The 47,991-nt window shown below is 72.5% G+C and carries 41 protein-coding genes and 1 tRNA gene; 7 read left to right on the forward strand and 35 right to left on the reverse strand.

The annotated features are described in order from the left end of the window. The first annotated feature begins 107 nt into the window (after positions 1–107). Positions 108–1,031 (forward strand): hypothetical protein, encoded by a 924-nt coding sequence (locus tag L332_RS24490; RefSeq protein WP_021010945.1) that lies wholly within the window; start codon positions 108–110, stop codon positions 1,029–1,031. Positions 1,032–1,472: 441 nt separating this feature from the next. On the opposite strand, the gene mgrA is transcribed toward L332_RS24490, so the two are convergent. Genes mgrA through L332_RS24510 form a run of 4 tightly spaced genes read right to left on the reverse strand, consistent with a single transcriptional unit; the run spans position 1,473 to position 4,881 of the window. Next, a complete protein-coding gene (gene mgrA / locus L332_RS24495) occupies positions 1,473–2,531 on the reverse strand; it encodes an L-glyceraldehyde 3-phosphate reductase (protein WP_021010946.1) in 1,059 nt (352 codons plus the stop codon). Continuing rightward, entirely contained in the window at positions 2,528–2,995 is a 468-nt protein-coding gene (locus tag L332_RS24500) for a hypothetical protein (protein ID WP_021010947.1), read from the reverse strand. The genes mgrA and L332_RS24500 overlap by 4 nt, the downstream gene beginning before the upstream one ends. Before the next feature lie 52 nt (positions 2,996–3,047). After that, positions 3,048–3,587 carry an NUDIX hydrolase family protein gene (locus tag L332_RS24505; protein ID WP_021010948.1) on the reverse strand — a complete coding sequence of 180 codons (540 nt, stop codon included), beginning with the start codon at positions 3,585–3,587 and terminating at the stop codon, positions 3,048–3,050. 58 nt (positions 3,588–3,645) lie between these two features. Beyond that, positions 3,646–4,881, reverse strand: coding sequence for a hypothetical protein (locus tag L332_RS24510; protein WP_021010949.1), 1,236 nt, complete (start codon positions 4,879–4,881; stop codon positions 3,646–3,648). 70 nt (positions 4,882–4,951) lie between these two features. Between L332_RS24510 and L332_RS24515 the strand changes: the two genes are divergently transcribed. Next, positions 4,952–5,566 carry an alpha/beta hydrolase gene (locus L332_RS24515; protein WP_021010950.1) on the forward strand — a complete coding sequence of 205 codons (615 nt, stop codon included), beginning with the start codon at positions 4,952–4,954 and terminating at the stop codon, positions 5,564–5,566. Between the two features lie 37 nt (positions 5,567–5,603). Continuing rightward, positions 5,604–6,290 carry a LysR substrate-binding domain-containing protein gene (locus L332_RS24520; protein WP_021010951.1) on the forward strand — a complete coding sequence of 229 codons (687 nt, stop codon included), beginning with the start codon at positions 5,604–5,606 and terminating at the stop codon, positions 6,288–6,290. A 223-nt stretch (positions 6,291–6,513) separates the two neighbouring features. Here the strand turns inward: L332_RS24520 and L332_RS24525 are convergent. The 3 genes from L332_RS24525 to L332_RS24535 all read right to left on the reverse strand — a co-directional run bounded on the left by L332_RS24525 (position 6,514) and on the right by L332_RS24535 (position 7,533). Continuing rightward, positions 6,514–6,604, reverse strand: a tRNA-Ser gene (locus tag L332_RS24525). A gap of 51 nt (positions 6,605–6,655) precedes the next feature. Beyond that, positions 6,656–7,168: a GNAT family N-acetyltransferase gene (locus L332_RS24530; protein ID WP_021010952.1), complete on the reverse strand. Its 513-nt coding sequence runs from the start codon at positions 7,166–7,168 to the stop codon at positions 6,656–6,658. Beyond that, positions 7,165–7,533: a VOC family protein gene (locus L332_RS24535; RefSeq protein ID WP_021010953.1), complete on the reverse strand. Its 369-nt coding sequence runs from the start codon at positions 7,531–7,533 to the stop codon at positions 7,165–7,167. Before L332_RS24535 ends, L332_RS24530 begins: the two co-directional genes overlap by 4 nt. Positions 7,534–7,636: 103 nt before the next feature. Here L332_RS24535 and radA point away from each other — a divergent pair, with 103 nt between their 5' ends. Then, the gene (gene radA / locus L332_RS24540) at positions 7,637–8,995 is read left to right on the forward strand and encodes a DNA repair protein RadA (RefSeq protein WP_021065051.1); all 1,359 of its coding nucleotides are present in this window, start codon (positions 7,637–7,639) and stop codon (positions 8,993–8,995) included. 13 nt (positions 8,996–9,008) lie between these two features. Here radA and L332_RS24545 read toward each other — a convergent pair whose 3' ends face one another. The 5 genes from L332_RS24545 to L332_RS24565 form a co-directional block, all read right to left on the reverse strand. Further along, positions 9,009–9,665, reverse strand: a complete 657-nt coding sequence (locus L332_RS24545) for a hypothetical protein (RefSeq protein ID WP_144061068.1) — start codon at positions 9,663–9,665, stop codon at positions 9,009–9,011. A 28-nt stretch (positions 9,666–9,693) separates the two neighbouring features. Further along, positions 9,694–10,224, reverse strand: coding sequence for an amino-acid N-acetyltransferase (locus tag L332_RS24550; RefSeq protein WP_021010956.1), 531 nt, complete (start codon positions 10,222–10,224; stop codon positions 9,694–9,696). 19 nt (positions 10,225–10,243) lie between these two features. After that, on the reverse strand, positions 10,244–10,804 hold the full coding sequence (locus tag L332_RS24555) for a dihydrofolate reductase family protein (RefSeq protein ID WP_021010957.1): 561 nt from the start codon (positions 10,802–10,804) through the stop codon (positions 10,244–10,246). Between the two features lie 93 nt (positions 10,805–10,897). Continuing rightward, the gene (locus tag L332_RS24560; RefSeq protein WP_021010958.1) at positions 10,898–13,855 is read right to left on the reverse strand and encodes a cell wall-binding repeat-containing protein; all 2,958 of its coding nucleotides are present in this window, start codon (positions 13,853–13,855) and stop codon (positions 10,898–10,900) included. Positions 13,856–14,017: 162 nt separating this feature from the next. Next, positions 14,018–16,501 carry an ATP-dependent Clp protease ATP-binding subunit gene (locus tag L332_RS24565; protein ID WP_021010959.1) on the reverse strand — a complete coding sequence of 828 codons (2,484 nt, stop codon included), beginning with the start codon at positions 16,499–16,501 and terminating at the stop codon, positions 14,018–14,020. A gap of 206 nt (positions 16,502–16,707) precedes the next feature. Between L332_RS24565 and L332_RS24570 the strand changes: the two genes are divergently transcribed. Next, positions 16,708–17,946 carry a CPBP family intramembrane glutamic endopeptidase gene (locus L332_RS24570; RefSeq protein WP_144061069.1) on the forward strand — a complete coding sequence of 413 codons (1,239 nt, stop codon included), beginning with the start codon at positions 16,708–16,710 and terminating at the stop codon, positions 17,944–17,946. A gap of 42 nt (positions 17,947–17,988) precedes the next feature. Here L332_RS24570 and L332_RS24575 read toward each other — a convergent pair whose 3' ends face one another. The 13 genes from L332_RS24575 to L332_RS24635 form a co-directional block, all read right to left on the reverse strand. Then, complete coding sequence (locus L332_RS24575) at positions 17,989–18,264, reverse strand: hypothetical protein (RefSeq protein ID WP_021010961.1); 276 nt, start codon at positions 18,262–18,264, stop codon at positions 17,989–17,991. A 63-nt stretch (positions 18,265–18,327) separates the two neighbouring features. Next, entirely contained in the window at positions 18,328–19,380 is a 1,053-nt protein-coding gene (locus L332_RS24580) for a type II glyceraldehyde-3-phosphate dehydrogenase (protein WP_021010962.1), read from the reverse strand. Further along, a complete protein-coding gene (locus L332_RS24585; protein WP_021010963.1) occupies positions 19,377–22,634 on the reverse strand; it encodes a beta-phosphoglucomutase family hydrolase in 3,258 nt (1,085 codons plus the stop codon). The genes L332_RS24580 and L332_RS24585 overlap by 4 nt, the downstream gene beginning before the upstream one ends. Before the next feature lies 1 nt (position 22,635). Continuing rightward, a complete protein-coding gene (locus tag L332_RS24590) occupies positions 22,636–25,065 on the reverse strand; it encodes a phosphoketolase family protein (RefSeq protein WP_021010964.1) in 2,430 nt (809 codons plus the stop codon). Next, positions 25,062–27,554 carry a heavy metal translocating P-type ATPase gene (locus L332_RS24595; protein ID WP_021010965.1) on the reverse strand — a complete coding sequence of 831 codons (2,493 nt, stop codon included), beginning with the start codon at positions 27,552–27,554 and terminating at the stop codon, positions 25,062–25,064. The genes L332_RS24590 and L332_RS24595 overlap by 4 nt, the downstream gene beginning before the upstream one ends. An 84-nt stretch (positions 27,555–27,638) precedes the next feature. After that, positions 27,639–28,229, reverse strand: a complete 591-nt coding sequence (locus tag L332_RS24600; RefSeq protein ID WP_235045085.1) for a DUF305 domain-containing protein — start codon at positions 28,227–28,229, stop codon at positions 27,639–27,641. Between the two features lie 223 nt (positions 28,230–28,452). After that, entirely contained in the window at positions 28,453–29,568 is a 1,116-nt protein-coding gene (locus L332_RS24605) for a sensor histidine kinase (protein WP_144061070.1), read from the reverse strand. A 47-nt stretch (positions 29,569–29,615) separates the two neighbouring features. After that, positions 29,616–30,326, reverse strand: coding sequence for a response regulator transcription factor (locus L332_RS24610; RefSeq protein ID WP_021010968.1), 711 nt, complete (start codon positions 30,324–30,326; stop codon positions 29,616–29,618). A gap of 106 nt (positions 30,327–30,432) precedes the next feature. Beyond that, complete coding sequence (gene lysS / locus L332_RS24615; protein WP_021010969.1) at positions 30,433–32,178, reverse strand: lysine--tRNA ligase; 1,746 nt, start codon at positions 32,176–32,178, stop codon at positions 30,433–30,435. Between the two features lie 75 nt (positions 32,179–32,253). After that, positions 32,254–33,114: a pantoate--beta-alanine ligase gene (panC, locus tag L332_RS24620; protein ID WP_021010970.1), complete on the reverse strand. Its 861-nt coding sequence runs from the start codon at positions 33,112–33,114 to the stop codon at positions 32,254–32,256. 176 nt (positions 33,115–33,290) lie between these two features. After that, entirely contained in the window at positions 33,291–34,007 is a 717-nt protein-coding gene (locus L332_RS24625) for a DUF2520 domain-containing protein (RefSeq protein ID WP_021010971.1), read from the reverse strand. Positions 34,008–34,028: 21 nt separating this feature from the next. Next, the gene (locus L332_RS24630; protein WP_021010972.1) at positions 34,029–35,912 is read right to left on the reverse strand and encodes a PH domain-containing protein; all 1,884 of its coding nucleotides are present in this window, start codon (positions 35,910–35,912) and stop codon (positions 34,029–34,031) included. Continuing rightward, positions 35,909–36,406, reverse strand: coding sequence for a PH domain-containing protein (locus L332_RS24635; RefSeq protein WP_021010973.1), 498 nt, complete (start codon positions 36,404–36,406; stop codon positions 35,909–35,911). The genes L332_RS24630 and L332_RS24635 overlap by 4 nt, the downstream gene beginning before the upstream one ends. 92 nt (positions 36,407–36,498) lie before the next feature. Between L332_RS24635 and L332_RS24640 the strand changes: the two genes are divergently transcribed. Next, the gene (locus tag L332_RS24640) at positions 36,499–37,497 is read left to right on the forward strand and encodes an LCP family protein (protein WP_021010974.1); all 999 of its coding nucleotides are present in this window, start codon (positions 36,499–36,501) and stop codon (positions 37,495–37,497) included. 154 nt (positions 37,498–37,651) lie between these two features. On the opposite strand, the gene L332_RS24645 is transcribed toward L332_RS24640, so the two are convergent. From L332_RS24645 to tilS, 9 genes are all read right to left on the reverse strand, one after another. Next, on the reverse strand, positions 37,652–38,122 hold the full coding sequence (locus L332_RS24645) for a DUF3180 family protein (RefSeq protein WP_021010975.1): 471 nt from the start codon (positions 38,120–38,122) through the stop codon (positions 37,652–37,654). Then, entirely contained in the window at positions 38,119–38,619 is a 501-nt protein-coding gene (gene folK, locus L332_RS24650; protein WP_021010976.1) for a 2-amino-4-hydroxy-6-hydroxymethyldihydropteridine diphosphokinase, read from the reverse strand. The genes L332_RS24645 and folK overlap by 4 nt, the downstream gene beginning before the upstream one ends. Continuing rightward, a complete protein-coding gene (folP, locus tag L332_RS29895) occupies positions 38,616–39,827 on the reverse strand; it encodes a dihydropteroate synthase (RefSeq protein WP_021010977.1) in 1,212 nt (403 codons plus the stop codon). Before folP ends, folK begins: the two co-directional genes overlap by 4 nt. Positions 39,828–39,829: 2 nt before the next feature. Beyond that, the gene (gene folE, locus L332_RS24660; RefSeq protein ID WP_021010978.1) at positions 39,830–40,396 is read right to left on the reverse strand and encodes a GTP cyclohydrolase I FolE; all 567 of its coding nucleotides are present in this window, start codon (positions 40,394–40,396) and stop codon (positions 39,830–39,832) included. After that, positions 40,396–42,375, reverse strand: a complete 1,980-nt coding sequence (gene ftsH, locus L332_RS24665; protein WP_021010979.1) for an ATP-dependent zinc metalloprotease FtsH — start codon at positions 42,373–42,375, stop codon at positions 40,396–40,398. Before ftsH ends, folE begins: the two co-directional genes overlap by 1 nt. A gap of 62 nt (positions 42,376–42,437) precedes the next feature. Beyond that, complete coding sequence (locus L332_RS30370; protein ID WP_021010980.1) at positions 42,438–43,172, reverse strand: hypothetical protein; 735 nt, start codon at positions 43,170–43,172, stop codon at positions 42,438–42,440. A 97-nt stretch (positions 43,173–43,269) separates the two neighbouring features. Further along, on the reverse strand, positions 43,270–43,827 hold the full coding sequence (gene hpt, locus L332_RS24675) for a hypoxanthine phosphoribosyltransferase (RefSeq protein WP_021010982.1): 558 nt from the start codon (positions 43,825–43,827) through the stop codon (positions 43,270–43,272). A gap of 70 nt (positions 43,828–43,897) precedes the next feature. Then, a complete protein-coding gene (locus L332_RS24680; RefSeq protein ID WP_021010983.1) occupies positions 43,898–44,653 on the reverse strand; it encodes a hypothetical protein in 756 nt (251 codons plus the stop codon). Positions 44,654–44,762: 109 nt separating this feature from the next. After that, positions 44,763–45,755 carry a tRNA lysidine(34) synthetase TilS gene (gene tilS, locus L332_RS24685; protein WP_021010984.1) on the reverse strand — a complete coding sequence of 331 codons (993 nt, stop codon included), beginning with the start codon at positions 45,753–45,755 and terminating at the stop codon, positions 44,763–44,765. A 47-nt stretch (positions 45,756–45,802) separates the two neighbouring features. On the opposite strand from tilS, the gene L332_RS24690 reads away from it, so the two are divergent. Beyond that, a complete protein-coding gene (locus L332_RS24690; RefSeq protein ID WP_021010985.1) occupies positions 45,803–46,348 on the forward strand; it encodes an inorganic diphosphatase in 546 nt (181 codons plus the stop codon). 76 nt (positions 46,349–46,424) lie between these two features. On the opposite strand, the gene L332_RS24695 is transcribed toward L332_RS24690, so the two are convergent. Beyond that, positions 46,425–47,810 (reverse strand): M23 family metallopeptidase, encoded by a 1,386-nt coding sequence (locus L332_RS24695; RefSeq protein ID WP_021010986.1) that lies wholly within the window; start codon positions 47,808–47,810, stop codon positions 46,425–46,427. Between the last annotated feature and the right edge of the window lie 181 nt (positions 47,811–47,991).

The following is a 47,991-nucleotide window of genomic DNA, read 5'->3' on the forward strand; positions in this document are numbered from 1 at the left end:
ATCGCTCGTCGCGCTGGCGCCGGCGCGCCGGTCGTGGAAGCTCGCGCTCTCCACAGGCGGCCCGCCTGCTGCCCGGGCGCCGACCCGCGGCGAGGCAGAGTGCGCGCATGCCGCCGCTGCCCGCACCGCTCCCCGAGCCGTTCGCCGGCCGGCCGTTCCTGGTCGGCGACGCCCTGCGCGCCGGCGTCAGTCCCGCGCGCGTCCGCGCTCGGGACCTCGTCGCGCCGTTCCGCGGCGTGCGCGCGAGCGCCGTCGACGACCTGCACGCGCTCGCCGCGGCCTACGCGACGCGCATGCCGCCGCACCACTCGTACGGCGGCACGACCGCGGCGCGCCTGTGGGGGCTCCCGCTCCCCGACGACTGGTCGGCCGACGAGCCGCTCGTGATCGCGCGACCCAACGGCAGCACCCGCGGTCGCGCGGTCGGCACGCGGCACATCGCCATCGACCCGGATCGGCTGCAGAGCATGTCGCACCGCGGCCTGCGACTCCTCGCTCCCGGGGCGACCGCGCTCACCCTCGCGCGCGAGCTGCCGCACGAGCGGCTCGTGCACGTCGTCGACGCGCTCCTGACCGGCTCGAAGCGCTACCCCGACCTCGACCTCCCGAAGCGTCCGTACGCGACGCTGCAGGCGCTGCTCGACTTCCTCGAGGGCTGCCAGGGCCTCCGCGGCGCGCGCGCCCTGCGGGCGGCCGCCGACGATGCGCGCGCTGGCGTCGACTCCCGCTTCGAGAGCATCACCCGCCGCGTCATCGTGCTCGCGGGGCTGCCGGAGCCCGAGGTGCATCCGCTCGTGGTCATCGACGCTGTCGAGCTGCACCCGGACCTCGGCTATCCCGCGCTCAAGATCGCGGTCGAGTACGAGGGCGAAGGACACCTCGACCCGAAGCGCTGGGCCGACGACATCCTGCGCTACGAGATGCTCGAGGCGGCCGGCTGGATCGTGGTCCGCATCACGAAGGCCGACGTCGCGGGCGCAGGGGATCGCTGCGCGCGGCGCGTGCGCGCCGCACTGGCCCGTCGCTCGTAGCGCCGGCCCCACCCGCTCGTGGCCGTGCGCATGTGCACGCTCTTGCGGCTCGCGCTGCCGCCGCACCGCACGAGCGTGCACATCGCAGCCAGGGAGGACATGACGCGTGCGGGCATGTGCTCGCTGCTTGCGGCTCGCGCTGCCGCCGCACCGCAAGAGCGTGCACATGGAAGCCAGGGAGGACATGACGCGTGTGGGCGTGTGCACGCTGCTGCGGCTCGACAGGCCGCCGTGCCGCAAGAGCGTGCACATCGCTCCGGGCGCGCGCAGGCATGTGCACGCTGCTGCGGCTCGCGCTGCCGCCGCACCGCAAGAGCGTGCACATGGCAGTCGCGACCACGGAGTCGCGTGTGGGCATGTGCACGCTGCTGCGGCTCGCGCTGCCGCCGCACCGCAAGAGCGTGCACATCGCGGCCGAGCGCTCCCCGCCGGCGGGTGTCGTCAGTCGCGCGAGTCGCGCGCTCCTGCCCACAGGTCGACGCCCGGCTCGTCGCGCGCGAGCTCGTCGATCGCCGTGAGCTCGTCGGCGCTGAACGAGAGGCCGCCGAGCGCCGCGATGTTCTGCTCGAGCTGCTCGAACTGCGACGCGCCGATCGTGAGCGACGTCATGCGCTCGTCGCGCAGCGCCCACGCGAGCGCGAGCTGCGCGAGCGACTGCCCGCGCGACTCGGCGATGCGGGCGAGTCCTCGGAGGCGCTCGGCCGCCTCGGGCGAGAGGCTCGCGTCGAGCGATCCACGCGCGCTGCCGAGCGCGGCCCGCGACCCCTCGGGCACCCCGTCGAGGTACTTGCCGGTCAGGAGCCCCTGCGCGAGCGCGGTGAAGCCGATGACCCCGATGCCGAGCTCGCCCGCGGCGTCGAGCAGCCCATCCGTCTCGATCCAGCGGTTGAGCATCGAGTACGACGGCTGGTGGATCGTGAGCGGCGTGCCGAGCGAGTCGAGGATCGCGTGCGCGCGCCGCGTCTCGTCGGCCGAGTAGCTCGAGACGCCGACGTAGAGCGCGCGGCCCGAGCGCACGATGTGGTCGAGCGCCGCCATCGTCTCCTCGAGCGGCGTCTCGGGGTCGGGACGGTGGTGGTAGAAGATGTCGACGTAGTCGAGCCCCATGCGCCGCAGCGACTGGTCGAGGCTCGCGACGAGGTACTTGCGGGTGCCGCCGAAGCCGTAGGGGCCGGGCCACATGTCCCAGCCGGCCTTCGTCGTCACGAGCACCTCGTCGCGGTGCGCGCCGAGGTCGCTCGCGAGCACGCGGCCGAAGTTCGACTCCGCCGCGCCGTAGGGCGGGCCGTAGTTGTTGGCGAGGTCGAAGTGCGTGACGCCGCGGTCGAAGGCGCCGAGGATGAGCTCGCGCTGCCGCTCGAGCGGCACGTCGTCGCCGAAGTTGTGCCAGAGGCCGAGCGTGAGCAGCGGCAGCTTGAGGCCCGAGGCGCCGGCGCGGCGGTACTGCATCGCGCCGGGCCGGTCGGCGTCGTAGCGGGCGGGGTCGGGCTGCCAGCTCATCGTGCGGCTCCTTCGGGCTCGGCGTGCGCGGCGCGCGCGGCGGTCTCGGCCGCGACGAGGGCGTTCGTCGCGCCGCGCAGGCCCACGGCCGCCGCGCACGCCGCGGCGCACGCGGGGCTGTGGAAGTCGATGCCGAGCTCGGCGAGCTCGTCGACGACGCGGCCGGCGACGAGCAGGTCGGCCGCGTTGGGGCGCAGGGTCCCGTCGCGCCAGCGGTCGCCGGCCGCGACGATCGCGATCGAGGCGCGGTCGCCGAGCCGCTCCTGCTCGTCGAGCGCGGCGCGGGCGATGTCGGATGCGTTGGCGAGCGTCGCGTCGAGCACGAGCGTCGTGCGGGGCGCGCGGTCCTGCAGCTCGGCCGACTCGGGGCCCCGGTCGGCGTCCGCGATCACGATGACGTCGGCCGCGGCCGCGTCGATCCCGGCGGTGCCCCACTCGAGGGTCACCTGGTAGTGCGCGCTCATGCGCCCAGCCTACGGAGCGCGACCCTGCGCATCCGCTCGGAGTCGCCCGGAGTCAGCGCAGCGCGCCGCAGTGCGCGAGGGCGGCGCGCACGAGGCTGCCGCGGCCGCCCTCCATCTCGCTCGTGACGAGCTCGGAGGCGGCGGCCTCGGGGCTCAGCCACGTGAGCTCGAGCGCGTCCTGCCGCGGGTCGCACGTGCCGGTGACGGGCACGATGTAGCAGAGCGAGACGGCGTGCTGGCGGTCGTCCGAGAAGATGCCGTCGCCGGGGAGCGGGAAGTACTCGGCGATGTGGAACGGCACGGGGCTCGCGGGCAGCTGCGGGAACGCCATCGGCCCGAGGTCCTTCTCGAGGTGCCGGTAGAGCGCGTCGCGCACGCGCTCGCCGCGCATGACGCGGCCCGAGACGACCGTGCGGGTCATGACGGCCTGCTCGTTCATGCGCAGCAGCAGCCCCACCTCGGTGACTTGCCCCATGCCGTCGAGCCGCACGGGGATCGCCTCGACGTAGAGGATCGGCAGGCGCTCGCGGGCCTGCTGCAGCTCCTCGTCGCTGAGCCATCCGGGGTTGGGGTCGGGGGTGCGCACGGCCATGCGCCCATTCTGCCCGCACGACCCTCGAGCCGCTCGGAGGGGCGGATGCGTCGGCGGGCTACGGGCGCAGGCGCCGGCCCGAGCGGTCGGCCCAGAGCGCGAGCGCGAGCCACGCCGCGACGACGACGAGCGCGAGCACGACCGAGGGGATGTCGCCGAGCCGCGCGAAGGCGCCGACCGGGTCGGGGTCGGGCAGCGCCTCGAGCAGCGAGCGGAGCGCAAGCGTCGTCGCGACCGCGAGCAGGCTGATGCGGCCGACGGCGGCGAAGGGCTCGGCGAGGGCGCCGAGGGTCGAGGTGCCGCCGCGCAGGTCGGTGTCGATGACCGGATGCGCGACGGTCGCGAGCACGGCGGCGAGCGTCGCGACGCCGAGGGTGAGCGGCGGCGTCCAGATGGCGGCCGCCGGCTCGAGCGCCTGCTGCCCCCACATCGTCGGCGTGAAGTAGGCGATGACGCCGAGCACCGCGAAGAGGGTCGCGGCGAGCAGCCCGAAGCCGATGACGCGCGGCCGCTGCCGGCCGGTGACGCTCCGCGCGCGGAGGAAGCCGTGCACGAGCGCCGCGCCGGCCGCGGCGGGCACCGCGAGCCCGAGGCCCGCGACGACCGTCGAGACCGCGAGCACCACGAGCGGGTCGGTGGGCGCGCCCGCGGCGTCCGCGATGCCGCCGACGAGCAGCGTCGCGGGGCTGCACACGTCGCTCAGCGCCCCGCACAGGCCGCTCGAGAGCCACAGCGCGCCCGAGCCGACGAGCGCGGCGATCGCGAGCGCCGCGACCCACGCCGACCAGCTGCGCGCGAGCAGCCCGAGGAAGCCGAGCGCCGCGATCGCGACCGCGAGCTGCACGAGCGGGCCGGCCACGGGCATCCGCTCGAGTCCGCCGAAGGTGCCCGTGCCCGGGTCGAACGGCACCCCGGCGGTCGCGCCCGCGATGAGCGCGACGAGCGCCGAGAGCAGCAGGCCGAGCCCGAGCAGCAGCAGCGAGCGCAGCGCGACGCGGCCGCCGGAGGTCCAGTCGCGGTGCTGCGCCATCGCGAACGCGCAGCCGGCGACGAGTGCGAACGCTGGCATCGCGAGCGCGTCGATGCCGATCGCGCCCCACGGCTCGGAGGCGGGCACCGGGCGCCGGGGCGCGGCGAGCCACGCGACGGTCGCGAGCACGAGCAGGCCGCGGGCGGCGTCGAGCGAGACGACGCGGCCGATCCGCTTGCCGCGCGCAGGCCGGCGGGGCGCGCGGCGAGCACCGCGGCCGCCGGCAGCCGGCATGACGCGCGTGGTCGCCGATGTGCTCGTCACGGGTGCGCCTCCATGCTTCGAGGCTACTGTCGAGGGGAGCGGCGCGGCGGGCGCCCGGGAGGAGCGCGAGATGCAGCAGATCGACGCGGATGCGGTGCAGTGGCGGGACGGCTCGGGCGACGAGCTGCTCGTGGTCATGCACGGCATCGGCTCCCACGAGGGCGACCTGTTCGGGCTCGCGCCGCACCTGCCGGCCGAGCTGACGATCGCGTCGCTGCGCGCGCCGATCCCCTACGGCGGCGGCTTCGCGTGGTTCGACTTCTCGCCGATCGACAGCGACGACGACGCGCTCATCAACGCGACCGCCCAGGGCGTGCTCGCGTGGCTCGACGGGCTCGAGCGGCGCTACTCGCGCGTGCATCTGCTCGGCTTCTCGCAAGGCGGCGCCATGGCGGTGCAGCTCGCGAGGCTCGCGCCGGATCGGTTCGCGTCGATCGCCCACCTGTCGTCGTTCGTGCACGCGGGCGAGCTGCCCGGTGACGCCGAGCTCGCCGCCCGCGAGCCGCGGCTGCCGCTGCTCGCGACGATCGGCGAGCTCGACGACGTCATCCACAAGGACAAGATCGTCCGCTCGGCGCCGTGGCTCGACGCGCACTTCGACGTCGACCGGCGCACCTACCGGCGCGCGCACACGATCGTCGGCGAGGAGCTCGCCGACGTCGTGGCCTTCCTGCAGCGGGTCTGAGCGCTCCCTCGCCGCGCGCGGGCGGCAGGATGGACCCATGGAACGGTTCCGGCTGGGTGGCGTGCCGGGCGTGACGCCCGCGAAGTGGATGCGCGTGTGGGCGCAGCGCGTGCCGGACGTGCCGATCGAGCTCGTCGCGCTCGAGGAGGCCGACGCGATCGCCGCGCTGCGCGAGGGTCGCGCCGATGCCGTGCTCGCCCGGCTGCCGATCGAGGCGGAGGGCATGCACCGCGTGCCGCTCTACGACGAGCTCGCGGTCGTCGTCGCGGCCGTCGGCCATCCGATCGTGGCGTTCGAGACCGTGACGCTCGCCGACCTCGAGGGCGAGCAGCTGCTCGAGTCGGGCGACCTCTCCCCCGCGCAGCTGCTCGAGGTGGTCGCGACCGGCGCCGGGCTCGCGATCGTGCCGATGTCGGTCGCGCGCGCGGTCGGCGGCCCGAGCACGCGCCACCGGGTGGTGACGGATGCGCCCACCACGACGATCGCGCTCGTCTGGCCCGAGCACGCGGACTCCGCGCTGCACCAGGAGCTCATCGGCATCGCGAAGGGCCGGCGCGCGGGATCGTCGCGCGGCCGCGAGCGCGAGCACCGCGTCGAGGCCGGCAACGCGGCGACCGGCGCGAAGCCCCGCCCCTCGAAGCCGAAGCCCTCGCCGGCCCAGCGCCCGCGCAAGCGCGGCGGCCACGGCCGCGGCGGCCGTCCCGGCCCCGGCGGCCGCCGCTGACTGGAGCGGCGCGACCGTCGCCCGGCGCAGAGCGCGACGTGGGACCGGGCGCAGAGTCGCGGCACTCTGCGATCTCGCAGCCGCCGGGCAGCAGAGTGTCGGCACTCTGCGATCTAGCAGCCGCCGGGCAGCAGAGTGCCGGCACTCTGCGGCCGCACGGGCGCGGCACGCGCCGCCGGAACGGCGAAGGCCCCGCGCTCTCGCTGAGCGCGGGGCCTCCCGCTGGCGGTGACGGTGGGATTTGAACCCACGGTGGAGGGTTACTCCACACGACTTTTCGAGAGTCGCACCTTCGGCCGCTCGGACACGTCACCAAGGGGATAGCGTACACGCGCTCGGAGCCGCTCGCGAACCGGCGCCGACGATCAGGGCTGCAGCACCTTCACGCGGCGCACCTCGTGCAGCCCCTCCTCGACCTTCTCGCCGCCGTCGAGGTGCCAGCCGTGCGCGTCGTAGAACGCTGCGGCGCGCGCGTTGCCGTCCAGCATCCACAGGTAGGCGCGTCGGTGGCCGTCGGCGATGAGCCGCCGCTCCGCCTCCGCGAGCAGCGCCTTGCCGACGCCCCGCGACCAGCGCTCGCTGTGCGCGTAGATGGCGTAGAGCTCGCCCGTGATGCCGTCCAGCTCCTCGCGCGCCCGGCCGGCGAACGCCCACCCGACCACCTCGCTGTCGGCCACCGCGACGAGGTCGTGGCTGCCCGCATCCGCGTGGTGCTCGTCCCACCGCTCGACGCGGTGGGCGGTCTCGCGCTGCACGTCGAGGCGGTCGAGCACCTCCTTGGGCACGAGGCCGGAGTAGGCGGCCCGCCAGGTCTCGACGCGCACGCGCGCGATGCCTGCGGCGTCGCCGATCGTGGCGTCGCGGACGTGCGCGGTCATGCGGCCTCCTCCGGTGCGGCGTCGATGACGCAGAAGCGGTTGCCCTCGGGGTCCTCCATGATCACGTAGTCGGCGTCGGGCGGCCGCTTCGACCACTCGACGCGACGCGCGCCGAGCGACTCGAGCCGCTCGACCTCGGCGCGCTGATCGTCGGCGTACAGGTCGAGGTGGATGCGCGGGGGCAGGATGCGCTCGCTCGGCACCGCGTCGAGGGAGACGTTCGGGCCGGCACCCGACCGCGGCCGCAGCAGCACGAAGTCAGGCTCGACCGGCTCGCGCGGCTCGTAGTCGAGCGCCGCGGCCCAGAATCGCCGCTGGCGCTCCAGGTCGCTGCACCGGATCACGATCGAGCCGACGGTCAGCATGTCCGCGAGCGTAGTGGGTGAACGGCGCTCATGAGCGGCGATCTCGCACACTCGCGCTCGCGCCGCCGAGCCGGTGTCGGCGGCGGCCGATAGCGTCGAGCGCATGGCCAAGTCCCCCGCGTTCCGCTGCTCCGAGTGCGGCTGGACGACCCTCAAGTGGGTCGGGCGCTGCGGCGAGTGCCAGCAGTGGGGCACCGTCGAGGAGGTCGGCGTGCCCGCGAAGGGCGTCGCCGCGGCTTCGGTGCCCGCGTCGCGCGCGGCCCGGCCTATCACCGAGCTCGAGACCGCCGACGCCCCGCGCTGGCCGACGGGCATCGCCGAGTTCGACCGCGTGCTCGGCGGCGGCATCGTGCCGGGCGCCGTCGTGCTGTGCTCGGGCGAGCCGGGCGTGGGCAAGTCGACGCTGCTGCTCGCCGTCGCCGCGCGTGCGGCCTCGACCGGCCGCCGCGTCCTCTACGTCTCGGGCGAGGAGTCGCTCGCCCAGGTGCGGCTGCGCGCCGAGCGCACGGGAGCGCTCGAGCCGCAGCTCTACCTCGCGAGCGAGACCGACCTCGCGACGATCCTCGGCCAGCTGCGCGACACCGCGCCGGCGCTCGTGATCGTCGACTCCGTGCAGACGGTCGCGAACGCCGCGAACGAGTCGCTCGCGGGCGGGCCGAGCCAGGTGCGCGACGTCGCCGCCGCGCTCACGAGGGCCGCGAAGGATGCGGGCGTGCCGCTCCTGCTCGTCGGCCACGTCACGAAGGACGGCTCGGTCGCCGGTCCCCGCGTGCTCGAGCACCTCGTCGACGTCGTCGCGCACTTCGACGGCGACCGGCAGACGGCGCTGCGCTTCGTGCGCACGTCGAAGAACCGCTTCGGACCGACGGATGAGGTGGGCTGCTTCGAGATGACCGGCGACGGCATCCTCGAGGTGCCCGACCCCTCCGGACTCTTCCTCTCGCGCTCGGCGACGCCGCTCGCCGGCACGTGCGTGACGATCGCGCTCGAGGGCCGCCGCGCGCTCCCGGTCGAGATGCAGGCGCTCGTCGTGCCCGCGTCGACGGCCCAGCCGCGCCGCGTCGTGAACGGCGTCGACTCCTCGCGCGTCGCGATGGTCATCGCCGTGCTCGAGCGGCACGCGGGCATCGCGCTGGGCAACCAGGACGTCTACGTCTCGACCGTCGGCGGCATCCGCGTGACCGAGCCCGGCGCCGACCTCGCGATCGCGCTCGCGATCGCGAGCGCGTTCCGCAGCACCGCCCTCCCCCGCGAGCTCGCCGCGGTCGGCGAGATCTCGCTCGCGGGCGAGATCCGGGCCGCCTCGGCGGCGAAGCGCCGAGCGGCCGAGGCGCGCAGGCTCGGCTACGCGCGGGTCGTCGACGAGGGCGTCGCGCTCGTGCGCAGCGCCGTCACCGAGACGCTCGCGGCTGGCCGCCGCGAGCGGCAGCGCGACCCGCTCGAAGCGGTCCCCGGCTTCTGAGCCGCCGCGGGCGTCACTCGAGGATGAACTGCCGGCTCTCGGCGCTCGCGTAGTCGCCCACCCGCACGCTCAGGCTGTAGGCGGCACCGCCCGCCGTCACCTGCGGGCGCTCGGCCGTGCACGTCTCGATCGACGACGGGGTGCGGTCCCACTCGATCGGCACGGTCGACTGCGGCGTCGCGGGCTCGAGCTGCACCATGTTGTCCTGCACGTCGGCGGCGCAGTCGGTGTAGCGGTAGACGACCTCATCGCCCGTGCGGATCTCGTACTCCTGCACGGCGGTGCCGGCGTTGAGCGAGCACGCGCTCTCCCCGGTGTTCTCGATCGTGAACGACAGCAGCACGGGCTCGCCGGCCGCGTACGTCGAGTGATCGGTCGTCGGCGTGATGCGCACGGCCTCGGGCGCGCACGGCTCACCCGGCGCGGCGCTCGGGCTCCCGCCGATGGGTGTGAACGGCGTCGTCGGGGTCGGCGTGGGCGTCGCCGACTCGACGGGCGCGGCGCTCGCGCTCTCGCTCGGCGCGGTCGCGGGCGGCGGTGCCTCGCCCGGCTCCCACGGCCGCCAGACGAGCAGCGCGGCAGCGGCGACCGCGATGACGAGCACGAGGCCGAGCAGCGTGCGACGCCGACGCACCGCGGCGCGGCGCTTGGCTGTCATAGGCGTGCTCACCGATCCAGGGTAGGCGTCGGACGCGGGCTCACAGCCGCTTGAGCATGCGTGTGTTGCCGAGCGTGTTGGGCTTCACGTGCGCGAGGTCGAGGAACTCGGCGACGCCGCCGTCGGCCGAGCGCAGCAGCTCGACGAAGACCTCGGGCTCGACGACCTGCTCGGCGACCTCCTCGTAGCCGTGGCGGCCGAAGAAGTCGGTCTCGAACGTGAGGCAGAACAGCCGCGTGAGCCCCAGCTGCCGCGCGCGCTCCTCGAGGTCGACGAGCATGGCGTGGCCGACGCCCTTGCCGAGCGCACCCTCCGCGACGGCGATGGTGCGCACCTCGCCGAGGTCCTCCCACATGACGTGGAGCGCGCCGCAGCCGACCACCTGCCCGTCGCGCTCAGCGACGACGAACTCCTGCACGGCCTCGAAGAGCGTCACGAGCTCCTTGCCGAGCAGGATGCGTCGGCGCACGTAGGGCTCGATGAGGTCGCGCATCGCGCGCACGTCGCTCGTGCGCGCGGCCCGCACGGTGAGCTCGGAGCGATCGGGGGCAGGAGCGGGTGCGTCGGCCATAGGGATCGAGCCTACGCCCCTACCCGTCCGAGCCCACCCTGTAGACGAGCCGCGCGAACTGCCCCACCCGACGCACCTCGACGAGCGTGAGCCGGTCGGACTCGACTCGGCGCGGCATGAGCGGCGCGCCGCTCGGCAGCGCGACGGGCGCGACCGAGATCGCGACCTCGTCGAGCGCGCCCGCGTCGAGGAACTGGCCGGCGAGGTCGCCGCCGCCCACGACCCAGATGTCGCCGTCGCCGGCCGCCGCCCGCAGCTCCGGCAGCGCGTCGGCGACCGAGCCCCGGAGGAAGCGGATGTCGGAACCCTCCGGCGCGGGGAGCTCGCGGGTCGTGAAGACGAACGCCGGCCGCTCGCCCGCGAAGTCGCGCCACGCCTGATCCCGCCCCGTCGCGTGCCTCTCGCGGAGCATCCACTCGTAGGTGTGTGAGCCGAGCACCATCACCGTCGCGTCGGCCGGCAGCAGGGTCTCGTCGGGATCGGTGCCGCCGTCGACGGCGAAGAGCCACGCGAGCGAGTGCTCGTCGTCGGCGAGGAAGCCGTTGATGGTCGTCGCGGTGTCGAAGATGATGCGTGCCATGCGCGGGACGCTAGGGCACACCGCCCACACGCGGGCGGACGACGGAGGGGCGGAGCCGCAGCCCCGCCCCTCCGCGATCGATCGATCAGCCGATCAGTCGCAGCTGCCGAGCCACGCAACCGTGGCCGAGAGCGACGGCTCGCCGCCGAGCAGCGTCACCGAGGTGGGCTGCAGTCGGTCGAGCTCAGCGAGCACGCGCGAAGGCACGCACGCCGAGGTGCTGATCAGCAGGGGCGCACCCTGGGCACCGGCGACCGCGCCGCCCGCGAGGGCGTCGGGGAAGCTGAACCCGGAGGCGAGGTAGGCGCCGTTCGGGGCCGCGTCGAACGCCGAGGCCGTCACGATCGCGCTGGTCGCGAAGCGGTCGACCCCGCCGAGCCGGCGGACGCTGAAGCCGGCGTCGACGAACTGTGCGGCGTTCGACGACGGCACGGCCTTGGTGTCGCCGACGATCCGGACCCGCGCAACGCCGAGGCCCTCGAGCGTCGAGATCGTCGCGGCCGGGACGGCCTCGCGCGTGTCGACGAGGACGAGCGGCAGGTCGAGGTGACCCGCCGCGGCACCCGCGGAGAGGGCGTCGGGGAACCGCAGGCCGGTGGCGACGTATGCGCCGTCGGCCGACTCGAACGCGTACTCCGCGACGAGGCGGCTCGTCTCGAAGCGATCGGCGCCGGCGATCCGGTCGATCGTCGTGACGCCGTCGACCTCGCCGATCGACGCCTCGACCGCGGCGCTGAGCGTCGGCTCGCCGCCGACGATCACGACGCGCTCGGCGCCGAGCCGGTCGATCTCGGCGAGCACGTCGTAGGACACCGAGCCGTGGCGCGCGAGGAGGAGCGGGCCACCCTCGTGCGCGGCGGCCGGGGCTGCCGTGAGCGCGTCGGGCCAGCGCTCGCCGCTCGCGACGTAGACGACCGGAGCGCCCTCGGGGTACGCGGCCCTCGAGATCTCGACCGCGGTCTGGAAGCGGTCCTCGCCCGCGATGCGGGACGTGGGCTCGACGACCTCGAGCTGGAACGGCACCTCGCTCGTAGCGGTGCGCACCGCGTAGGCGGCGGTGACGGGGCCGGCGGCCGTGGCCTCGGGCGTCGAGACCGTGAACGTCACGGTCGCCGACGTCGTGAGCGGGTTGCCGGAGGCATCGGTGTTGACGACGACGTCGCCCGTGCCGACGACGGCACCGGTCTCGTCCACGATCTCGACCGTCTCGGACGCCACGGCGCCGAGCGAGCGGATGCGGTCGAGCTGGCGCACCTCGACGGTGCGCTCAGAGCCCGCGGCGACCGCGCCCTCCGGCAGGCCGACGACGTCGACGTGCCGCACCGAGTAGTCGGGAGCGAGGCCCGGGTTGTCGGCGAGGTACGCGAGCAGCGCGTCGAGGTCGACGAGGCCCGAGTCGCGCTCGTCAGTGCCCTCGGCGAACGCCCAGAAGTTGTCGCCAGGGGTGCCGCCGTTGACGCCCATGAGGAACGAGGCGCTCGCGATGCGGATCTCCTGGTCGGGCGAGACGAACTCGCCGTCGATCGCGATGTCGCTCACGCGGTCGTCGATCGCGCGCGACGGGTCGGAGACGTACGTGACGTTGTCGCTCAGGCCGAGCTGCAGGTAGGTGCGGCCCGTCGCGAGCGGCACGCCTGCGGCGTCGCGCTGCCACTGCTGCTCGAGCAGCAGGTCGAGCTCAGCACCGGTCATCGTGATCGTCCAGAGGTTGTTGCTGAACGGCAGCACGTTGTTCGCCTCGGCGAGGCGCACGACACCGTCCTCGGTCTCGGGCGAGGTCGCGGCGTACAGCAGGCTGTCGCGCACGCCTCCCGGGTTGACGATGCCGATCTCGGCGCCGCCGCGGCCCTCGGGGGCGAGCTGATCGCGGTACATGTTGGCGACCATCTGCGCCGCGGTCGACTCCTCGCCGCGGTTGCCGTTCGAGAGCGCCGGCACCGTGATGGGGCCCGAGATCGTGCCGACCTCGACGTTGCCGATCACCGCGGCCTCGGCGACCGCCGCGTCGACGATCTCCTTGACCGCTGCCACGCGCGGGTACGCGGCCACGAGGTCGGCGGGCGCAGCCGTCGTGCGCGCGTGGTTCGTGAGCACCTCGACGGAGACGTCGAGCGACGCGCGGTCGACCGCGAGGACGACCTGGCCGACGAGGTTGGAGTACTCGTTCGACTGCACGACCGGGCGCGTCTCGCCCGAGGCGCCCGGCACGGGCGCGAGCCACGAGTAGCTGCGGTGCGTGTGGCCGTTGAAGATGACGTCCACGTCGGCGGAGAGGCCGTTGACGATGTCGCCGAAGGGGCCGCCCGCGGCCGCATCGGCGGCGAGCAGCGCCTGCTGGTCGGCCTGCGATGCATCGGCCGGGAGCACGACCTGCGAGCCCTCGTGGAGCTCGGCGACGATGACGTCGGCCTCGCCGTTCGCGGCGTCGCCATCGGTGAGCGCCGCCGCCACCTCGTTCACCGCCGCGACCGGGTCGCCGAACTCGGCGCCCACGATGCCGGAGCCGTCGACGAGCGTCGGTGTCGACTCGGTCACGGCGCCCACGACGCCGACGGTGATGCCGTCGATCTCGAGCAGCTCGTAGGCGGGACCGATCGGCTCGCCGTCGAGCGTGACGTTCGCCGAGAGGTACGGGAAGTCGGTGAGGCCGGCGACGCGACCGGTGAGGTCGTCGACGCCCTTGTCGAACTCGTGGTTGCCGACCGCCGAGGCGTCGACGCCCATCGCGTTGAGCACCTCGATCGTCGGCTCATCGCCCTGCGAGGCGGAGGGGAACGCGGATGCGCCGATGCTGTCGCCGCCCGAGAGCAGCACGGTCGACTCGGGGTAGTCGGCGCGCAGCTGCTCGATGGTGCCGGCGAACTGCACGGTCGTGCTCGAGTCGATGCGACCGTGGAAGTCGTTGAAGTGCAGCAGGTTGACGACCGCCGTGGTCGCGGGGTCGACGGTGATGGGCGCGGCGTTCGCGACCGTCGGGGTGCTCACGAGCAGCCCGACGCTCAGCGCGCAGGCGGCTCCGGCCGCGAGCGAGCGCTTCGCTTTGGTGTTCACAGGATCTCCGAAGGCAAGGTGACAGGGGGCGGTGCGGGGCACCGTGACTGAGCCTATGGAGCGCGCGGCCGCTTGGCGAGCCCTTCGGGTGTCGGATCGGTGAATCCTGCGTGAATCGCGAGAAGGGGACCCCGTTCGGGGTCCCCTCCTCTGCTCCGCGGGTCAGGCGGCGTCGGCCGGCGCGAGCTCCGGCTCGTGCGGCTCCGGCGACGTGTGCGTGAAGACGAACTCGTCGTCGACGAAGTCGACCGTGACGTGCTCCCCCGAGCCCAGCTCGCCGTGCAGGATCTTCTCGCTCAGCACATCCTCGATCTCGTGCTGCACCGCGCGGCGCAGCGGCCGCGCGCCGAGCGCCGGATCGTGCCCGATGTGGATGAGGCGCCGCTTGGCCGCCTCGGTGAGCTCGATCGTCATGTCGCGGTCGAGCAGCCGCTCGGCGAGGCGACCGACGAACAGGTCGACGATCTGCAGCAGTTCCTCGGGGTCGAGCTGCGGGAAGACGATGATCTCGTCGACGCGGTTGAGGAACTCGGGCTTGAAGTTCTTCTTGAGCTCGTCGCGCACCTTCCCGCGCATCCGCTCGTAGTCGTTCTCGCTCGAGCCCTCGAGCACGAAGCCGACGGGTCCGCCCGAGATGTCCTTCGTGCCGAGGTTCGTCGTCATGATGATGACGGTGTTCTTGAAGTCGACCACGCGGCCCTGGCCGTCGGTGAGGCGGCCCTCCTCGAGGATCTGCAGCAGCGAGTTGAAGATGTCGACGTGCGCCTTCTCGATCTCGTCGAACAGCACGACCGAGAACGGCTTGCGCCGCACCTTCTCGGTGAGCTGGCCACCCTCCTCGAAGCCGACGAACCCGGGAGGGGCGCCGAAGAGCCGCGAGACGGTGTGCTTCTCGCTGAACTCCGACATGTCGAGCGAGATGAGGGCGTCCTCGTCGTCGAACAGGAACTCGGCGAGCGCCTTCGCGAGCTCGGTCTTGCCGACGCCCGTGGGTCCGGCGAAGATGAACGAGCCCGAGGGGCGGCGCGGGTCCTTGAGGCCCGCGCGCTGCCGGCGGATGGTCTTCGCGAGCACGCTCACGGCCTCCTCCTGGCCGATGACGCGCTGGTGCAGCGCCTTCTCCATGAAGACGAGGCGAGCCGACTCCTCCTCTGTGAGCTTGAACACCGGGATGCCGGTCGCGTTCGCGAGCACCTCGGCGATGACGCCCTCGTCGAGGATGCCCGTGTGGCCGCCGTTGCCGGAGCGCCAGTGCTTCTCGAGCCGCAGCCGCTCGCCGAGCAGCTCCTTCTCCTCGTCGCGCAAGCGCGCGGCGGCCTCGAAGTCCTGGCCCTCGATCGCACCCTCCTTGCGGGAGCGGACGTCGGCGATGCGCTCGTCGAACTCGCGCAGCTCGGGCGGCGCCGAGAGGATCGACAGGCGCAGGCGGGCCCCGCCCTCATCGATCAGGTCGATCGCCTTGTCGGGCAGGAAGCGGTCCTGCACGTAGCGGTCGGCGAGGTTCGCCGCCGCGACGAGCGCGCCGTCGGTGATCGTCACCTTGTGGTGCGACTCGTAGCGGTCGCGCAGGCCCTTGAGGATGTTGATCGTGTGCGCGACCGACGGCTCGTTGACCTGGATGGGCTGGAAGCGGCGCTCGAGCGCCGCATCCTTCTCGAAGTGCTTGCGGTACTCGTCGAGCGTCGTCGCGCCGATCGTCTGCAGCTCGCCGCGCGCGAGGAGCGGCTTGAGGATGTTGGCCGCGTCGATCGCGCCCTCGGCGGCGCCCGCGCCGACGAGCGTGTGGATCTCGTCGATGAAGGTGATGATGTCGCCGCGCGTGCGGATCTCCTTCGTCACCTTCTTGAGGCGCTCCTCGAAGTCGCCGCGGTAGCGGCTGCCGGCGATGAGGCTGCCGAGGTCGAGCGTGTAGACCTGCTTGTCCTTGAGCGTCTCGGGCACCTCGCCCTTGATGATCGCCTGTGCGAGGCCCTCGACGACGGCGGTCTTGCCGACGCCGGGCTCGCCGATCAGCACGGGGTTGTTCTTCGAGCGGCGCGAGAGGATCTGCATGACCCGCTCGATCTCCTTCTCGCGCCCGATGACGGGGTCGAGCTTGCCGTCGCGCGCGGCCTGCGTCAGGTTGCGGCCGAACTGGTCGAGGATCTGCGAGCCCTTGGCGTCGGACTGCTGCGTCGCGTCGCCGCCGACCGTCGTCGACTCCTTGCCCTGGTAGCCGGCGAGGAGCTGGTTGACCGTCTGGCGCACGCGGTTCAGGTCGGCGCCGAGCTTCACGAGCACCTGGGCGGCGACGCCCTCGCCCTCGCGGATGAGGCCGAGCAGCACGTGCTCCGTGCCGATGTAGTTGTGGCCGAGCTGCAGCGCCTCGCGCAGGCTCAGCTCGAGCACCTTCTTGGCGCGCGGCGTGAACGGGATGTGGCCCGTCGTCTGCTGGCTGCCGGTGCCGATCATGTCCTGCACCTGGGCGCGCACGGCGTCGAGCGAGATGCCGAGCTGCTCGAGGGCCTTGGCTGCGACGCCGTCACCCTCGTGGATGAGGCCGAGCAGGATGTGCTCCGTGCCGATGTAGTTGTGGTTGAGCAGCTTCGCCTCTTCCTGAGCGAGCACCACGACTCGGCGAGCGCGGTCGGTGAACCTCTCGAACATCGCTGCCTCCCTTCCTTGGTTCTCGAGCGTAGCCGCGGGGTGGGGGACGCCGCGGCCGTGTTCGCTGTGGGCGCGAACCCCGGATGCGGTCGGCTCGGAACGCTCCCGGGCTCGGCCGTGCGCGCGCCGCGCGCGCTGTTCGGGGTGCGCGCACACGGAACGCCTGGCTCGCCCCGATAGCCTCGGACGGACGTCGAAGGAGCATGGTGACCGATCAGCCCACCCAGCCCTCGGGCCAGCCGCAGCCCGCACAGCCCGGCTACCCGCAGCCCGGATACTCGCAGCCGCAGGCGGGCCCGCCCGTGCTGCCGCCGACGCCGGTCGGCCAGCCCGGCTACGGCGGCTACGGACAGCCGGCGCCGCAGGGCTACGGACAGGTCGGCTACTCGGGCTACGGCTACGGCCAGCCCGCGGCTGCGCCGCCACCGGCCAAGCCGGCACTGCTGCCCGCCGCGCTCCCGACGCCCGACCAGGCGTACGCGACCGCGCTCCGTCCGCTGACGAAGCGCGTCGGCCGCTGGTTCCTCGCGTGGGCGATCGCGATCGGCTTCTTCGCGGCCGGGCAGATCGTCATGCTCGCGCTCGTCATGCCCGGCCTCGTCGGTGCGCTGCTCGACCTCGACCCCGCCTTGGCGTCGGCGAATCCGGAGGCCGTGACCTTCGACGCGCTCTTCGAGGTGCTCGGCACGCCGCTCGGCATGGCGGGCATCAACCTCTCGTGGGCGTCGATGATCCCCGGGGCGATCGTCGCGACCGCCGCGTTCGGCAAGGGCGCGGGCGGCTACGTCTCGAGCGTCGCGGGCCGCTGGCGCTGGCGCACGACCGGCCGCGCGGCCATCGTGATCCTGCCGATCTTCGCGATCTACATCGGCGTCACGCTCTCGCTCGACCCGAGCGTCGAGTGGCAGTGGAACCCCAACTGGGGGCTCGTCGCGATCATCCTGCTCACGACCCCGCTGCAGGCGACGGGCGAGGAGTTCGCCATCCGTGGCTTCCTCACCCAGATGCTCGGCGGCTGGATAGCGAACCGCTGGGTCGCCTCGATCGGGATCGGCGTGCTCACCGGACTGCTCTTCGGCGCCGCGCACCTGAACCCCTCGATCGCAGCGACGCTGCAGCTCTCGCTCGTCGGCTTCACGTGCTCGATGCTCACGTTCCGCACCGGCGGCCTCGAGGCCGCGTCGGTGCTGCACACCGCCAACAACGTCTTCATCATGGTGCCGCTCGCGCTCACCGGCACGTCGGCGTTCTCGGCCCAGCCGGTCTCGGGCGAGGACTGGCTCTCGCTCGGCATCGCGATCCTCGCGCTCGGCGCGAGCTACCTCGCGGCGCACTTCTTCCTGCGCAAGGAGCAGCGCTGGACGAAGGGCGCGCCGGGCGCGGAGCTCCTCGTGCCGCAGCGGACGCCGCTCGAGCCGCAGATCGCGGCTCCCGTCGTGCGCTGACGTGCTCCGACGTCGGCGATGACCGGCGGCCCGGCTCGCGCGTCAGCGAGCCGGGTCGTCGGGCGACGGTGACGACGCGGATGCCGGCTCGGCCGCCTGCGCGGCCGGAGCCGTGCTCGGTGCGGCCGCGGACGCATCCGCCGATCCCCTGGGCGGCAGACCGGCCTTCGCGCGCTCCTCGGCCTCGATGCGGTCGTACTCGAGCCGGGCGGTGCGGTCGCCGCGGATGATCATCCGCAGCACCATCCAGAAGATGAGCCCGAGCACGATCGTCGGGATGAGCGAGAAGATCGCGTTCCCCCACCAGCTCTCAGGCATGCCGCCATCCTATCGCTCGCTGCGCCGCCCTGCGGTCGCTGCGAGCCGGCGACGCCGTCCGCTTCACTCCGGCTGGCGCGGCGAAGGCGTCAGGAAGTCGCCCGTCATGCCGAGCGTCGCGTCGGTCATCCGCATCGAGGAGGCAGCGTCGGGCGCGCTCCCGGTCAGCGCGCGGATCGCGTCGATCGTCTCCGGCACGACGATCGACTCGTTGTGCACCTGGTAGGTCAAGTACACCTCGTCGTCCTGCACGGTGATCAGGTCCTCCCAGATCGCCACCTCCCACATGTCGCCCCGCGGCCGGCCGAGGTCGCGCATGAGCTCGATCGTGGAGTTCAGCGCCACAAGACCATCGGACATCCGGATGAACGCGACGCGAGGAGCGGCGCGGAACGCGTCGAGCACCTCATCCCGGGTCACCTGCTTCGTCATCCGCAGGGTCCAGTAGTGGTTGTGCGTCTCCGTGTGCGCGCCCTTCGCCGCGATGGTGACGAGGTCGAGCTCGGGCATCACCGTCTGCGCGTCCGGCCCTTGATGCGAGGGGATCCTCGCTTCCGGGACGACGGTGTTCATGATGCCGCCCAGGTGCGATTCCCATGGATCTGTGGCGCGTCGGATCAGCACCCCTCGAGCGCTGGCGAGGAGGCCGGCGTCATGCAGCGCGCCCAGCACGCGGACGATGCTCGTCGTGTTGCACGACACGACCCGGGTGCTCTCGCGGCCCAGCGCGCTCTCGTAGTTCGCCTGCGCGACGAAGGAGTGCCCGGTCGTCTCATGCGACTCCCCACCCTGGAGCACGAACTTGACTCCGGCATCCCGGTACCGCTGGATGTTCCCAGCCGCGACGCGCTTCGGGGTGGTGTCCACCACGATGTCGACCGCGCTGATGAGGTCCCCGAGCGTACCGGCGATGTCCATTCCAGCCGCGCGCATGGCGTGCGCCGCGTCGTCGGTCGCGCCGTAGATCGGCGCCTTGCCCCTCGCGGCCATGATGCGCCAATCGGTCGCGACGTCGGCGATGCCGACGAGGTCCATGTCTGGCTGCAGCATCACCGCGTCGGCGACCCGCTTCCCGATCACGCCGTATCCGTTGACGGCCACCCTGGTCTTGCTCATCGCCCATCCTCCCGGTTGGTTCGGTGTGTTGGATCTTGCGCGCTCGTCGCCGACCGGCCATCCCCGCGCGTCCCTCGTGCCAGTGGGAACCGCTCGCTCTCGCCTCCCGCGAGGAGCGCGAAGCGTCCCGCGACTCCGACCCGGATGGGCGCTGCGCCGCACGGCAGCAGCGAGACCGTCACGAGATCTGGGCTCAGGGACACGTCGACCCGATGGCCCCGGTAGCCGACCTGGAAGCCCGCGTGCTCGAGGTGACCGGGCAGTCGGGGATCGAGGACGAGCGCATCCGCCTCAGTCCGCAGACCCGCGAAGGCACGGATCACGATGTCGACCGTTCCGGACATCGCCCCGAGGTGGATGCCCTCGCGCGTGGTGCCGCCCTGCGTGTCATCCAGGTCTGCGATCAAGGCCGCCCGGAACGTGGACCAAGCCTGCACCTCGTCGAATCGGGACAGGACCGAGGCGTGCACGACACGGCTGAGCGTCGAGCCGTTCGCGGTGCGGGGGAGGTAGTACGCGATCGTGCGCTCGAGGTCCCCCTCCGAGCACTCGTAGCCGAGACGATGCAGCTGCTCGATCACGCCTGCGGGCCCGAGGAGGTAGATCAGCATGAGCACATCCGCCTGCTTCGAGAGCTTGTACCGGTTGGTCATGTCGCCCTCGGCCTCGAGGATGAGGTCGAGCCGCCCGATGTTGCCGTAGGTGCTGCGGTAGCGCTGCCAGTCGAGCTCGAGCAGCTGCTCATAGCCGTCGAACTGGCTGATCACGCCATCGGCGTGGAACGGCACAGCAAGACGGCTGCCGAGCACGGACCACAGGTGGACCTCGTCCCTCGTGATGCGCAGCCGGTCCACGAGGTCGTCACCGGGATGACCTCGCAGCTCCTCCAGCACATCGGCCGAGCGGTCGCAGAGCCACGACACGAGCACGTTCGTGTAGGCGTTGTCGCGCAGGCCCTCGCCCGGCGCGTGCGGGTACCCATCGTGGTACTCGTCGGGCCCCATCACGCCGTCGATGTGGTATCTGCCCGTCTCCGGCTCCCAGCGCGCCGACGACGCGAACATCCGGGTGACCTCGACGATGAGCTCCGCACCGCGCGCTGCCAGCCAGTCCCGGTCGCCGGTGGCCTGGAAGTGCTGCCACGCGTTGAAGGCCACCGCGAGCCCGACATGGCGCTGACGGCTCGAGTTGTCCGGCATCCAGCGCGCCGAGCGCGTGTTGTACAGCTGTCGAGGGGTCTCCTCCCGTCCGTCGCTGCCGCTCTGCCAGGGGAAGAGCGCCCCCTCGAGCCCGTGTGCGCGCGCCGCGGCCCGAGCAGCATCCAGCCGCCGCCAGCGGTACTCCAGCAGCGCCTGACCGACCCGAGGGCATCGCAGCCCGACGACCGGCATGACGAACAGCTCGTCCCAGAAGACGTGCCCCCGGTAGCCCTCGCCGTGGAGGCCGCGAGCGGGCACCCCGGCATCGAGGGCTGCGCTGTGCACGGAGACGGTCTGCAGGAGATGGAAGACATGCAGGTTGAGGAGCAGGCGAGACTGCCGATCGGAATCGAGCGCGATCGCGAATCGACCCCACAAGCGCCGCCACGCCGCCACATGCTCGGTCAGCAGCGCCTCGAAGCCCGGGCGCCGACGGTCCAGCTCGATCAGCGCGGCAGCGCCGGGGGACGCGATGGCACCGTCGCGGGAGGTGACCACGGCGACAGCCTTGTCGATCGTGACCGGCCGGCCGTCCTCGAGCCAGAGGTCGAACTGCCGCCAGTGAGCCGCGCCGTCGCGCTCAGCGGCACGTGGTGTCACGGTCGCGTCGCCCGTGAGCGTGGTCCGAACGGCGAGCGCGATGCCGATCCGGCTCTGCACGGTGCTGACTTCGCACAGCACCGTGTCGATGGCCGCCTCGGTGAACGAGGGGTCGGAGAGGTGCCGGGTGCTGGCATAGGCGCGGACGTTGCCGTTCGCCACGGCCGCATCGATGCCGACCCGAACGCCCACGGCGCCGCTGAAGCCCTCGGCCGTGATGGTGGTCTCCAACCCCGCGAGGTGAGGGTTGTGCATGGCGACCAGCCGCCGCTGGAGGATGCTGAGGCGTTCCCCGGACTCTCCGATCAAGGTGGCTCTGCGCGTGAGGACCCCGCGACGCAGGTCGAGCTCGCTCCGCTCGGCGGCGACTCGGATCCCGCCGCTCGACCACCACGGTCCATCTGCGATGCGGAGGTCGAGCGGCAGCCAGTCGGGGACGTTGACCAGGTGCTCCTCCTCGAGCTCCTGCCCGTGGATCACGCCGGTGGCCCGGTTGTAGACCCCTGTCAGGTACGTGCCGGGATAGTGCACGCCGTCATCGTGATGCTCGGGACGCGCCCCTCGGGTCGCCATGTATCCGTTTCCCAGAGCGGTCAGCGCCTCGCGATGGCCCTCGTGCGCAGGGTCGAAGCCGTCGTAGACCAGGGTCCAGGGGTCGGTCTCGGTGGCGCCCAGGTCGAGCTGAGAGACGTCTCCCAGCACGACATCGGCGCCGGCCAGCTCGAGCTGCTCGCGGTTCCCCGTGCGATCGATGCCGACCACCAGCCCGAAGCCGCCGCGTCGAGCCGCCTCGACACCGGAGACGGCATCCTCCACGACCGCCGCGCGCGCCGGCGGCACGCCGAGCAGGCGCGCCGCCGCGAGGAACATCGCCGGATCCGGCTTGCCCGGCAGCCGCTCCTCCGCGGCGGTCTGCCCGTCGACGATCACGTCGAACTCGACGTCGAGCCCGGCTGCAGCCAGGGAAGCGCGAGCGTTGCGGCTCGCGGTGACGAGACCCACAGGAACCCCTCCCGAGCGCAGGCGCTCCAGCAGGGCGACGGTTCCCGGATAGGCGGCCACGCCGTCGCGGCGCACCGATTCGAGGAACAGCGCGTTCTTCCGCGCGCCGAGCCCGGAGACCGACCACTCGTCGGGCCCGTCCGCTGGACTGCCGTCGGGCAGTCGGATGCCGCGCGACGCGAGGAACGCGACCACTCCATCCTCGCGCTGCCTCCCATCGATGAAGCGCCGGTAGTCCTCACCCTCGTCGAATGGCCGTGCCGCATCGGCGGCCGAGAGCCGAGGATCTCGCAGGACCTCGTCGAAGAGCTGCTTCCACGCCGCCGCGTGCACGACCGCGGTCTGGGTGACCACCCCATCCATGTCGAACAGCACCGCCTCGAAGGGCACCGCGGTCTCGCGGCGCGTCGACTCGGGCTCGGTCGCGCTACCGGCTCGGCTGAACGGGCGCATGCTAGACGGATCGGTCCACGGAGTCGCTCTGCGGCCGGCCTCCCCGATCGGGCGCCCACGACCACTGCCAGTCGGTGATCTCTGGCATGTCCTCGCCGTGGACTCGGATGTACTGGCGGTGCTCGAGCAGCTTGTCCTTGAGCTCCTCGCGCACGTGGGCTGAGCTCTCGCGAAGCCGCGGAACGCGGTCGATCACGTCGATGGCCAGACTGAAGCGGTCGATCTGGTTGAGCACGCACATGTCGAACGGGGTGGTGGTCGTGCCCTCCTCCTTGTATCCGCGCACGTGGAAGTTGTCGTGGTTCGTGCGCCGGTAGGTCAGCCGGTGGATCAGCCAGGGGTAGCCGTGGTAGGCGAAGATCACCGGTGCGCCTGTCGTGAAGAGCGCGTCGAAGTCGCGGTCCGGCAGCCCGTGCGGATTCTCTGCATCGTCCTGCAGCCGCATGAGGTCCACGACGTTGACCACGCGGATGCGCAGGTCGGGGAAGCGAGTGCGCAGGAAGTCGACGGCCGCGAGCGTCTCCATCGTCGGCACGTCGCCGGCGCAAGCCATCACGACGTCGGGCTCGGCACCCGCGTCGGAGCTCGCCCAGTCCCAGATGCCGATCCCCTTGGTGCAGTGCACGACGGCCGATTCCATGTCGAGGTACTGCAGCTGCGGCTGCTTGCCCGCCACGATGACGTTGACGTACTGGCGGCTCCGCAGGCAGTGGTCGGCGACGGACAGCAGCGTGTTCGCGTCCGGCGGCAGGTAGACGCGGATCACCTCGGGCTTCTTGTTGATCACGTGATCGATGAAGCCCGGGTCCTGGTGCGAGAAGCCGTTGTGATCCTGCCGCCACACGTGCGAGGTCAGCAAGTAGTTCAGCGATGCGATGGGTCTGCGCCACTCGATGCGGTTGGCGGTGTCGAGCCACTTGGCGTGCTGGTTGAACATCGAGTCGACGATGTGCACGAACGCCTCGTAGCACGAGAAGAACCCGTGTCGGCCCGTCAGCAGATAGCCCTCGAGCCAACCCTGGCAGGTGTGCTCGGACAGGATCTCCATCACTCGGCCGTCTCTCGCGAGGCGATCGTCTTCCGGCACCGTGCGCGCGTTCCATGTCCGATCCGTCGCCTCGAGCACTGCGTCGAGTCGGTTGGAGTTGTTCTCGTCCGGGGCGAAGACCCGGAAGGTGTCCGAGTTCATCGCCATCACGTCTCGCAGCATCTCGCCCAGCACTCGCGTGGACTCGACCGCCCCCGTGCCCGGTTCGGCCACCGCAACCGCATAGTCGCGGAACTCCGGCATGCGCAAGGCGCGAAGCAGCACGCCGCCGTTCGCATGGGGATTCGCGCTCATCCGGCGGGCGCCCGTCGGGTGCAGGGTGCGGATCGCCTCGACGGGAGCACCGCTCTCGTCGAACAGCTCCTCGGGACGGTAGCTGCGCAGCCAGTCCTCCAGCACCTCTCGGTGGCCGTCGTCCTCACGAGCGGCACTGAAGGGCACCTGGTGGGAGCGCCAGGAGCCTTCGACCTTCTTCCCGTCCACCTCGGCTGGCCCGGTCCAGCCCTTCGGGGACCTCAGCACGATCATCGGCCAGCGAGGACGCTCGTTCGTGCCGTCCTCGCGGGCTCGCCGCTTGATCTCCGCGATCTGATCGAGGCAGCCGTCCAGAGCTCTCGCGAAGTCCTGGTGCATCTGCCCGGGATCATCGCCCTCGACGTAGTGCGGCGTATGGCCGTAGCCCCGCAGCAGGCCGTCCAGCTCGTCCCGGTCGATCCGGTCCAGCACTGTCGGATTCGCGATCTTGAAGCCGTTCAGGTGGAGGATCGGCAGCACGGTGCCGTCGCGGGCCGGATCGATGAACTTGTTCGAATGCCAGCTCGCGGCAAGGGGACCCGTCTCCGCCTCGCCGTCACCCACCACGGCGGCGACGATCAGCTCCGGGTTGTCGAACGCCGCACCGTAGGCGTGCGAGAGCGCGTAGCCGAGCTCCCCGCCCTCGTGGATCGAGCCGGGAGTCTCCGGCGCGACATGGCTGGGGATCCCACCGGGGAACGAGAACTGGCGGAACAGCCGCTCCATCCCCACGGCGTCCTGCGAGATGTTCGGGTAGGTCTCGCTGTACGTGCCTTCGAGCCACGCCGCCGCCACCGGGCCCGGCCCGCCGTGCCCGGGGCCCATGACGTAGATCGTGTCGAGGTCGCGCTCCATGATCGCTCGGTTGAGGTGCGCGTAGATGAAGTTGAGCCCGGGGGTCGTCCCCCAGTGGCCGAGCAGGCGCGGCTTGACGCGCTCCGGCAGCAGCGGCTCCCGGAGGAGCGGATTGTCCATGAGGTAGATCTGTCCCACCGAGAGGTAGTTGGCCGCTCGCCACCAGGCGTGGATGCGTTCCAGTTGCTGGGGGTCGAGGACGGTTGCCGGCTCGGGCTGGCCCTGCGCGTTCACGGGGTCTCCTGTCTCTCAGACGATTCGGCCTCCACCTGCTGGGACGGCTGCCGGGCGCCGCTCGGCTCCGGGAGCGACCGGTCGCGCTTCGCGCCGGCCGCGGCCTCCACCGGGCCCGGCAAGCGCAAGCGCTTCAGCAGCAGGGCGTTCACGGCGACGATCACGCTCGAACCGGACATGGAGATCGCGGCGATCTCGGGGCTGAGCATGAGCCCGAACGCGGGATAGAAGACTCCGGCTGCGATCGGCAGGGCGATGACGTTGTACCCGATCGCCCACGCCAGGTTCTGACGCATCTTGCGCACGGTGCCCTTGCCGATCGTCAGCGCGATGGGGACATCGAGCGGGTCGGATCGCATCAGCACGACGTCTGCGGTCTCGATGGCCACGTCGGTGCCGGCGCCGATCGCGATGCCCAGGTCTGCCTGGGCCAGCGCGGGCGCGTCGTTCACGCCGTCCCCGACCATCGCAACGCGCTTGCCGGCCTGCTGCAGCTCCCGCATCTTGGCAGCCTTGTCACCGGGCAGGACCTCGGCGATGACGGTGTCGATGCCGAGCTGGGCGGCGATCCGACTGGCGGTCGCCTCGTTGTCTCCGGAGAGCATGACGACCTCGATGCCGGCTTCGTGCAGGGCCGCCACCGCAGGCGCGGCCGTCTCGCGTGCGGCATCGGCGAGGGCGATGACGCCGACAGCCCTGCCGTCCACGGCCACCAGCACGGCGGTCCGGCCCGTCGACGCAAGGGACTCCCGCTCCTGGGCCACGAGGGCCAGGTCGATCCCCTCGCCGACCATCAGCTTGCGGTTCCCGACGAAGATCTTCCGTCCGTCGACGGTCGCGCCGGCGCCGTGCCCGGGCACGTTCCGAAAGGCGCTCGCCGTCGTCGAGCGGACGCCGCGGGCGACGGCGTAGTCCACGACGGCCCCGGCGAGCGGGTGCTCGGACTCGCGCTCGACTGCGGCGACGAGCGCCAGCAGCTCGTCCTCGTCGATGCCGTGGGCGATGAAGTCGGTGACCTCCGGCTCCCCCTTGGTCAAGGTGCCGGTCTTGTCCATCACCACGGTGTCGATGCCGGACGCGGTCTCGAGGGCAGCGGCGTTCTTGAACAGCACGCCGCGCTTGGCCCCCAGACCCGTCCCGACCATGATCGCCGTCGGCGTGGCGAGGCCCAGGGCATCGGGGCAGGTGATGACCACGACGGTGATGGCGAAGAGGATGGCTTGCGGAACGCCAGCGCCCGCGAGCCACCAGGCGAGGAACGTGACCGACCCTCCGATCAGCGCGACGAAGACGAGCCAGAAGGCCGCCCGGTCCGCCAGCCGCTGACCGGGCGCCTTCGAGTTCTGCGCCTCCTGCACGAGGGCGACGATCTGCGCCAGTGCGGTATCGGCGCCGACTCGGGTCGCCCTGACCCGCAGCGTCCCGGTGGTGTTCACCGACGCGCCGATCACGTCGGCCCCGGGCGACTTGGAGACCGGCAGGCTCTCCCCCGTCACCATGGACTCGTCGATCTCCGACTCGCCCGACTCGACCACCCCATCCGTCGGGATCTTCGATCCGGGGCGCACGAGCATCAGGTCGCCCGGCATCACCTCGGCGGTGGGGAGCTCGATGGTCTCTCCGTCGCGGATCACGAGAGCCTTCGGCGGCGCCAGCTCGAGCAGTGTGCGCACCGCGTCATTCGCACCGCCCCTGGCCCGCATCTCGACCCAGTGCCCCAGCAGCACGAAGGTGGCCAGCACGGTGGCCGCTTCGTAGAACACCTCCCCGCCGCCCGTGAGGGTGACGACGAGGCTGTAGATCCACCCCGCTCCCACGCCCACCGCGACGAGGACCATCATGTCGAGCGTCCGCGCCCGCAGCGCGCGGTAGGCGCCGTCGAAGAAGATCCACGCCGCGTAGAAGATCACCGGCAGAGAGAGGATGAGCGCGAAGACGTCGTCGCGCACGCCGAACGGCGCCGGGACGGTGAAGCCGAGCACCTCGCGCCCGATCGGCGACCACAGCGTGATCGGCACCGAGAGGATCGCCGCCACCAGGAAGCGGTTCCGCATGTCGCGGATCATCGATCCCATCGACATGCCGTGGCCGCCGCCGTGACCCATGACGTCCTGCGCCTCGCGGGTGCCGGGCCGGCTGTCGTGAGCCGGCCCGGCGTCGGCATGTGCGGCGTGGGCGATGGGTCCGGCCCTCTGGCTGAGGTCCGAGCCGCCGTCACCCCGAGCCGCGTGATCGCCCATCGGGTCGCAGATGTGGTCGGGCACGGACTGGCCCGAGCAGTGATAGCCGCAGTCGCGGATCCACTCGGTCAGGTCGGCGATCGACGTCACCGTCGGGTCGAACGTGACGGTCGCGGTCTGCGAGACGGGATTGGCTTCGACGCGCGCCACGCCGGGACGGCGCGACAGGCTGGTCTCCGTGACGGCCTTCGAGGACGCCCAGTGCACTCCCACCATCTCCATGACAGCGGTCTGCTCCGTCTCACCCATGGCGCATCGTTCCTCTCAGGAGTGCGTCGTGAGCACCGGCATCAGGGGGATCGACGCGGTGATCCCGACGATGCCAGAAGCCCGTCAGATTGTCGACAGCAGCTGCTGCATCTCGGCGATCTCCGCCTCCTGATCCGCGACGATCTGCTCGGAGAGCGCGAGCGCCTCGGTGTTCTGACCGTCTTCCAGCTCGGCCTGCGCCATCTCGACGGCGCCCTCGTGGTGCGCGATCATGAGCTCGAGGAATCGGCGGTCGAACTCAGCCCCGGAGAGGCCCGCGAGCTCCGCCATGGCCTCCTCCTGGCTCAGGCCGTCCATGTCCATCCCGCCGTGGTCCATGCCGCCCATGCCGCCCATGCCGCCCATGCTCATGGTGTCCTCGCCCCACGCCTCGAGCCACGAGGTCATCTTCTCGATCTCGGGCCCCTGGGCGGCGGAGATCCCCTCCGCGAGGGAACGGACCTCTTCGCTCTCCGCCCGCTCGACGGCGAGGTCAGCCATCTCGATGGCGCCCTCGTGGTGGACGATCATCATCTGGGCGAACATGGTGTCGGCGTCGTTGTGGCTCGCGCCGGCCTCCCCGGTCGAAGACGCGCTCGGTGCAGCGCTCGGAGGTGTCGCATCGGGTGTCGTGGTGCTGCTGGCGCCGCTGCAGGCGGCGAGCGCGAGGGACACCACGATCGCGGTGCCGGCGACGGCACCGAGCTTGCGGATGCTCTTCATCAGGTTCATCTCTCCTCGAGGGTTCGCAGTGCGGGGTCTCCGCTCATCCCGGACCGCGGCCCGGATCGGTGGCGCCGGGACTCAGCTGCCCGGAGCGTCCGCACTCGGTTCACCCTCATGTCTACCGAGGATGCGGAGTCCCGGGTCCGTTCGGGCGCGCGACTTCACGGAACCTTCATGATCCGGTCCCGACACTGCCCGGCCCGTCCGGCGCCAAGGGCAGCTCGACCGCGATCACCGTCCCCTGTCCTGGCCCGCCGCTGGCGGCACTGACGGAGCCGCCGTGGGCCTCCGTGATCGCCCGGACGATGGCCAGCCCTACCCCCGACCCGCCGTGAGCCCGATCGCGCGCGGTATCGACGCGGTAGAAGCGATCGAAGATGTGCGGCACGTGCTCCTGCGGGATGCCCTCCCCGTCGTCCCGCACCGTGATCCGGAGCAGGTCGCCGACGCGAGCAGCGCCGAGGCGCACGTGACCACCGGCCGGGGTGTGCCGCAGCGCGTTGTCCAGCAGGTTCGTGAGGACCTGACCCAGTCGATCGACATCGGCGTCGAGCAGTGCAGCGGCGGCGCTGTGCGGTGCGTCCACGCTGAACGCCACGCCTGCGGCGGCGGTGCGGCCGATGATCTGGGCGGCAGCGTCATCGAGGAGCCGCCCCGCCGGCACACGGGTGCGCCGCATGGCGAGCCGCCCCTCCTCGGCCGTCGTGACGAGCGCGATGTCCTGGCTCAGGCGAGTGAGGCGTGCGCCCTGTGCTCGCAGCATCTCGATGGTCGGTTCGTCGGCACGGGCGACGCCATCGCGAATGGCTTCCAGGTAGGCCTCGAGCACGGCGGCAGGCGTCCGCATCTCGTGAGCGAGCTCGCTCAGCATCCGGGTACGGGCGGCCTCGAGCCCCGCCAGGTCGGCCGCCATGCGGTTGAACGCCCGCGCGAGCTCGTCGAACTCCGACCCCATGCCGAGCAGCGGAGCGCGGGCCGAGTAGTCGCCGACCGCGACTTGCTCCGCCGCGCTGCGGACCGCGGCGAGCCGGCGCTGGATCCGGCGCGCGAGGAAGGCGCTGATGACGATCGACGTGACGGCGGCGGCGACGAGCGCCAGTGAGAGGCTCAACGCCGAGGCGGTGCGGAAGGCTTCTTCCGCGTGCTGGTTGACGGCCGGGTCTGCGGTCCCGGATTGGAGCAGGTGCGCGTGGAAGATGGGCGGCCCCACGGCTGACCCCACGGCCCACGCGGTCAGGGAGCCGACGCCGACCGCGATGGCGATCGCCGCCAGCAGGCGAGCGCGCAACCCCCTCGCCTGCAGCCTCGAGCGACCGACGAGCGCCCACCGACCGTTCACCGACCGGCGCCCATGCGATAGCCGACGCCGCGCACGGTGCGGACGAAGTCGGGGGCGGCCGGGTCATCTCCGAGCTTGCGGCGCACGTGCGCGACGTGGACGTCGACGAGGTGCTCGTCCCCGACCCAGTCCGATCCCCAGACTGCATCGATGATCTCCCTGCGGGAGAGCGCGAGCTCGGGCCGGCTCGCGAGCGCCATCAGGACGTCGAACTCCGTCCTCGTCAAGCGCACCGGCCGGCCATCGACCAGTGCCTCCCTGCCCGCTGCATCCAGCGTGAGGCTGCCGAACGTGAGTGGCGGCTCGGCCGCTCGCCGAGCACGCTCACGCGGCCGTCGCATCATCGTCTTCACGCGTGCGACGAGCTCGCGCGGGCTGAACGGCTTGGTGAGGTAGTCGTCCGCGCCGACCGCGAGGCCGACCAGCTTGTCGACCTCCTCCGCGCGCGCGGTGAGCATCACGACGTAGCAGTCCGAGAACGTCCGGAGCGCGCGGCACACCCGGACTCCGTCCGCGCCCGGCAGACCGAGATCGAGCACCACGACGTCCGGATCCCATTCGCGGGCGACGGCGATCGCATCCGCGCCGTCGCCAGTCGTGCGGACGTCGAACCGCCCTCGCTCGAGGTAGGTCGCGACCAACCGGGCCAGCGGCTCTTCGTCCTCGACCACGAGCACCCGGGGTCCGACGTCGGCCGAGGTCACCATCCCCTCATCCTGCCCGAACCGCGCGATGCGTGCCGGGGCGCGCGCATCGCCGTGCGGTGTCGACGCGCTTCCACCAGGCTGCGCGAGCGGAGCTGCTCGCGGCGGGTCAGGTGAGCAGCTCGCGCACGCGCTCGCGGCCGATCGCGAGCAGCAGCGTCGGGATGCGCGGCCCCGTCTCGCGGTCGACGAGCAGTCGGTAGAGCAGCGCGAAGAACGCGCGCTGGGCGGCCGAGAGCTCCTTGTCGCCCTTCACGATCGCGTCGGGCTCGAGCCCGCGCTGCACCTTCGCGACGCCGTAGGCCTGGTTCGTGAGCCCGTCGAGCGTCCACGCCTCCTCGATCGGCGGCAGGCCCCCACCGCCATCGAGTAGCAGCCGGAGCGCATCCCGCTCCCCCTCGGTGAGCGCGTCGAGCGCCTCGCGGTCGGGCTCGGCGCGCACGATCGTGTGCTCGTCGGCGGGCATGTGGGTCGCGACCCACGCCTCGACCCGGTCGAGCCGCGGGCGCAGCTCGTCGAGGTCGGTGATCGGGTCGTCGGCGTCGAGGCCGCGCAGGATCCGCAGGACCTGCGCCTCGTCGCCGAAGGTGATGTCGACGACGGATGCGAGGGTGCGGTAGGCGACCCGGCGCGGCGTCTCGGGGAGCCGCTCGTGCGCCGTGGAGGTCGCGCGCTCGAGCGCCGCGAGCTCGGCGGGCTGGGCGGTGCCGGCAGCGGCCTTCCGCGCGAGCGCGTCCCACTCGTCGTAGGTGCGCTGCAGCTCGGAGCCGAAGGCGACGTCGAACGACTGGTTCATGCGGCGGCGGGCGTAGAGCCAGCGCAGCACGGGCGCCTCCATGACGGCGAGCGCATCGGCGGGCACGGGCGCGCCGCCGCGCGAGGACGACATCTTCGCGACGCCGCCGAAGCCGACGAACGCGTACATCGGGCCGAGCGGCCGCTGCCAGCCGAACACCGGCGCGAGCTCGAGCCCGACCTGGAACGACGAGCCGGGCGACTGGTGGTCGACGCCGCTCGGCTCGAACACGACGCGCTCGTACGCCCAGCGCATCGGCCAGTCGACCTTCCACACGAGCTTGCCCGAGCGGAAGTCGCGGAGCCTCACCGTCTCGCGGTGCCCGCACCGGCACGCGTAGGTCATCTCGGTCGACTCGTCGTCGTACGCCTCGATCGTCGTGAGGTCCTTGCCGCAGCTCGTGCAGTAGGGCTTGTAGGGGTAGTACTCGGCGCCGCCCGAGCCGTCGCTCTCGCTCGCAGCGCCCGACGAGGCGTCGAGCGCGCGCTGCAGCTCCTCGTCCTCGTCCTTCGCGGCGGGCAGGGTGCGGAACTGCGCGAGGATCGCGTCGATCTCGCGCCGGTGGCGCATCGCGTGCAGGATCTGCTCGGTGTAGGCGCCCGCCCGGTACTGCTCGGTCTGGCTGATGCCGCGGTAGCGGATGCCCGCCTCGGCGAACGAGGCCTCGGCCTGCTCGCGGAAGTGCGCGGCCCACGACTCGTGCTCGCTCCCGGGCGGGGCGGGCACGCTCGTGAGCGGCTTGCCGATGTGCTCGGCCCACGACTCGTCGACGCCGTCGATGCCGGCGGGCACCTTGCGGAAGCGGTCGTAGTCGTCCCAGCTGAAGATGTGCTCGGCCTCGATGCCGCGGCGCTGCAGCTCGTCGACGACGAGGTGCGGGCTCATGACCTCGCGGAAGTTGCCGAGGTGGATGGGGCCGGACGGCGAGATCCCGGATGCGGCGACGGGCTTCGTGCCGCGCGCGGCGGCCTCGGCGACGACCTCGTCGGCGAGCCGCGAGACCCAGTCGGCGCGCTCGTGCTCGGCGGATGCGGCGGGGGCGTTCGTCGTCTCGGTCACGACTCCCGATCCTACCGAGGCCCGCTCGCCCGGCCGAGGGAGCGCATCCGCGCCCTCAAGTGCAGCGCGAGCGCGTCAGGCGATCGCGAAGGTGGCGTTGTCGATGAGGCGCACGCTCCCGACGCGGGCGGCGACGAGCACCTGCGCGGAGCCGCGGTGGTCGTCGGGCGCGAAGCGGAACGTCGCGGGGTCGACGACCGCGAGGTAGTCGAGCTCGACGGCCGGCTCTGCCCCGAGCGCCGCGCGCCCCGCCGCGAGCATCGCCTGCACGCCGTCGGCCGCGGCAGCGCCCGCCGCGTCGAGCGCGCGCGAGAGGGCGAGCGCGTGGGTGCGCTCCGCGGGCCGCAGCAGCCGGTTGCGGCTCGAGAGGGCGAGCCCGTCGGGCTCCCGCACCGTCGGCACGCCGATGACGCGCACCGGCAGGTTGAGGTCGCGCACCATGCGGCGCACGAGGAAGAGCTGCTGCGCGTCCTTCTCGCCGAAGACGGCGACGTCGGGCGCGACGATCGAGAGCAGCTTCGTGACGACGGTGAGCACGCCGTCGAAGTGGCCGGGTCGGCTGCTGCCCTCGAGCACGGTGCCGAGCTGCCCGGCGGTCACGAGCGTCTCGGAGCGGCCGCCGTCGGGGTACATCTCGTCGACCTCGGGCATGAACAGCGCCTCGGCGCCGAGCACGATGAGCTGCGCGGTGTCGGTCTCGGGCGTGCGGGGGTAGCGGTCGAGGTCCTCGTTGGCGCCGAACTGCATCGGGTTGACGAAGACGGAGGCGATCACGGTGTCGGCGTGCTCGCGCGCGGTGCGGACGAGCTCGAGGTGCCCCTCGTGGAGCGCACCCATCGTCGGCACGAGCGCGATGCGGCGGCCGGCGGCGCGCTCGGCGGCGACGAAGTCGCGCGCGTCGTCGACGGTCGTGAGGCTCTGGATGGGCTCGGGCACCAGCCAAGGATAGGCGGCGGCGGGCGCCGGGCCGCCCGACCGGCGGAGTGCGCGAGCACCCGACCGGCTGGGTGCGCGGGCACCCGATCGGCGGAGTGCGCGAGCACCCGACCGGCTGGGTGCGCGGCCGAGCCCCGGGATCCGGTCGGCGGCGCACCCGACCGGTTGAGCGGCGCTCAGGGCTCGAGCGGCGGATCAGGGTAGCGCGCGAGCGCCGTCTCGACCGCCGAGCGCACGACGCCGCCGAGCACGCGCGCGGGCCGCTCGACGCCGAGCTCGTGCAGCTGCCGCAGCGCCTGCGCGACGATGCCCTCGGCGAAGTCGCGGGCGGCGCCGATCGCCTCGGCGTACGCGGGTCGGTCGGCCTCGTCGACGACGATCGACTCGGCGCCCATCTCGACCGCGAGCGCCTGCCCGATCGGCAGCACCGGCCCGGGCGCGGTCACGGCGATCGTCGACTCGAGCAGCCGCCCGAGGTCGAGCGACGTGCCGGTGAACGCCATCGCGGGGTGCAGGGCGATCGGGATCGCGCCCCGCTCGCGCGCGGGGAGCAGCACCTCGACGCCGTGCTCGGCGGCCGTGTGCACGACGAGCTGCCCCGGCTGCCACGCGCCGGTCGCCGCGAGCCCCGCGACGAGGCCCGGCAGCTCGGTGCTCGGCACGGCGAGCAGCACGAGCTCGCTGCGCTCGACGAGCGTCGGGGTGTCGAGCATCGGCACGCCGGGCAGCAGCGCCTCCGCGCGGTCGATCGCGTCGGCGCCGGTCGCGACGATGCCGACGATCGCGTGGCCCGCGCCCGCGAGCGCCGCGCCGAGCACCGGCCCGACGCTGCCCGCGCCGACGATGCCGACGCCGAGCCGGCCGGGCCTGCGCACGGCGTCGGCGGCGCTCACGAGCCGCTCCCGGGCGACCGCTCAGCGCCCATCGCGGGGACGCCTCCAGCGCGCATCGGGGTCGGATGCGTCGGGCGCGCTCGCGGGCGCGTCCGGCTCTGGGCGGAGGGGCGGGGAGGCCGGAGCCGGCTGCTGCTGTGCGCTCGGCGCGGCGTGCTGCTGCGGCCGCTGCCACCCCTGCGCCGCCGGCCACGCCGCGGGCCACGCCGCCGGCCACCCCGCCGGCGCCGCCCCCAGCGCGCTCGGCGGCGCCATGAGGCCGTCCTGCACCGCGGGCGCGATCTCGAGCACGGCGTTGCGCGAGAGCGCGCTCGCCCACGACTCCGACGCATCCCGGTCGATCGCGACCTTGATCGACCGCATCGCGTGCTCGAACAGCGTGCTCGCATCGCCCTGGTCGATCGCGCCGATGCCCGGCGAGAGCACGGTGTCGGGCACGTGGAGCTGCACGCGCGCGAGCCGGGCGAGCCCGTAGATCGGCCCCTGCTGCAGCGCGACCGACTGCACGCGCGCTTGCGGCACGAGGTGCATCGAGCGCCAGATGCGCCCGTGGCGCAGCAGGAACGCCGCGTCGTGCACGTGGAAGCCGTTGCGCTTGAGCGAGAACCAGCGGAACGCCCGCGCGCGCGGCGGGCTGACGACGAACGCGTCTGGCGCCTGCCCGAACAGGCCCGCGTCGATGAGCGGCGAGCGCGCGAGCTCGGGCAGCACGAGCCCCACGACCGTGCGCACGTCGCGCACGTCGCCGACCGGCAGCAGGTAGCTCGCCATCTGGCCGCTCCCGCCCTGCCCCGAGCCGTCGGGCTTCATCTTGCCCGCGCGCGTGAACGTCACCTGCCACCAGCCGAACGGGCGCCACAGCAGCGGCTGCTTGATCTGCAGCGCGAAGATGCGGCCCGGCGGGATGATCTCGGTGGTCGTCGACGCGAGCCCGTAGGCGAGCCGGATGCCGTCGGGCGTCGCCGCGATCGAGTAGCGCAGCTTCGAGCCGAGCGACTTCATGCCCGCGGCGAAGAACGCGATCGCGCCGGGCAGGAGCGCGAACACCGCCCACCACTGCTGGAAGCCGACGATCACGACGACGGTGACGACGAGGTAGAGCACCGCCCACGCGATCGTGCCGTCGAGCAGCGACGAGAGCGCGATGCGCTGCGCCGGGATGCGCACGAGCGAGTCGGGCGCGACGTGCGCGATCTCCGCGTCGGGGCGCAGGAGCTCGTCGACGACCGAGCCGCCGCCGGCGGCCGCCCGCTCGGCGGCGAGCCGCTCGGCGTCGGCGGCGGAGCGGCCGGAGGCGCGGTCCATGATCTGGTACCGCAGCGCATCCGCCACCGACGAGCTCAGGTAGTTGAGGTCGACGTTCGAGTCGTTGCCCGCCTGCTGCACCTCGAACTTGCACGCACCGAGCAGTCGCGCGAACCACGGCTTCTGGATGTTGATCGCCTGGATGCGCGCGAGCGGCGCGCGCCGATGCTTCTTGACGAGGATGCCCTGCTGCACCTCGACCGCGTCGCCCGTGATGCGGAAGCGGTGCACGCGCCACGCGATCCAGAACAGCACGACCGAGAGCGCCACGAGGGCGATGACGCCGAGCAGCACCCACGGGAGCTGCTCGACGATGAAGGCGCCGAACGGGTCGTCGTCGAACTCGTCGAACTCGTCGGGCACGAATGCCCCGAGCACCCGGTCGCGGAACGTCGAGATGAGGATGCCGAGCACGATGATGAGCGCGAGGCCGCCGCGCAGCAGCGGGGTCGCGGGGTGCAGGCGGTGCCATTCGCCGTCGACGAGCTCGACGGCCTTGCGGTGCGCCTGCTGCTGCGCGCTCGGCGGGGTGCCGGGGCCGGGCTGCGGCGGCTGCCACTCGGCCGGCGGCTGGCCGGGGCGCTGCTGCGGGTCGGTCACAGGCCCGCCCGTCGCGATTCGGAGACCGCGACGAGGTGGTCGCGCAGCTCCTCCGCCGTCGAGCCGGGCATCCCGGGGATCGTGATCGCGCTCGAGGCGGCCGCGGTGACGAACTTGAGCGACTTGAGCCCGAACATCCGCTCGATCGGTCCCTGCGTGATGTCGACGATCTGCATGCGGCCGTAGGGCACCGCGACGAATCGGCGGAAGAGCATGCCGCGGCGCACGAGCAGGTCGTCGGCGCGCTGCAGGTAGCCGATGGTGCGGGTGCGCAGGAACGCCCACACGGCGCTGACGATCGAGAGCACGACCGCGGCCGCGATCGGGATCCACCCCCACGGCATCGGCAGCTGCTGGTCGTTCGCGAACCAGATCGGCACGGTCACGCCGATGCCGAGCACCGCCCAGCCGATCACGCTGCCGATCGAGTCGACGAGGGCGTAGCGCATGCTGACGCGCTGCCACTCGCCGGGGACGTCCAGGCGCTCGGCCACAGTTCCTCCTCTGCCGGTTCCCCGGCGATCGATCCAGGCGTGGCCCAGGCTAGCCGCCCCGCGCCCGTCGGTCCGTCTGGGATACTCGTCGGGTGACGATCGATACCGAGCCGCGCAAGCGCCACACCGGCCGATGGATCGCCGTCGGCATCGTCGGGGTCATCGTCCTCGCGCTGCTGGCCGCGATCGGCTGGTACTTCCTGCGCATCAATCCCTCGCTGCAGCAGGTCGAGACGATCGAGACGGCGTTCCCGGAGGAGTCGCTGCGCCCGACGGTCGAGCCGGTCGAGGGCGACGCGCCCGTCAACGTGCTGCTGCTCGGCAGCGACTCGCGCGCGACCGACGGCTCGCTGCTCACGGGCCTCGGCGACCGCGCCGACACGATCCTCGTCGCCCACATCCCGCCCGACCGCGAGACCGTGCAGATCATGTCGATCATGCGCGACTCGTGGGTCGAGATCCCCGGTTACCCGGGCGAGCGCAAGGTCAACGCGGCGCTCGCGCTCGGCGGCGTGCCGCTCATGGTGCAGACCGTCGAGGGCATCATCGACCAGCGCATCGATCACGTCGCGGTGATCGACTTCGAGGGCTTCACGGGTCTCACGACCGCGCTCGGCGGGGTCACGCTGCAGAACGACATCGCGTTCAGCCAGGACGCCTACTCGTTCCCGGCGGGGGAGATCACCGTCGCGGGCGACGAGGCCCTCGCCTATGTGCGCGCCCGCTACCCGTTCAACGACGGCGACTACCAGCGCGCCCACAACCAGCGGGCGCTGCTGCGCGGCGCGATCGAGCAGCTCATGACGCGCGAGAACCTCACGAGCCCCGACCGGCTCGCCGACATCTTCGCGACCGTCTCGCCGTACATGGCGGTCACCGACACGCTCTCGCTGCCGGTCGGCATCCAGCTGGCGACGCAGATGGCGCAGCTCGACTCCTCGCGCGTGCAGACCTTCACGATGCCGACGCTCGGCACCGGCATGGAGGGCTCGCAATCCGTCGTCTACGTCAACTGGGACGGCGTCGAGCAGATCCGCGAGGCGTTCGACGCGGAGTCGATGACGAGCTTCCAGCCCGCCCCGGAGCGTTGAGCCCGGAACCGAAGAGCGTCGCGCCGCGACTGATCCGTCGACCGGTTCCGTGCACAGCCGAGCCGCTCCGATCGCTCGCGGCGCACCAGGCCGGTTGACAGCGCGCGCGGAGAGCGCCGCGAGCGCGGAGAGCGCGGACGGCGCGGGGCAGCGCTCAGGCCGGCTCGGGCGCCGACGCGCTCGGCGCCGCTTCGTCGTCGTCGGGCGGCAGCACGCACCACGACTCGGCGACGATTCCCGCGACGAGCTGCAGCAGCGCCCCGACGAGCACGACCCCGAGCGCGACGAGCGCCTGCTCGGCGATGGCCGGGCGGGTCGAGAAGAAGCCGATCGCGCCGAGCGCGGCTCCCGCGAGCAGCGCTGCGAGCGTCGAGGATGCCTTGGCGAAGCCGAGCACGCCGGTCGCGTGCCGGTAGTCGATGCGCCGCTTGCCACGCCCCGCTTGCCGCACGGGCCACGCGACGATCAGCAGCACCCCGCCGAGCACCGCGAGCGCCGGCCCGAGCGTGAGCGGCGGCACGAGCGCCGCGCGGCCGGTCATCACGAGCACCGCCTCGAGCAGCCAGCCCGCGAGCGCCGCAGCCACGACGAGCAGCCCGACGACGAGCGGGCTCGTGCGAGTCATGGCAGCTTCCACGCGTCGCCGTGCGCGTAGTCCGCGAGCTCGGCGATCGGCCCGTGGCCGGGGATCGACGCGCGCGGCTCGACCTCGAGCCACGGCTGCAGCACGAACTGCCGCTCGTGCGCGCGCGGGTGCGGGATGACGAGCCGGTCCTCCGCGTGCTCCATCTCTCCGATCGCGACGATGTCGATGTCGATCGTGCGGCTCCCCCACCGCTGCGCCCGCTCGCGGCCGAGCGCCGCCTCGACGGCCTGCACGGCGTCGAGCAGGTCGATCGGCTCCATCGTCGCGCCGACGATGACGACGATGTTCACGTAGTCGGGAGAGAGCCCCTCGCCGTCGGGGTGCCACGACGGCGACTCCCACGCGCTCGAGCGGAGCAGGACCCGGATGCCCTCGATCGCGTCGAGGGCGCGCACGGCCGCGTCGATGGTCGCGACCCGGTCGCCCAGGTTGGCGCCGAGCGAGAGGACGGCGCGGCGCTCGAGCTGGAGCCTCATCGGATGCCCTCCCGGTGCCGGAGCCGACCGCGGCCGAGCGAGACCGACACGTCGCCGAACGGCACGTCGATCGGCGCGCTCGGCTTGTGCACCGTGACGTGGGCGTGGTCGACGCGGCGGTCCTCGAGGCACACGCGCGCGATCCGGTCGGCGAGCGTCTCGATGAGGTCGACGGGATCGCGCTCGACCGCGGCGACGATGCGCTCGGCGAGCTCGCCGTAGTGCACGGTGCGGGTGACGTCGTCGCTCGCGACCGCGTCGCGCACGTCGAGGGCCAGCTCGACGTCGATCACGAACTCCTGGCCGTCGCGGCGCTCCTGCGGCAGCACGCCGTGGTGACCGCGGGCGCGGATGCCCCGCAGCGCGATGGTGCCCGCGAGCCGCTCGACGTCGCCGGTCGCGTCGTCCCAGCCAGGGCCGTCGGCGCGCTCGACCGCCGCGAGCGCACGCAGCGCCGACACGGTCGAGGCGACGTCGTGCACGCGCAGCGCGTGCGCGCCGCGCTGAGCCGCGAGCAGCGAGGTCGCGGCCGTGGGCGCGTCGCGCTCCTCGACCGGAGCACCCTCCGGCAGCAGCCCGCCGAGGAAGCGCTTGCGGCTCGTGCCGACGAGCACCGGGAGGCCGAGCTCGATGACGCGGTGGAGGTTCGCGAGCAGCGTCCAGTTGTCGCCCGGCTCCTTCGAGAAGCCGAAGCCGGGATCGACGATGATGCGCTCGCGCGGGATGCCCGCGGCGACCGCTGCGTCCACCCGCCCCGCGAGGTGCTCGACGACGTCTGCGACGACGTCGTCGTAGTGCGTGTCCTGCGTCACGTCGATGCCGCGCGAGTGCATGAGCACGATGCTCGCGCCGCCCTCGGCGACCGCGTCGAGCATCCCCTCGTCGTGCAGGCCCGCCGTGACGTCGTTGACGATCTCGGCGCCAGCGGCGATGACGGCACGGGCGGTGGATGCGTGGATGGTGTCGACCGAGACGCGGATCCCCTCGCGCACGAGCTCCTCGACGACGGGCAGGATGCGCGCGAGCTCCTTGGCGGGATCGATCGGCTCCGCTCCGGGGCGGGTCGACTCGCCGCCGATGTCGATGACGTCGGCGCCCTGCGCGCGGAGCCGGCGCGCGTGCGCGATCGCGGCGCCGGGGTCGACGTAGCGCCCGCCGTCGCTGAACGAGTCGGGCGTGACGTTGAGGATGCCCCACACCTCAGTCATCGCTACCTCCGCTCCCCGATGAGGGCCATGATCTCAGCCCGCTCGATCGGCTCGGCGAGGCGCCCGCGACTCGCCACGGTCACCGTCGACGAGTTGACCTGCCGCGACCCGCGCGCGCCCACGCACCCGTGGACCGCGTCGACGACGACGAGCACGCCCTCCGGCTCGAGGCCCGCGACGAGCGCGTCGGCGATCTCGTCGGTGAGCCGCTCCTGGATCTGCGGCCGCGAGGCGATCGTCTCGACGACGCGCGGGATGCGGCCGAGGCCGACGATGCGGTCGCCGGGCAGGTAGGCGACGTGCGCGATGCCCGTGAACGGCAGCAGGTGGTGCTCGCACATCGAGCGGAACTCGATGTCGCGCAGCAGCACCATCTCGCCCCGCTCGCCCGTCAGGTCGGAGGTGTCGAGGTGCGCCGACGCATCCTCGCCGACGCCCGCGAAGTACTCGGCGTACGCCTCGGCGACCCGGCGCGGCGTCTCGGCGAGGCCGGGCCGCGCGGGGTCGTCGCCGATCGCCGCGAGCAGCTCGCGCACGGCCGCGGCGACGCGCGCCCGGTCGACCGCCATCAGCCCGCGGGCTCGGTGGCGACGTCGGGCTCGACGACCTCGTCGACGTGCTGCGACACCGGCAGCTCGATCGGCGGCCGGTCGCTCACCGGCCGGTCGGGGTGCGAGAGCCACTGCGGCCGCTCGGGCAGCTTCTCGACGTCGGCGAAGATCTCGGCGAGCGCGAGGTGGTCGAGCGTCTCGCGCTCGAGGAGCTCGCCGGCCAGGCGGTCGAGTACGTCGCGGTTCTGGTTGAGCACTTGCCACGCCTCGGTGTGCGCCTGCTCGATGAGCGCGCGCACCTCGCGGTCGACGGTCTCGGAGAGCGACGGCGAGTAGTCGCGGCCGCCGCCCATGTCGCGGCCGAAGAAGGCCTCCGACTGGTTGCTGCCGAGCTTGACGGCGCCGATCGCCGCGGTCATGCCGTACTCGGTCACCATCTTGCGGGCGATGCCGGTCGCCTTCTCGATGTCGTTGCCGGCGCCGGTCGTCGGGTCGTGGAAGACGATCTCCTCGGCGACGCGGCCGCCCATCGCGTAGGTGAGCTGATCGAGCAGCTCGTTGCGGGTGACGGAGTACTTGTCGTTGACGGGCAGCACCATCGTGTAGCCGAGGGCGCGGCCGCGGGGCAGGATCGTCACCTTCGTGACCGGGTCGGAGTGCCGCATCGCCGCCGCCGCGAGCGCGTGGCCGCCCTCGTGGTAGGCGGTGATGAGCCGTTCCTTGTCGTTCATGACGCGCGTGCGGCGCTGGGGGCCCGCCATGACGCGGTCGACCGCCTCGTCGAGCGCCTCGTCGGTGATCTGCGTCGCGTTGCCGCGCGCGGTGAGGAGCGCCGCCTCGTTCAGCACGTTCGCGAGGTCGGCGCCCGTGAAGCCGGGCGTCTTCCGCGCGAGCACCGACAGGTCGACGCCGGCGGCGATCGGCTTGCCCTTCGCGTGCACCTTGAGAATCGTCTCGCGGCCCTTCATGTCGGGGGCGTCGACGCCGATCTGGCGGTCGAAGCGGCCCGGGCGCAGCAGCGCGGGGTCGAGGATGTCGGGGCGGTTCGTCGCGGCGATGAGGATGACGTTCGTCTTGACGTCGAAGCCGTCCATCTCGACGAGCAGCTGGTTGAGCGTCTGCTCGCGCTCGTCGTGCCCGCCGCCGAGGCCCGCGCCGCGCTGGCGGCCGACGGCGTCGATCTCGTCGACGAAGATGATCGCCGGAGCGTTCTCCTTCGCCTGCTCGAAGAGGTCGCGCACGCGGCTCGCGCCGACGCCGACGAACATCTCGACGAAGTCGGAGCCGGAGATCGAGTAGAACGGCACGCCCGCCTCGCCCGCGACCGCGCGCGCGAGGAGCGTCTTGCCCGTGCCGGGAGGGCCGTAGAGCAGCACGCCCTTCGGGATGCGCGCGCCGACCGCCTGGAACTTCGACGGGTCCTGCAGGAACTCCTTGATCTCGCCGAGCTCCTCGACCGCCTCGTCGGCGCCCGCGACGTCGGCGAACTTCACCTGCGGCATGTCCTTCGAGATGAGCTGGGCCTTCGACTTGCCGAACTGCATCACGCCGCGGTTGCCGCCCGAGAGGCGGGTCATGAAGAAGTAGAAGAGCGCGCCGAGCAGCAGCACGGGCAGCAGGATGCTGAACAGCGACAGCAGCCAGTTGGCCTGCGGCACCTCGTCGATGTAGCCGTTCTCGGGATCCGCCGCGGTGATGGCGTCGACGAGCTCCTCGCCGCGCGGCTCGACGTAGTAGAACTGCACCCGCTCGCCGTACTCCTCGTGCGGCTCGGTGAGGATGAGGTCGACGCGCTGCTCGCCGTCGACGATGCGCGCCTGCGCGACGTCGCCGTCGGCGATGAGCTGCATGCCGACGTCGGTCTGCACGGGCCGGTACTGCGGCGTCATGAAGAAGCTGAACGCGATGCCGACGATCAGGAGCGCGATCACGATCCACGGGATCGGTCCGCGCAAGAACCTCTTGAAGCCCTTGTCCTTGTCCTTCTCAGTCGCCATTCGGACAGGCTATCGCCGCAGTCGGTGCGCCCATCCCGTGTTCGCTGTGGGCGGGCTGGCCGCTATCCCTCGAGCAGCTCGAGCGACATGACGATCGCTCGGAGCGTCGCGTACTCGGGGTCGGCGACGTACTGCTGCGCGGCGTCGAGCGAGGCCACAGCCCACGGCGAGCCGTCGCCCGAGCCGCTCGCGACGACCTCGGAGCCGAACGAGACGATGCCCGCGGGCGTCTCGATCGCGTTCACGAGCGGGCACTGCGGCCGCTGCGCGGCGTCGGCGGGCAGCAGGCCCATGCTGAAGACCCATTGGTCGCCCAGCTGCAGGGCCGCGGCGCCGAACGCGGCGCCGGCGGCGCCGTCGATCGCGACCTCCTGGCGGTCGAGGCCGAGCGTGCGCCACCCGACCGGCGTGCCGGAGCCGTCGACGCACGTGCCGTCGCCCGTGTCGGGGTCCTCGGCGTAGCCGAGCTGCCGCTCCCCGTCGGCGCTGAGGACGTCGAGCCCCCCGGGCGCCTCGGCGACGGTCCACTCGGCGGGGATGCGGAAGGTCGCGGTGCCGCTCGGCACGAGGATCTGCTGCCAACCCGTCGTGTCGACGCCGGCGATCTCGGCGGGCAGCGACGACTCGACCTCTGGCGGCGCCTCGGCCGCGGGCGCGGTCGGCGGCGGCGCGGTGATGCCGGGCGGGATGGAGGGCCCGGCGTCGGGATCCGGCGACGGCGCGCCCGAGCAGCCGACGAGCACGAGGGCCGCTCCGAGGAGGGCGAGGGGCGCGAGCGGACGGCGGAGCGGCTTCACGCGACCATCGTCCCAGACGCTCGCGCGAGCGCCGCTGTGAGCGCGCCGCCCTGCGGCGATCGCGACGAGCGCGCGAGCGCGACCCACGGCATCCGGCCTACTCCCCGGAGTAGACGTGCGGCGCCAGCACGCCGATGCCGCGCAGGTTGCGGTACTTCTCGGCGTAGTCGAGGCCGTAGCCGATGACGAACTCGTTGGGGATGTCGAAGCCGCAGTACTTCACGTCGACCTGCACCTTGAGCGCGTCGGGCTTGCGGAGCATCGTGCAGATCTCGACGGATGCGGCGCCGCGCGACTCGAGGTTGGCGCGCAGCCACGAGAGGGTCAGGCCCGAGTCGATGATGTCCTCGACGATGAGCACGTTGCGGCCGGTGAGGTCGCTGTCGAGGTCCTTCAGGATGCGGACGACGCCCGACGAGACAGTGCCCGAGCCGTAGGACGAGACCGCCATCCAGTCCATCTCGATGTGGCGCTGCAGCGCGCGGGCGAGATCGGCCATCACCATGACCGCGCCGCGCAGCACGCCGACGAGCAGGAGGTCCTTGCCCTCGTAGTCGGCCTCGATCTCGCGCGCGAGCTCTTGGAGCTTCGCGTGGAGCTCCTCCTCGGTGATGAGTGTCTTGGCGAGGTCGGCCTCGACGTGGCTGAAGTCCATCTGCGCTCCTGGCGGTCGGCGTGGGTGAGACAAACCTACCGGCGCGCACCGCTCCTCCGGCCGTCGCGCGTCAGCTCGTCTCGAAGGAGCGCAGGATCTCGATGATGATCGCGTACTCGTCCGTCTCCATGTAGGCGCGGGCGTCGTTGAGCGAGTCGACGGTCCAGAGCGGGTCGTCGCCGGCGCTGCTCAGCTGGAAGTGCGTGCCGAAGCTCACACCGCCGTCGGAGGAGCTGCCGACGAAGTACACGTGGCACGCCTCGGCGCGCTCGATCGATCCGGATGACGTGATGCCGACTCCGACGCGCCAGCGGTCGTCATCGGTGCCGAGTGCGACCGTGGCGATGACCGGATCGCCGTCGTCGGTCGTCAGCGGCTCCGCGCGCGCGAGTCCCGTCGCGAGCACCTCCAACGGGAATGTGAAGCCGCCGCAGGAGCCGCCGATGTCGACGAAGTCGTGCATCGCGAGCAGCTGCTGCCCGTTCGGGGCGGTGAGCGTCGCCGAGTCCACCCAGCGCTCGGGAGACTGCGGGTCGGCGCTGCCACCGGGCGAGAACGGCTCCGAGTCCGCCTCGAGCGTCCAGGTCGGCGGGTAGCGGAACGAGACGCTGCCGTCGCTCGAGGCGTGCTCGAGCCAGTCGTCCGTCATGACGAGGGGGGCTGCGCTCGCGCTCGGCTCGGCCGACGGATCTGTCGGGGCACTCGCGGAGGGTGCAGCCGTGAAGGACGCCGCGGGCTCACTCGGCGCGGGGGCGGCTGCGCCGGCGCAGCCGGTGAGCGCGAGCAGCGCGGCGACGGCGGCGGTGATCGCGAGGGGGCGTGACATGGGGGTCCTCTCGGCGGTGCCAGAAGACATCCTCACCCTGTCAGGTTCCCCCGTTGCCGACGGATCGCGCCGAAGAGGTCACGATTCCGCAACGACCGCCGAGGAGGCGTCAGGCGGCGACGAAGACGAGCCTGCGGCCCTCGCGCGAGACGCGGATGCCGGGGAGGTGGATCGGCCCCTGGCCGTGCCAGTCCGTGACGAGGCGCGAGACCTCGAGCGTCTGCTGGCGCGTGAGCGCGGTGTGGAACTCGCTCTGCACCGCGAGGCGGATGATGCGCTGCCGCAACGCCGGCGGGTTCGCGCCGAGACCGCCGACATCGAGCGAGAGCCCGCCCTCGGCGTGCTCGACGAGGTCGCCGATCTGCTCCTGCGCGAAGTGGGCGAGCGCTTCGGCGTCCTCTCGCAGCGTGTCGGCCGTGCGGGTGAGCGCGAGCGCCACTCCCCCGCCGAGCACCTCGTCGAGCATCGGCAGCACGCGATGCCGCACGCGCACGCGCAGGAATCGCTCGTCGTCGTTGTGCGGGTCGCTCCACGGCTCGAGGCCCGCATCGCGGCACGCCTGGTGCGTCGTCGCCCGGCGCACCGACAGCAGCGGGCGGCGGAGGAAGCCGATGCGCGGGTGCATGCCCCACAGGCTCTCGGCGCCTGAGCCGCGGGCGAGGCCGATGAGCACGGTCTCGGCCTGGTCGTCGAGCGTGTGCCCGAGCAGCACGGCGGATGCGCCGGCATCCTTCCGCGCCTTGAGGAGCGCCGCGTAGCGGGCCTGCCGGGCGGCGGCCTCTGGACTGCCGTCGGGCGCGACCTGGACCGGCACGATGCGCACGGGCTCGAGGCCGAGCTCGCTCGCCTGCGCGGCCGCGCGCTCGGCGACGTCGGCGCTGCCCGGCTGCAGCTGGTGGTCGACGATCACGGCGCCGGCTCGCAGCCCTGCGCGCTGCGCCTCGAAGGCCGTCGCTCCCGCGAGCGCGAGCGAGTCGGCGCCGCCCGAGAGCGCGACGAGCACGAGGGCGCCCGCCGGCAGGTCGGCGATCGCCTCGCGCACGGCCCGGCGGACGTCGGCGACGGCAGGCGTCAGCCGCGGGCGACGGTCGCTTTCGGGCATGAAGTAACCTTATGCCGATTCCGCACCCCCACGAGAAGGAGCCGCTCTTGGCCGCCTACGACGTCGTCATCGAGATCCCCAAGGGGAGCCGCAACAAGTACGAGGTCGATCACGAGACGGGCCGCGTCTACCTCGACCGAGTGCTGTTCACGACCTTCGTGTACCCGACCGACTACGGCTTCTTCGAGGGCACGCTCGGCCTCGACGGCGACCCCGTCGACGCGCTCGTGCTGCTCGAGTACCCGGTGCCGCCGGGCGTCTTCGTGCGCGTGCGCCCCGTCGGCCAGCTGAACATGGAGGACGACGGCGGCATCGACACGAAGGTCATCTGCGTGCTCGAGAAGGACCCCCGCTGGAGCCACATCCAGGACATCGCCGACGTGCCGAAGCAGACGCGCGACGAGATCGAGCACTTCTTCCTGCACTACAAGGACCTCGAGCCGGGCAAGTGGGCGAAGCTCGGCGACTGGGAGGGCGCGGAGGCCGCGGAGGCGACCGTCCGGGCCGGCTTCGCCGCGTTCGACGCCGAGCACGGCGACCAGAGCGGCGAGGGCGTCGAGAAGCCCGAGGGCGGGCGCGACGTCACCGACTGACGCACGGCGGATGACGAAGGGCGCACCGTGAGGTGCGCCCTTCGTCATCGCAGCCGCCGGCTGCGCGGTCGACCCGTCAGCGGAGGTAGACGCCCCGCGCGTTGAGGAACGACTCGGGGTTCACGAGCGAGCCGTTCACGCGCACCTGGTAGTGCAGGTGGCAACCGGTGACATAGCCGGTCTTCCCCTCATAGCCGATGACCTGCCCCGCGCTCACTCGCTGACCCGGTCCGACGGTCGCCGGGTACGCCATGTGCGCGTACTCGGTCTGCACTCCACCGGCGTGCCGGATGTACAGGATGTTGGCGCCATAGACGTCGCGGCCGCGCAACGAGACGGTACCGTCCGCGGCGGCGTAGATGGGTGTCAGACAGCCCGCTGCGATGTCGACCCCGGCGTGCAGCTTCGTCCCGAGCCCGCTCACCGGATCGCGGCGCATGCCGTAGCCGGAAGTGACCCTGCCGTACATCGGCGTCTGCCAACCGCTCGTGGCCGGAGGCGCGACAGGGACGGCACTCCCTCCCCCGCTGCCGGGGCGGCTCGCGGCGGCGCGCTCCTCGGCGAGCCGTCGAGCCTCTGCCTCCGCGGCCGCGCGGGCGGCTGCGGCACGGCGCTCCTCCTCGAGGCGGCGCAGGCGCTCCTGCTCGGCGAGCCACGCCCGGTGGCGCTGCCCGGCCTGGTAGTCGGCCTCGGTCGCGGCGCGGTCCTCGACGAGCACGGCGAGCTGCGCCTCGAGCTGCACCCGGTTCTCCTGCTCGCGGACGACGGCGGCCTCCGCCGCCGCAGCGGCTTGCGCGGCAGCTTCGAGGGCCGCGTCCGCAGCCTCCTTGAGCGCCTGCAGCGCGTCGCGGGCGACGACCGCCTGCGCCTGGAGCGCCGAGGCGGTGTTCGCGTCCTGCTGCGCCTGTTCGTAGAGCGAGTCGGCGGTGCCGGCGACCCGGTCCATGAGGTCGAGGCGGTAGAGCCACGTGTCGGCCGACCCGGGGTTGGCGAAGAGCTCGGCGCTCATGTCGCCCGTGCCGCCCGTGCGGGCGAGCTGCGCGGCGAGCTGGCCGGCGGCGAGCTCCGACTCGCTCGCGCGGGCGAAGGCTTCGTCCGCCTGCTGCTGCAGCCGGTCCGCGACCGCGACGGCTTGATCGTAGACGCCCTGCGCCTCGATCGCCTCGGTGGCCTTCTGGTCTGCGAGGGCGCGAGCGCTCGCGAGGTCGCTCTCGAGCTGACCGATGAGCGCCCGGATGTCGGCGATCTGCTGGTTCTTCGCGGCCTCGTTGCCGCGCGCCTGCTCGACCTCCGCCCAGGTGGGGAAGCCGTACTCGTCGACCGCTTCGGCCGATGGCGCGCCGGGCACGACGAAGCCGACCACGAGGGCCGCGACCGCGAGCGTGGTCGCGATCGCTCGGCGGGCGTCGCGCGAGCTGGTGCGGTGCTGCGCGCGCCGGGCTGACCGGTCAGGCTGATGCATCTGGCTCCTGTCGCAGCGCTGGGCTGCTGCGGTGACTTCATCGTGCACTCCGCGGGAGCCACGACACAACGGGGGCAACCCTAGCAACTATCATGTTCGACCTGAAGGTTGGATCTCGGCGGATGCCACCCGGCGTGTCGCGCTCGGTCATCGCCGGCGAGGTGCCTCACTGAGAAGTGAG

Origin of the sequence: Agrococcus pavilionensis RW1 (genome assembly GCF_000400485.1) — a bacterium.
Taxonomy (GTDB): domain Bacteria; phylum Actinomycetota; class Actinomycetes; order Actinomycetales; family Microbacteriaceae; genus Agrococcus; species Agrococcus pavilionensis.

What these genes read in the sequence shown, in the direction of transcription:
- L332_RS24680 (WP_021010983.1), bottom strand. Translation starts at nt 44,653, where the DNA reads ATGTCACGCCCCCTCGCGATCACCGCCGCCGTCGCCGCGCTGCTCGCG.
- radA (WP_021065051.1), top strand. Translation starts at nt 7,637, where the DNA reads ATGGCCAAGTCCCCCGCGTTCCGCTGCTCCGAGTGCGGCTGGACGACC.
- folP (WP_021010977.1), bottom strand. Translation starts at nt 39,827, where the DNA reads ATGACTGAGGTGTGGGGCATCCTCAACGTCACGCCCGACTCGTTCAGC.
- L332_RS24585 (WP_021010963.1), bottom strand. Translation starts at nt 22,634, where the DNA reads ATGCGCCCGTTCAGCCGAGCCGGTAGCGCGACCGAGCCCGAGTCGACG.
- L332_RS24490 (WP_021010945.1), top strand. Translation starts at nt 108, where the DNA reads ATGCCGCCGCTGCCCGCACCGCTCCCCGAGCCGTTCGCCGGCCGGCCG.
- L332_RS24515 (WP_021010950.1), top strand. Translation starts at nt 4,952, where the DNA reads ATGCAGCAGATCGACGCGGATGCGGTGCAGTGGCGGGACGGCTCGGGC.
- L332_RS24565 (WP_021010959.1), bottom strand. Translation starts at nt 16,501, where the DNA reads ATGTTCGAGAGGTTCACCGACCGCGCTCGCCGAGTCGTGGTGCTCGCT.
- L332_RS24520 (WP_021010951.1), top strand. Translation starts at nt 5,604, where the DNA reads ATGGAACGGTTCCGGCTGGGTGGCGTGCCGGGCGTGACGCCCGCGAAG.
- tilS (WP_021010984.1), bottom strand. Translation starts at nt 45,755, where the DNA reads ATGCCCGAAAGCGACCGTCGCCCGCGGCTGACGCCTGCCGTCGCCGAC.
- folE (WP_021010978.1), bottom strand. Translation starts at nt 40,396, where the DNA reads ATGGCGGTCGACCGGGCGCGCGTCGCCGCGGCCGTGCGCGAGCTGCTC.
- L332_RS24695 (WP_021010986.1), bottom strand. Translation starts at nt 47,810, where the DNA reads ATGCATCAGCCTGACCGGTCAGCCCGGCGCGCGCAGCACCGCACCAGC.
- hpt (WP_021010982.1), bottom strand. Translation starts at nt 43,827, where the DNA reads ATGGACTTCAGCCACGTCGAGGCCGACCTCGCCAAGACACTCATCACC.
- L332_RS24610 (WP_021010968.1), bottom strand. Translation starts at nt 30,326, where the DNA reads ATGGTGACCTCGGCCGACGTCGGACCCCGGGTGCTCGTGGTCGAGGAC.
- L332_RS24555 (WP_021010957.1), bottom strand. Translation starts at nt 10,804, where the DNA reads ATGGCACGCATCATCTTCGACACCGCGACGACCATCAACGGCTTCCTC.
- L332_RS24595 (WP_021010965.1), bottom strand. Translation starts at nt 27,554, where the DNA reads ATGGGTGAGACGGAGCAGACCGCTGTCATGGAGATGGTGGGAGTGCAC.
- ftsH (WP_021010979.1), bottom strand. Translation starts at nt 42,375, where the DNA reads ATGGCGACTGAGAAGGACAAGGACAAGGGCTTCAAGAGGTTCTTGCGC.
- L332_RS24550 (WP_021010956.1), bottom strand. Translation starts at nt 10,224, where the DNA reads ATGGCCGACGCACCCGCTCCTGCCCCCGATCGCTCCGAGCTCACCGTG.
- L332_RS24575 (WP_021010961.1), bottom strand. Translation starts at nt 18,264, where the DNA reads ATGCCTGAGAGCTGGTGGGGGAACGCGATCTTCTCGCTCATCCCGACG.
- L332_RS24645 (WP_021010975.1), bottom strand. Translation starts at nt 38,122, where the DNA reads ATGACTCGCACGAGCCCGCTCGTCGTCGGGCTGCTCGTCGTGGCTGCG.
- L332_RS24505 (WP_021010948.1), bottom strand. Translation starts at nt 3,587, where the DNA reads ATGGCCGTGCGCACCCCCGACCCCAACCCCGGATGGCTCAGCGACGAG.
- L332_RS24500 (WP_021010947.1), bottom strand. Translation starts at nt 2,995, where the DNA reads ATGAGCGCGCACTACCAGGTGACCCTCGAGTGGGGCACCGCCGGGATC.
- L332_RS24535 (WP_021010953.1), bottom strand. Translation starts at nt 7,533, where the DNA reads ATGCTGACCGTCGGCTCGATCGTGATCCGGTGCAGCGACCTGGAGCGC.
- mgrA (WP_021010946.1), bottom strand. Translation starts at nt 2,531, where the DNA reads ATGAGCTGGCAGCCCGACCCCGCCCGCTACGACGCCGACCGGCCCGGC.
- L332_RS24530 (WP_021010952.1), bottom strand. Translation starts at nt 7,168, where the DNA reads ATGACCGCGCACGTCCGCGACGCCACGATCGGCGACGCCGCAGGCATC.
- folK (WP_021010976.1), bottom strand. Translation starts at nt 38,619, where the DNA reads ATGAGGCTCCAGCTCGAGCGCCGCGCCGTCCTCTCGCTCGGCGCCAAC.
- L332_RS24580 (WP_021010962.1), bottom strand. Translation starts at nt 19,380, where the DNA reads ATGAGCAAGACCAGGGTGGCCGTCAACGGATACGGCGTGATCGGGAAG.